This window comes from Escherichia sp. WS3063 (assembly GCF_046486595.1).
GTDB classification, from domain to species: domain Bacteria; phylum Pseudomonadota; class Gammaproteobacteria; order Enterobacterales; family Enterobacteriaceae; genus Escherichia; species Escherichia coli.
Window position 1 is genome coordinate 57,672 of sequence record NZ_JBJQKY010000002.1, and the last position, 56,867, is coordinate 114,538.

Below are 56,867 nucleotides of genomic sequence, written 5' to 3' on the forward strand. Positions count from 1 at the left end.
GGCGCGCGTGGGTAGCGGCAACCTGGCTGGCGTTGCGCTGGCTATTACCGCCGGTGGACCAGGTGCCGTCTTCTGGATGTGGGTTGCCGCGTTTATCGGCATGGCGACCTCGTTTGCCGAATGTTCCCTTGCACAACTTTATAAAGAACGTGACGTTAATGGGCAGTTTCGTGGCGGACCGGCATGGTATATGGCGCGCGGGCTGGGGATGCGCTGGATGGGCGTTCTGTTCGCCCTCTTTTTGCTCATCGCTTACGGCATAATTTTCAGCGGAGTTCAGGCGAACGCCGTTGCCCGCGCCCTGAGTTTTTCTTTTGATTTTCCTCCGCTGGTGACAGGCATTATTCTCGCTGTCTTTGCTCTGCTGGCAATCACTCGCGGTCTTCATGGCGTCGCCCGGCTCATGCAGGGGTTTGTCCCGTTGATGGCGATAATCTGGGTACTGACCAGCCTGGTAATTTGCGTAATGAATATCGGGCAACTTCCCCACGTCATTTGGTCTATTTTTGAGAGTGCTTTTGGCTGGCAGGAAGCGGCAGGCGGCGCGGCGGGATATACCTTAAGCCAGGCGATTACTAACGGTTTTCAGCGCAGTATGTTTTCCAATGAGGCAGGAATGGGGTCGACGCCAAACGCGGCAGCGGCAGCGGCGTCCTGGCCTCCGCATCCCGCAGCGCAAGGGATTGTCCAGATGATTGGCATTTTTATCGACACCCTGGTCATCTGTACGGCAAGCGCCATGCTGATATTACTGGCGGGTAACGGCACAACCTACATGCCGCTGGAAGGTATTCAGCTTATCCAGAAGGCGATGCGGGTGCTAATGGGCTCCTGGGGTGCGGAGTTTGTTACCCTCGTGGTTATTCTGTTTGCCTTCAGCTCCATCGTTGCCAACTACATTTATGCCGAAAACAATCTCTTCTTCTTACGCCTGAACAACCCTAAAGCGATCTGGTGTCTGCGAATCTGCACCTTCGCAACGGTCATCGGCGGCACCTTGCTAAGTCTTCCGCTGATGTGGCAACTGGCAGATATCATAATGGCCTGCATGGCTATTACCAATTTGACCGCCATATTACTGCTCTCGCCTGTGGTTCATACCATTGCCAGTGATTATCTACGCCAGCGTAAACTCGGCGTGCGCCCGGTGTTTGATCCGTTGCGTTATCCGGATATTGGTCGCCAGCTTTCTCCGGACGCGTGGGATGATGTTTCGCAGGAGTAATCACAACTATCGATCAACTCATTCTCTTTTTTTGCTAAAGTCGGCATAAATTTCCTGCAAGGACTGGATATGCTGATTCTTATTTCACCTGCGAAAACGCTTGATTACCAAAGCCCGTTGACCACCACGCGCTATACGCTGCCGGAGCTGTTAGACAATTCCCAGCAGTTGATCCATGAAGCGCGGAAACTGACGCCCCCGCAGATTAGCTCCCTGATGCGCATCAGCGACAAACTGGCGGGTATCAACGCCGCTCGCTTTCATGACTGGCAGCCAGATTTCACGCCGGAGAATGCCCGCCAGGCGATTCTGGCATTTAAAGGTGATGTCTACACCGGCTTGCAGGCCGAAACCTTCAGCGAAGACGATTTCGATTTTGCCCAACAGCATTTGCGAATGCTTTCCGGCTTGTATGGCGTACTGCGCCCGCTCGATTTAATGCAGCCTTATCGTCTGGAAATGGGGATCCGTCTTGAGAATGCCCGAGGGAAAGATCTGTATCAATTCTGGGGAGATATCATCACCAACAAGCTGAACGAGGCGCTCGCAGCACAAGGCGATAATGTGGTGATTAATCTGGCGTCAGATGAGTATTTTAAATCGGTGAAGCCGAAGAAATTGAATGCCGAGATTATCAAGCCAGTGTTCCTCGATGAGAAGAACGGCAAATTTAAGATCATCAGCTTCTACGCTAAGAAAGCACGCGGTCTGATGAGTCGTTTCATTATTGAAAATCGGCTGACCAAACCAGAGCAACTGACTGGTTTTAATAGCGAAGGTTACTTCTTTGATGAAGCTTCCTCCAGCAATGGCGAACTGGTGTTTAAACGCTACGAGCAGCGTTAAGTTTGTAGTCAATGCCGGATGGCAATCCGGCATTGATATTTAGCGATGATGTTTGTCAGGCCCCGGACGATGATCGCCACGATGATCATTGTGCTTGTTATGGCGCGGCGATGGCGGCGGTCCGTGTGGGTGCCAGCGATTGCCTCGCCATTCATAATGTTGTTTCCACCAGCCGTGGTCGCGCCAGTGACCGCCATCCCAGTAATAGCCACGATTATCACGATCGCCTATCTGTAATTTTACTGACGGGACTAACGTAATTTCCGCAGCCTGTGCTGCCATGGGAGCGACCAGAACCAGGGAAAGTGCGAGTACGATAGATTGCATCTTTTTCACAGGTTACTCCTTTTATCATTGCCCGTTATGGGTCGATATCCGGAGATTACGCGATGAGAACGGCGGTTGTTATTCTCCGCAATCCTAATCTCTAAGTTACCGCATTTATTGAGAATTCCTCCTTTTTTCCTGTCGTTTTTCTCCATATTATCTTCATAAAAAAGCCGGGCTGTATAAAAGCAAACCCGGCCTGATTGAGATAATGAATAGATGTTACTGATGATTCATCATCAATTTACGCAACGCAGCAAAATCGGCGGGCAGATTATGCGAAAGCAAGGGTAAATCAGCACGTTCTGCCAGCTCTTTTGGCAGATCCAACGTTTCACCGAGAATCGCTTCCACGCTCTCTTTAAATTTCGCCGGATGCGCGGTGCCGAGGAACAAACCATATTCGCCTGGATTCAACTGGTCACGCAGCGCACGATAAGCTACGGCAGCGTGCGGCTCCGAGGTATAGCCCAGTTCTTTTAACTCACGCATTGTCTGTTGCGTGGTTTCATCATCTACGGCTGCATAACCCAGCTCTTTCAGTTGCCAGATTTTGCGGCGGAACAACTCTTCCACACGCGGCCAGTTGTTCGGTTGACTCACGTCCATCGCGTTGGATAACGTCGCCTGAGTCGCTTTGGGTGACCACTGCCCGTCGTGCAGGAAACGCGGCACGGTATCGTTCACGTTGGTCGCAGCAATAAAACGTTTCACCGGCAGGCCAAGAGATTTCGCCAGCAGACCCGCCGTCAAATCGCCGAAGTTTCCGCTTGGCACCGAGACAACCAGCTGGTTGCGCGCTTCCTGCGGCAGCTGCGCAACAGCTTCAAAGTAGTAGCAAATCTGCGCCAGCAAACGGCTGATGTTAATGGAGTTAGCAGAGTTTAGCCCCAGCGCCACTTTCAGTTCTTCATCATCAAACGCCTGCTTCACCAGCGCCTGACAGGCATCGAAATCGCCGTCGATGGCAACAGTTTCGATATTGCCGCCCAATGTACAGAACAGTTTTTCTTGCAGTGGACTGATTTTGCCTCGTGGATAGAGGATAACCACTTTCACATTCGGTAAACCGTAGAAAGCATGAGCCACTGCCGCTCCGGTATCACCGGATGTCGCGGTCAGAATGGTCACTGGCTTATCGCCCGCAATATGGGTCAGCATTTGTGCCATAAAGCGACCGCCGAAATCTTTAAATGCCAGCGTTGGCCCATGGAACAATTCCAGACAACCGACATCGCTTTCAACATTGGCGACCGGAGCCGGGAAGGCAAACGCCGCGCGTACGCGCTCTTCCAGGATTTCCTGCGGGATTTCATCACCAATAAACGCCGAGAGGATCTTCGCACTGCGGGTGACAAAATCCAGCTTCAGCATCTCATCAATTTCAGTCAGGCTGAATTCCGGCAGGTCGTGCGGGAAAAACAGCCCCTGATTTTTGCCCAACCCCTGGGTTACGGCTTGCGCAAAGCTGACCTGCTCATTGTGATCTTTCAGATTGTAGAGTTTCATTTAGTTTTCCAGTACTCGTGCGCCCGCCGTATCCAGCCGGCAAATATGAACAAAACCTTCCTGATTTTGCAGGTAGTTCTTACCCAACCAGTCGGCAACGCGCTGGGCGGTATCCGGCTTGTCACACAGAGCGAACAAAGTCGGGCCGGAGCCGGAGATACCGCTCGCTACCGCGCCGATTTCCGCGACCGCCTGCCGCGCCTGCCGGAAGCCTGGCAGTAACCGTTCACGGTAGGGTTCAGCGATAACATCTTTCATCAGCTTCGCGGCAAGCTCAGGCTGACGGGAATAGCAGGCGTGAATAAAGCCTGCCAGATGTCGCCCGTGCGCAATGCAATCCTGGCGGCGATACTGCGCCGGTAAAATAGCCCTGGCTTCTGCCGTCGAGACTTTAATCCCCGGATACGCCAGCACCCACAGCCACTCATCAAACCCTGGCACTTGCTGGCTGATGATGTCGTTTTCTTCGATCATCAACTGCATACCACCGAGAAAACACGGTGCCACGTTGTCGTAATGAATGCTGCCGGAGATACGGCCTTCCAGCTCGCCCATCAAAGCCAGCAAACGAGTGTCATTAAGCGGCTTGCCGCAGTGTTCATTCATCGCCATCAGCGCCGCGACCACCGAACAGGCACTGGAGCCTAAGCCCGAACCGATCGGCATATTCTTTTCCAGGGTCATCGCCACTGGAATTTGCTTACCCAGTTCCTGGCAAAAACGCTCCCAGCACTGATAAACGATATTTTCCCGTGGTTCTGACGGCAGCTTATCGGCAAAGCGTCCGAGGTTGTTGAGACTGAATGTCTCTGCCGCCTCAACCGTGACTACATCTCCGAGCAATGCACCATCAACAGGTGTCACCGCCGCCCCGAGCACATCAAACCCGACGCTCATATTGGCACTGGAAGCCGGGGCATAAACTTTAACCATGTCAGACTCCTAACTTCCATGAGAGGGTACGTAGCAGATCGGCAAAGACACCGGCAGCTGTAACGTCATTGCCCGCACCATATCCGCGCAGTACCAACGGCAGCGGCTGATAATAGTGGCTATAGAAGGCCAGGGCGTTTTCGCCATTTTTCACTTTGAACAGCGGATCATTGCCATCCACTTCGGCAATCTTCACGCGGCAGATGCCATCTTCATCAATATTGCCAACATAGCGCAAAACTTTGCCCTCATCACGAGCCTTCGCCACGCGTGCGGCAAAGAGATCGTCGAGCTGTGACAGATTCGCCATAAAAGCGGCAACATCACCCTCTGCGTTAAACTCTGCGGGCAGCACAGGTTCAATTTCAATATCCGCCAGTTCCAGTTCACGTCCCGTTTCACGGGCGAGAATCAATAGCTTACGCGCCACATCCATACCAGAAAGATCATCTCGCGGGTCCGGTTCGGTATAACCCATTTCCCGCGCCAGCGTGGTCGCCTCGGAGAAACTCATGCCTTCGTCTAACTTGCCGAAGATATAAGAAAGCGAACCAGAAAGAATGCCGGAGAACTTCATCAATTCATCACCTGCATTGAGCAGATTTTGCAGGTTCTCAATAACCGGTAATCCAGCCCCAACGTTGGTGTCATAGAGGAATTTACGCCGCGATTTTTCCGCCGCATAACGCAACTGATGGTAGTAATCCATCGACGAGGTGTTGGCCTTTTTGTTCGGCGTGACAACGTGGAAACCTTCGCGCAGGAAGTCGGCATATTGATCCGCCACTGCCTGGCTGGAAGTGCAGTCAACAATGACCGGGTTCAGCAGATGATATTCTTTCACGAGGCGAATTAAGCGCCCGAGATTAAACGGCTCTTTGGCTTGCGCCAGTTCTTCCTGCCAGTTTTCCAGATTAAGGCCATGTACATTGGTGAGCAGTGCCTTCGAGTTGGCAACACCGCAGACACGTAAGTCGATATGTTTATTCTTCAACCAGCTTTGCTGACGCTTCAGTTGCTCCAGCAGCGCACCGCCAACGCCACCGACACCAATCACAAACACTTCGATAACCTGATCGGTGTTGAACAGCATCTGATGAGTAACGCGCACGCCAGTGGTCGCATCATCGTTATTGACCACGACAGAGATTGAGCGTTCAGAAGATCCCTGAGCAATGGCGACAATGTTGATATTGGCGCGGGCCAGCGCGGCAAAGAATTTCGCCGAGATCCCACGCAAGGTGCGCATACCATCACCTACCACCGAGATAATGGCCAGCCGTTCCGTCACCGCCAGCGGCTCCAGCAAGCCTTCCTTCAGTTCAAGATAGAACTCTTCCTGCATCGCCCGTTCAGCTCGCACACAGTCGCTTTGTGGAACGCAGAAACTGATACTGTATTCAGAAGACGATTGCGTAATCAGCACCACGGAAATACGGGCGCGTGACATCGCTGCAAAGACACGCGCCGCCATGCCAACCATCCCTTTCATCCCCGGGCCGGAAACGCTGAACATTGCCATGTTATTCAGATTGGAAATGCCCTTGACCGGTAATTCGTCTTCATCACGGCTGGCACCAATGAGCGTACCTGGTGCTTGAGGATTTCCGGTATTTTTAATCAGGCAAGGGATCTGGAACTGGGCGATAGGGGTAATTGTGCGGGGGTGAAGAACTTTAGCGCCGAAGTAGGAAAGCTCCATCGCTTCCTGGTAGGACATCGACTTCAACAACCTCGCATCGGGCACCTGACGCGGGTCGCAGGTATAGACCCCGTCAACGTCCGTCCAAATCTCGCAACAATCGGCGCGTAGACAGGCAGCCAGCACCGCAGCAGAGTAGTCGGAACCGTTGCGTCCAAGCACCACCAGTTCGCCTTTTTCATTACCGGCGGTGAAACCTGCCATCAGCACCATGTGATCAGCCGGAATACGACTTGCCGCAATACGGCGGGTGGACTCAGCAATATCGACGGTAGATTCGAGGTAATGCCCCACTGCCAGCAGTTTTTCGACCGGATCGATAACGGTAACGTTGTGACCGCGCGCTTCTAATACGCCGGCCATAATGGCGATCGACATTTTCTCGCCACGGCAAATCAGCGCAGCGTTGATGCTATCCGGGCACTGCCCCAACAAACTAATGCCATGCAGGACATGTTTTATTTGGGCAAATTCCTGATCGACGAAAGTTTTCAATTGCGCCAGCGGGAACCCCGGCTGGGCGGCGGCGAGTCCCGTCAAAAGTTCGGCAAAAATACGTTCGGCATCGCTGATATTGGGTAAAGCATCCTGGCCGCTAATGGTTTTTTCAATCATCGCCACCAGGTGGTTGGTGATTTTGGCGGGGGCAGAGAGGACGGTGGCCACCTGCCCCTGCCTGGCATTGCTTTCCAGAATATCGGCAACCCGCAGAAAACGTTCTGCATTTGCCACTGATGTACCGCCGAACTTCAACACTCGCATGGTTGTTACCTCGTTACCTTTGGTCGAAAAAAAAAGCCCGCACTGTCAGGTGCGGGCTTTTTTCTGTGTTTCCTGTACGCGTCAGCCCGCACCGTTACCTGTGGTAATGGTGATGGTGGTGGTAATGGTGGTGCTAATGCGTTTCATGGATGTTGTGTACTCTGTAATTTTTATCTGTCTGTGCGCTATGCCTATATTGGTTAAAGTATTTAGTGACCTAAGTCAATAAAATTTTAATTTACTCACGGCATGTAACCAGTTCAGAAGCTGCTATCAGACACTCTTTTTTTAATCCACACAGAGACATATTGCCCGTTGCAGTCAGAATGAAAAGCTGAAAAATACTTACAAAGGCGTTTTTTATTTGGTGATATTTTTTTCAATATCATGCAGCAAACGGTGCAACATTGCCGTGTCTCGTTGCTCTAAAAGCCCCAGGCGTTGTTGTAACCAGTCGACCAGTTTTATGTCATCTGCCACTGCCAGAGTCGTCAGCAATGTCATGGCTCGTTCGCGTAAAGCTTGCAGTTGATGTTGGTCTGCCGTTGCATCACTTTTCGCCGGTTGTTGTATTAATGTTGCTAATTGATAGCAATAGACCATCACCGCCTGCCCCAGATTGAGCGAAGGATAATCCGCCACCATCGGCACACCAGTAAGAACGTCAGCCAACGCTAACTCTTCGTTAGTCAACCCGGAATCTTCGCGACCAAACACCAGCGCGGCATGGCTCATCCATGAAGATTTTTCCTCTAACAGCGGCACCAGTTCAACTGGCGTGGCGTAGTAATGATATTTCGCCCGACTGCGCGCAGTGGTGGCGACAGTGAAATCGACATCGTGTAACGATTCAGCCAGTGTCGGGAAAACTTTAATATTATCAATAATATCACTAGATCCATGTGCGACCCAGCGGGTGGCTGGCTCCAGGTGTGCCTGACTATCGACAATCCGCAGATCGCTAAACCCCATCGTTTTCATTGCCCGCGCCGCTGCCCCAATATTTTCTGCTCTGGCGGGTGCGACCAGAATAATCGTTATACGCATATTGCCACTCTTCTTGATCAAATAACCGCGAACCGGGTGATCACTGTCAACTTATTACGCGGTGCGAATTTACAAATTCTTAACGTAAGTCGCAGAAAAAGCCCTTTACTTAGCTTAAAAAAGGCTAAACTATTTCCTGACTGTACTAACGGTTGAATTGTTAAAAAATGCTACATATCCTTCTGTTTACTTAGGATAATTTTATAAAAAATAAATCTCGACAATTGGATTCACCACGTTTATTAGTTGTATGATGCAACTAGTTGGATTATTAAAATAATGTGACGAAAGCTAGCATTTAGATACGATGATTTCATCAAACTGTTAACGTGCTACAATTGAACTTGATATATGTCAACGAAGCGTAGTTTTATTGGGTGTCCGGCCCCTCTTAGCCTGTTATGTTGCTGTTAAAATGGTTAGGATGACAGCCGTTTTTGACACTGTCGGGTCCTGAGGGAAAGTACCCACGACCAAGCTAATGATGTTGTTGACGTTGATGGAAAGTGCATCAAGAACGCAATTACGTACTTTAGTCATGTTACGCCGATCATGTTAATTTGCAGCATGCATCAGGCAGGTCAGGGACTTTTGTACTTCCTGTTTCGATTTAGTTGGCAATTTAGGTAGCAAACATGCAGACCCCGCACATTCTTATCGTTGAAGACGAGTTGGTAACACGCAACACGTTGAAAAGTATTTTCGAAGCGGAAGGCTATGATGTTTTCGAAGCGACAGATGGCGCGGAAATGCATCAGATCCTCTCTGAATATGACATCAACCTGGTGATCATGGATATCAATCTGCCGGGTAAGAACGGTCTTCTGTTAGCGCGTGAACTGCGCGAGCAGGCGAATGTTGCGTTGATGTTCCTGACTGGCCGTGACAACGAAGTCGATAAAATTCTCGGCCTCGAAATCGGTGCAGATGACTACATCACCAAACCGTTCAACCCGCGTGAACTGACGATTCGTGCACGCAACCTGCTGTCCCGTACCATGAATCTGGGTACTGTCAGCGAAGAACGTCGTAGCGTTGAAAGCTACAAGTTCAATGGTTGGGAACTGGACATCAACAGCCGTTCGTTGATCGGCCCTGATGGCGAGCAGTACAAGCTGCCGCGCAGCGAGTTCCGCGCCATGCTTCACTTCTGTGAAAACCCAGGCAAAATTCAGTCCCGTGCTGAACTGCTGAAGAAAATGACCGGCCGTGAGCTGAAACCGCACGACCGTACTGTAGACGTGACGATCCGCCGTATTCGTAAACATTTCGAATCTACGCCGGATACGCCGGAAATCATCGCCACCATTCACGGTGAAGGTTATCGCTTCTGCGGTGATCTGGAAGATTAATCGGCTTTACCACCGTCAAAAAAAACGGCGCTTTTTAGCGCCGTTTTTATTTTTCAACCTTATTTCCAGATACGTAACTCATCGTCCGTTGTAACTTCTTTACTGGCTTTCATTTTCGGCAGTGAAAACGCATACCAGTCGATATTACGGGTCACAAACATCATGCCGGCCAGCGCCACCACCAGCACACTGGTTCCCAACAACAGCGCGCTATCGGCAGAGTTGAGCAGTCCCCACATCACACCATCCAGCAACAACAGCGCGAGGGTAAACAACATGCTGTTGCACCAACCTTTCAATACCGCTTGCAAATAAATACCGTTCATTATCGCCCCAATCAGACTGGCGATTATCCATGCCACGGTAAAACCGGTATGTTCAGAAAGCGCCAGCAAGAGCAAATAAAACATCACCAATGAAAGCCCCACTAGCAAATATTGCATTGGGTGTAAACGTTGCGCGGTGAGCGTTTCAAAAACAAAGAACGCCATAAAAGTCAGTGCAATCAGCAGAATGGCGTACTTAGTCGCCCGGTCAGTTAATTGGTATTGATCGGCTGGCGTCGTTACTGCGACGCTAAACGCCGGGAAGTTTTCCCAGCCGGTATCATTGCCTGAAGCAAAACGCTCACCGAGATTATTAGCAAACCAGCTGCTTTGCCAGTGCGCCTGAAAACCTGACTCGCTAACTTCCCGTTTGGCTGGTAGAAAATCACCTAAAAAACTGGGATGCGGCCAGTTGCTGGTTAAGGTCATTTCGCTATTACGCCCGCCAGGCACCACAGAAAGATTGCCGGTACCGCTTAAATTCAGGGCCATATTCAGCTTCAGGTTCTGCTTCCGCCAGTCCCCTTCAGGTAAAGGGATATGCACGCCCTGCCCGCCTTGCTCTAACCCGGTGCCGGGTTCAATGGTCAGCGCCGTTCCGTTAACTTCAGGCGCTTTCACCACACCAATACCACGCGCATCCCCGACGCTAATCACAATAAAGGGCTTGCCTAAGGTGATATTTGGCGCGTTGAGTTCGCTAAGACGCGAAACATCGAAATCGGCTTTTAGCGTTAAATCACTGTGCCAGACCTGACCGGTATAAATCCCTATCTTGCGTTCTTCCACGTTCTGATTGCCATCAACCATCAATGACTCAGGTAACCAAAAATGGATAAAACTTCGTTTCCGCTCCACGGTTTTATCCTCTTCCTGCACCGTATAAAGCTCGGTCACAGGAATAGCGATGAGCGGCCCAACGAGTTTTTGCGGCCCGCTGGTACTTTGGCGAATCGCATCTTCCACATCGCTACGGTAATCAGCACGTTCGACAATCACCTGCCGAATCAGCATTATCGGAATCAACAACAGCAATACTGCACCAAACAGGGTGGTCATTTTCCAGAACAGGGGGGATTTCAACATAGTCTTCTCCTTTGCAATGGCAGCAGGATACGAAGGCTATGTGGGAAGAATTTGAAGCTATGTGAAGTGACGGTGAAGTCGAAGCGAGGCCAGCACGCCACCTTCCTGCACGTTGCGCAGCGTGACTTCGCCGTTAAACAAACGGGCGACCTCACTGACAAACGCCAACCCCAGACCGCTGCTTTTTTGCCCATTTGCACGCGGCAAAGAGTAAAAGCGTTCAAAAATACGTGAAAGCGCGTAGTCAGGAATACCACTACCGGTATCCAGCACCTTAAGCGTGACGTGTTCCTGCTCCACTTCGGCGCTTAGCGTTATACGACCGCTCTCGGGGGTAAAATCGATGGCGTTATCCAGTAAATTTCCCAGCGCCTGCTCCAGTAACGCCGGTTCAGCAGCAACATTAACCTCGGTGGGCATAACATGCAAAGTGATGTTTTTTTCTGCCAACTGCACGGTGCGCGCTTCGCTGACGCGGCGAAATAATGCCGCCACATCAACAGCAGTCAGAACGACTTCCTGACGATTCTCCAGTCTTGCCTGGCGTAGTAACGTTTCCACCAGCGCCTGCATTCGCGCATTTTGTGTCAGAATGTTGTCAGTAAAACGAGCCACTACTTCAGGCGGCGGACCTTCGCGTAAAATTTCCGCCGCGCCACGAATCGCCGCCAGTGGGCTTTTTAGCTCATGGGTTAACGCATAAACATACTGCTCAATATAGTTTTTCCCTTCCAGCTTCACGCGCATACTTTCCAGCGCCTGCGCGAGTTTACGCAGCTCGCTACTACCGAGATCGGGAAGAGGAACGGGCTTATTGTCAGTGACGGAATCAGCATAGCGAGTGAGCCGGGCAATGGAGCGGTTGATCCACCAAACCATGCCTGCGCCAATCACCAGTGCAATCCCCAACAAAATGGCGCTGGCCCATAAAATTCGCCGCTCGCTGCGTTTAATGACCGGAGCCATCGCCGCGTTCGGTTTGCCTACGCTCAAAACGCCAATAAGCCGCGAGCCGTCCATAATCGGCGCGGCAACATACATCACCGAACTTTCGGGATCGGCAGAATTTTGCAACGTGCTGCGCGCACCATACTGACCACGCAACGTTAGCCAGACGTCATTCCAGCGCGAATAATCCTGTCCAACGGCTTTATTTGCCGAATCGAACAATACTTTGCCCTGCGCATCGGTCATATAGACATGATATTCATTGCGCACTTTGTTAATGCCACCGATATTGGCGCGAAACGGGCGATGTTGTAGCTGATTAAACGCCTGCGCCAGTTGCCCATGCGTTGGGTCCCCAGAGAGCAAATCGGGACGCGCCAGCTCCGCCAGCAACGTTGCGGTGTCGATCAACGTCCCCTCCGTTGCTCTTCGCACGCCCGGTTTAACTTCTTTGACAAAAATGGCCAGTACGAACCAGGCTGCCACCGCCACCAGTAAAAAATAGCCCAGCAACAACCGCATGCCGATACGCATTACAGGCCCCTCAGGCTATATCCCATGCCGCGATGAGTATTAATCGGTGAAAGATCGGGGTTGATGGCGCGCAGCTTGGCACGCAGCGTTTTAATGTGGGTATCGACGGTGCGATCGTAGGTGTCCTGCGCATCTTCCCACACGCTATCCATCAGTTGCTGGCGGGACCAGACGCGGCCTGGCGACTTGAGTAACGTCTTCAGCAATAAAAACTCATACCGCGTCAGCGTTAATGGCGTGTCAAACCAGCTGATCTGCGCCGCGGGTTCATTCAATTCAAAATGACCAATACGGATGACGGGAGACGGCGTCGAGAACTTCTTCACCCGACGCAGTAAGGTGCGCACCCTGGCGCACACTTCGCGGGGTGAAAACGGTTTAGCCACATAGTCGTCAGCGCCAATTTCCAACCCAAGCAGGCGATCGACCTCTTCACTTCGGGCCGTCAGGAACAGTACAGGTAACGCCGGATGGAGCGCCAGTAACTGGCGGCACAATTCAAAGCCGCTGATATCAGGCAAACCAACATCGAGAATCATGACATCGGGAACCTGCTGGCGAGCTTTATCCAGCACTGGCAAGCCTCGCTCAAAGACCTCGACGTCAAAACCTTCCTGTTGCAACATGTAGACCAGCGTATCGGCGATCCCTTGCTCGTCTTCTACTAACCAGACCGTTTCCCGTTGCATAAATCGCCTCTGTTATTGCCGCCACGGCATGACAGGAACCGCGCTAATCGCGTTTTTCGGCGAACCTTCTACAACTTTGTCGGAGTAAGCCAGATAAGCGAGCGCGTTGCGTTTAGCGTCATAAAAGCGCACGACCTGTAACGACTTAAAGACCAGGGACGTGCGTTTTTTGAATACTACCTCGCCCTGAGCTTTGCCGTTTTTAATACGATCCGACAGTTCAATCGGCCCGACTTGCTGACAAGAAATGGCCGCATCGGAGGTATCTTCCGCCAGACCCAATCCCCCTTTAATACCACCGGTTTTCGCCCGGCTCACATAACAGGTGACATTTTTCACATCGGGATCATCAAAGGCTTCCACAACAATTTTGTGATCCGGGCCGATCATTTTAAATACGGTGTCGACCGAACCAATCTCTTCTGCATGAGCCAATGGCCCCAGCATTATCAGGCTTAAAGACAGGATCAAATGCTTGTATTTCATATTGTTACCATTTTTATCTATTACACGAGCAATTAGTTCGTCACGGTAAATAACATATTGATTAAGAACAAAATCTCAATACTTTTATTTCCGTCAAGTCCTAAAACATACTCTACTAAGAAAAAAACACTGAATGCTAAAACAGCAAAAAATGCTATTATCCAATTACCTGATGTCAGGTGCTCGTTGTTGAAAGGATGAGGATATTTTATGGATCAGGCCGGCATTATTCGCGACCTTTTAATCTGGCTGGAAGGTCATCTGGATCAGCCCCTGTCGCTCGACAATGTAGCGGCGAAAGCAGGTTATTCCAAGTGGCACTTACAGAGAATGTTTAAAGATGTCACTGGCCATGCTATTGGCGCGTATATTCGTGCTCGTCGTTTGTCGAAATCGGCGGTCGCACTACGCCTGACTGCGCGTCCGATTCTGGACATCGCGCTGCAATACCGCTTCGACTCTCAACAGACATTTACCCGCGCATTCAAGAAGCAGTTTGCCCAGACTCCTGCACTTTACCGCCGTTCTCCTGAATGGAGCGCCTTTGGTATTCGCCCGCCGCTACGTCTGGGTGAATTCACTATGCCAGAGCACAAATTTGTCACCCTGGAAGATACGCCGCTGATTGGTGTAACCCAAAGCTACTCCTGTTCGCTGGAGCAAATCTCTGATTTCCGCCATGAAATGCGTTATCAGTTCTGGCACGATTTTCTCGGCAACGCGCCGACCATTCCACCTGTGCTCTACGGCCTGAATGAAACGCGTCCGAGCCAGGATAAAGACGACGAGCAAGAAGTGTTCTATACCACCGCATTAGCCCAGGATCAGGCAGATGGCTATGTATTGACCGGGCATCCTGTGATGCTGCAAGGCGGTGAATATGTGATGTTTACCTATGAAGGTCTGGGAACCGGCGTGCAGGAGTTTATCCTGACGGTATACGGAACGTGCATGCCAATGCTCAACCTGACGCGCCGTAAAGGTCAGGATATTGAGCGATACTACCCGGCAGAAGATGCCAAAGCGGGAGATCGCCCAATTAATCTGCGCTGTGAACTGCTGATTCCGATCCGTCGTTAACGCTGCAGCTCATCTAATGCAGGGGCGTCCAGATGCGAGATGTCCCCTGCGGTTTCAACGACCCAGCCAGACGCCAGCCACAGGCTTTCCTGATAATCCACGCGCGAAATAGAACAGTTACGCAGACGTAAGCGGCGCTCTGCCCATGCTGGTAATCCGAGAATCGTACTCACCAGGCATCCCAGTGCAATACCGTGGCTCACCAGCAGCGGTCGGCTTCCCTGCGGTAAGTCCCGGCAAGATTCCAGTGCCGCATTGACGCGATCGCTGAGCTCCTGCATTGACTCGCCTTCAGGAATACGCCCGTCAACGGTGCCATTGACCAGCTGCCGACGCCAGTTCTCTTCTCCTTCGGTCAGAGAATCGATATGTCTTTTTTCCAGTACACCCATATTTAATTCACGCAGGCGAGAATCAAAGATGATGTCACAGCCGCAGGCCTGGGCGATGATTTCCGCCGTACGCCGGGTGCGTCCTAAATCGCTACTGATGATATGCGTAATGCCAAGCTCTTTGGCACGGGTTGCCACCTGCATCGCCTGTTGCTCACCTTTGGCGGTCAGCGGGCTGTCAGACTGGCCCTGAATACGTCGCTCGGCGTTCCACTGCGTTTCACCGTGGCGGACTAGGTATACCTGTAACATGCTTTTTTTCCGTATACTGCTGTAACGTTAATTTTCTGAGTAATGCTGATTATGCACCAAGTTGTCTGTGCGACCACCAATCCCGCTAAAATTCAGGCCATTCTGCAGGCATTTCACGAGATCTTCGGCGAAGGATCCTGCCATATTGCATCCGTTGCCGTCGAGAGCGGTGTACCGGAACAGCCCTTTGGTAGTGAGGAAACGCGCGCTGGCGCACGAAATCGGGTAGCAAATGCCCGCCGTTTACATCCAGAGGCTGATTTTTGGGTGGCGATTGAAGCTGGCATTGATGGCGACAGCACCTTCAGTTGGGTGGTGATTGAAAACACCAGCCAGCGCGGCGAAGCGCGTTCGGCAACTTTGCCGTTACCTGCGGTGATTCTGGAAAAAGTGCGTCAAGGCGAGGCGCTCGGCCCCGTGATGTCGCGTTATACCGGCATTGATGAAATTGGCCGTAAAGAGGGAGCAATCGGCGTGTTTACCGCCGGGAAACTTACCCGCGCCAGCGTCTATCACCAGGCGGTGATCCTGGCGCTGAGTCCGTTTCATAATGCCGTGTATCAGTGATCTTTCAGCAACACCTCTTCCAGCCACTGCCGCAGCTCGACGGGCGCGGCTTTCAGACTATTAGATCCACGCGTAATCGTCGCGATGCCCGCGCCGAGTTCATTTTTTAACTCACGCTGGCTCATTTCGCCGCGCAACAGCTCTTCGACAATACGTACGCGAGTCCCCAACGCTTCGCGCTCATCTGGCGTCAGCATCAGGTTTAACAACGGTAAATGGAGATCGTTTTGGTAGGCATTCTTAAGCAGGTCGACAAAACGTAACCACTCCTGGTGACGCTGTTCTGCCATCGCTGCTGAATAGGGTGATTGTTGGGCCATAGTATGTCGCCATTGTTAGCGGGAGAAGCAAAATGCCTCCCCCGGTTGTACTCGCTAAAGAGTACGATAGCATATCATAAACGTGTGGATCAGTAACGACGTCCCCATTCCGTGGCGCTCATCAACGTCGGTTTATCCCCCATGAAATAGCGGTAGTAAGCGTCATAAGCCAGCACGTTCTTCACATAACCGCGCGTCTCGGAGAACGGAATACTCTCGACAAATGCCACAGCGTCGATACGCCCGGCGCTGTTGCCAAGCCAGGTTCGCACCCGTCCTGGTCCGGCGTTATAAGCTGCTGAGGAGAAAATACGGTTATTGCCAAACTGCTGATAAACATATTGCAGGTAACTGGTGCCAATGTTGATGTTCGTTTCCGGATCCAGCAATTGCCCAGGGCTGCTATAACCAGGAATAGAGAACATCTTCACCGTATGGGTCGCTGTACCCGGCATAATCTGCATCAGGCCGCTGGCCCCTACCGGTGATTTCACTTTCGGATTCCAGGCGCTCTCCTGACGGGCAATCGCCATCGCATAGCTTTGTGGGATCTCCTTCCCACTGGTGTAACGTTTGAAAAGATCGTTGTAAGCCAGCGGGAATCGCTCTTCCAGATGATCCCAAAGCTTCCCGGCGATCGTTGCCTGAACGCTAAGATCCCACCATTGGTTGTTGAAAGCATACCGCGCCAGTTGAGCTTGCTCTGTTTTTGACTTGCTCTTCACCAGATTGGCCCACTCGCTACGCGCGGTGTTATCGAGATTCCAGTACATCAACTCGCGCACGCGCGCCATCTCCGGCCCCTGAGTCAGGGCGCTGTCAACATTCTGCGGCGCTTTATCAATCTTCAGCTCATACTCTTCGCCGATGCGTTGTGCAGCAACCATCGGGTAGAAACCACGCTGTTGCATGAGTTGATGCAAAATCTCTTTTGCTTCAGCTTCACGTCCGCGTTCAAGCAGTAAATCCGCCTGCCAGTAACGCCATTCATCTTTCTCTTTCGCCTCCATCGGCAGACGCGCCAGCCAGGTATTCAGGCCGCGACGATCGCCGGTGCCAAGCGCCATTCGCACACGGCGTTCAATAAGCGAAGTAGATTGCGAACGCATAATGGCGTCATCACGCCATTTCGCCTGTTCGTCGGTGACATCGTTGCCCATCAAACGCCAGGCGACGATATCGCGCAGCTCCTGAATCTGATCTTCATTAAGCTGCTGCGCCTGGGCAAGCGACGGGATCATCAGCCGTGCATTTTCAGCATCCTGCCGCGCCACACTGGCAAACGCCACCGCCGCCATTTGACGGGTAAAATCGGTCGCGCCGGTTGTACGCGCGAAGGTCAGTACCGTATTAGGGTTGTTCGCCAGTGAAATGATTGCCGAGGCGATAGTCTGGTAATCGGCAGGCATCTGCCCTGCCAGCACTGTTACCAGGCCAGTGTTACCCGCTTTCATCGCCAGACGGATACGCTCTAAATACGCCAGCGGATCTTGTTTACCTGACGCACGCCAGACACTAAATAACTTGTCACAGGCGTTAGGCTGGCTCTTGCCGGTTAGCCACAGCTCTTTCGCCCCTTGCCAGGCTTCTTCACTCTGCCCGGTGTTCCATTTCGCATAGTAGTAATTACATTGTGCTTCGGTAGTTGCGGGCTTTTCCGGGCTAAAGGCTAACAGGCCACGCCAGTCTTCACGCCGCGCCAGTTCATTGACGAAACGAGATTGCAGCGTGCGAGCGGGAGGAAGCGTGGGGTTAGCGCGAACAAAGTTAGTGACCGTCACCGCCGGTTGATTCATCAGGTCATCGGTGATCTGGCGGTATTCCAGGTAGGGATAAAGCGGATAATCCTTCAGTCCAGGCATCATTTGTTCAACCACATCCATTTGTCGATTATCCCAGGCCTGCTTGATTTGCGCGTAACGACTACGCTGCTCATCCAGTGAGTCGGCTCGCGCCACGCTGCTGACCGTCAGCAGACAGACACCGGCAGCCAACAGCCGCCAGGTAACTTGTTTGGCTTTTTCCACAAGCGCATCCTCTAAGTGTAAATACATCAATGCAGCGTCATGCCACGTAATAGATTTATGCTAACCAGTCATTGCCGTTTACGCCACGTTACGGACACTTTTTTACTTTTACTGCGAGGGTGATCGACCGGCTGGGATTAGATAAGGAAACAGGCTACACTTCGCCTTTGAAAACTCATCATCACGATAAACATAGAGGCGAAGTCCAACGTGGCTCAATTCGTTTATACCATGCATCGTGTCGGCAAAGTTGTTCCGCCGAAACGTCATATTTTGAAAAACATCTCTCTGAGTTTCTTCCCTGGGGCAAAAATTGGTGTCCTGGGTCTGAACGGCGCGGGTAAGTCCACCCTGCTGCGCATTATGGCGGGCATTGATAAAGACATCGAAGGCGAAGCGCGTCCGCAACCGGATATCAAGATTGGTTATTTGCCGCAAGAACCGCAACTGAACCCGGAACACACCGTGCGTGAGTCCATTGAAGAGGCGGTTTCTGAAGTGGTTAACGCCCTGAAACGTCTGGATGAAGTGTATGCACTGTACGCCGATCCGGATGCCGATTTTGACAAGCTGGCCGCTGAACAAGGCCGTCTGGAAGAGATCATTCAGGCTCACGACGGTCACAACCTGAACGTTCAGCTGGAGCGTGCGGCGGATGCGCTGCGTCTGCCGGACTGGGACGCGAAAATCGCTAACCTCTCCGGTGGTGAGCGTCGTCGCGTGGCGTTGTGCCGCCTGCTGCTGGAAAAACCAGACATGCTGCTGCTCGACGAACCGACCAACCACCTGGATGCCGAATCCGTGGCCTGGCTGGAACGCTTCCTGCACGACTTCGAAGGCACCGTTGTGGCGATTACCCACGACCGTTACTTCCTTGATAACGTTGCGGGCTGGATCCTCGAACTGGACCGCGGTGAAGGTATTCCGTGGGAAGGTAACTACTCCTCCTGGCTGGAGCAGAAAGATCAACGTCTGGCGCAGGAAGCTTCACAAGAAGCAGCGCGTCGTAAGTCGATCGAGAAAGAGCTGGAGTGGGTACGTCAGGGAACTAAAGGCCGTCAGTCGAAAGGTAAAGCACGTCTGGCGCGCTTTGAAGAGCTGAACAGCACCGAATATCAGAAACGTAACGAAACCAACGAACTGTTTATTCCGCCTGGACCGCGTCTGGGCGATAAAGTGCTGGAAGTCAGCAACCTGCGTAAATCTTACGGCGATCGCCTGCTGATTGATGATCTGAGCTTCTCGATCCCGAAAGGGGCGATCGTCGGGATCATCGGTCCGAACGGCGCGGGTAAATCAACCCTGTTCCGTATGATCTCTGGTCAGGAACAGCCAGACAGCGGCACCATCACTTTAGGTGAAACGGTGAAACTGGCATCTGTCGATCAGTTCCGTGACTCAATGGATAACAGCAAAACCGTTTGGGAAGAAGTTTCCGGCGGGCTGGATATCATGAAGATCGGTAACACCGAGATGCCAAGCCGCGCCTACGTTGGTCGCTTTAACTTTAAAGGGGTTGATCAGGGTAAACGCGTTGGCGAACTCTCCGGTGGTGAGCGTGGTCGTCTGCATCTGGCGAAGCTGCTGCAGGTTGGCGGCAACATGCTGCTGCTCGACGAACCGACCAACGACCTGGATATCGAAACCCTGCGCGCGCTGGAAAACGCCCTGCTGGAGTTCCCGGGATGTGCGATGGTTATCTCGCACGACCGTTGGTTCCTCGACCGTATCGCCACGCACATCCTGGACTACCAGGATGAAGGTAAAGTTGAGTTCTTCGAAGGTAACTTTACTGAGTACGAAGAGTACAAGAAACGCACGCTGGGCGCAGACGCACTGGAGCCGAAGCGTATCAAGTACAAGCGTATTGCGAAGTAATGCGTAAAATGCCGGATGCGGGTGAACGCCTTATCCGGCCTACAAACCAAGAAATTTCAATACGTTGTGAATCTCCAGGCCTGATAAGACGCGGTAAGCGTCGCATCAGGCATTGAGCACCGAATGCCGGATGCGGCGTGAACACCTTTTCCGGTCTACAACAGCCTTAGCATCCTCAATTTCGTGGTGGGTCACCCGTGCAGGTTTTTTCAAACCTTGTTTAATCTCGACAGCCTCTTCCAGAGAGGTTTTCAACTCATCAAAAAAACTCATTTTATACCTCGCCTTTGAGCCGTTTCGTCACGGTTATCCTTGCTCCCCCATCATCTCCCGCACCAGCTCCACGCAGCGCAGGAAACGGCTGTCGTAATCGTCCTCTTCAACCCGCACGAATTCGATATTGTTCTCTTCCAGCATCTCCACCAGCAAGTTCTGGAACTCTTTGCGATCCACCGAACTGCCGAGGCTGCGTAAACCATCCGCCACCCACGGCGTGTTGTTCTCCAGCAGGATCACCAGATCGAAACGGTATTCATCAATCAGCGCCTGCACGAACGGATGCTCACGCCCTTCGTACTTTTTGCAGAACGCCTGGGTAGTGACAAAATCGGTGTCAATAAACGCCACTTTATTGGCATATTTCACTGCAAAATCAATGTATTGTGCGTGGCCCAACGCGATTTTATCGTAGTCGGAATACTGCAATGCGATCTCATCACCGCCGAGGTGTGAAAAGACATAATCGCGACCATATTCCCATGCACTGGTAGTGTTGAAGATATTGGCAAGTTTGTTTACCAGGGTGGATTTACCGCTCGACTCGCCCCCAAGGATCGCCACGGTACGCACAAAGAACGGCTTCACTTCCGTAGGAATATATTCCCAGTAGCGGAACGGGTTTTCGCGGATCTGCGCACCGCTGATACTCATAAAGGTACGCTTCGGATCGACCAGCACCGTCTCGATCCCCAGATGTTCCATATACTGTGGCGCATCGGCTTCTTCCGAGGTGTAGATCAGGTCCGGCTGGATCCCCTTTTCAGCCATAAACTTTTTGATGCCGTTGCTCCACACATCCCAGCCGTGCGGATACGGCTCCATGCCCTCTTCGTTGAAGGCATGAATGCGAATATTTTTCTGATATTTAAAGGTTTGCAATAACCAGCGCAGACGATCCGGCACCGTGGGCTGCTGCGACATGGCACTGTCTTCGAACAACGCGCGGTCACGGGTATCGTCAAAACCCATAATGATATGCAGCTCGTCAACCTGGCTACAGGCGCGCTGGATAAGGTAGATATGTCCGGTATGCAGCGGGTAGAACTTACCGAATACGACACCAATGGTTTTCTTCTGCCGGGGAAATTCAAGCCCCAAAAAACGGTGCAATGCCTCCAGCTTTTGTGCGCTGGGGCTTTTAATTTTGGCATTCAATAACTGGCTTAAATACCCTTTGGTCATACCGCTGGCATCAGCGACCTGCTGTAGCGTGCAGCCCTGTTGCTTGATGGCAGTTTTCAGGTAATCAAATGACGACATATCTCCCTCCGTATCTCTCATTATAAGTCGTCGAACACGCTAAGCGCGTCGGAGAGTTTTTTAACGCCAAAAATCTGCATCCCTTCCGGCGCTTTTTTCGGCACGTTAGCCGCCGGAACAATCGCCCGGCGAAAACCGTGTTTCGCCGCTTCAGAGATTCGTTCCTGACCGCTGGGCACCGGGCGGATCTCCCCTGCCAGCCCGACTTCACCAAACACCACCAGATCCTGCGGCAGCGGTCTGTCGCGCAGGCTGGAAACCATCGCCAGCAGTAACGCTAAGTCGGCACTGGTTTCGGTTACCTTCACGCCGCCGACCACGTTCACAAACACATCCTGATCGGCCATTTGCAAACCACCGTGACGGTGCAACACAGCCAGCAGGATTGCCAGACGGTTTTGCTCCAGCCCTACTGCGACGCGGCGTGGATTCGCCATCATCGAGTGATCGACCAGCGCCTGAATCTCCACCAGCAGCGGACGCGTTCCTTCCCATACTACCATCACTGAGCTACCAGAGGTCACTTCATCACCGCGGCTTAAAAAGATTGCCGAAGGGTTGCTGACTTCACGCAGACCCTGTTCGGTCATTGCGAAGACGCCCAGCTCATTCACCGCGCCGAAGCGGTTTTTATGGCTGCGTAAGGTGCGAAAACGGGAGTCGGCATCGCCATCCAGAAGCACCGAACAGTCGATACAGTGTTCCAGCACTTTAGGGCCAGCCAGCGAGCCATCTTTGGTTACGTGCCCAACCATGACAATCGCCACGCCGCGCGTTTTGGCGAAGCGCGTCAGATAAGCCGCCGTTTCACGCACCTGCGCCACGCTGCCAGGCGATGATTGTACATCCGCCATATGCATCACCTGGATGGAGTCAATTACCATCAGCTTCGGTTGCTCTTCTTCGGCAATCAGGCAGATCTGCTCGATGCTGGTTTCCGACAACATATTGAGATTGTCAGTCGGCAGGCCAAGGCGATGAGCGCGCATTGCCACCTGTTGCAGCGACTCTTCGCCGGTGACATACAGCGTTTTCATCTGCTGGGCCAGTTTGCACAGCGTTTGCAACAGCAGCGTGGATTTCCCCGCACCTGGGTTACCGCCAATCAGAATGGCGCTTCCCGGCACCACCCCGCCGCCTAATACGCGGTCGAACTCTTTAAATCCGGTAGAAAAACGCGGCAGCTCCTCAAGGCTGATGTCGGAGAGTTTCTGGACTTTTGCCACTCCGGCGCTACCGGCATAGCCACTGAGACGCTCGTTACGCGCCACCGTTGGCGACGCAGCAAGACGCACCTCGGTGATGGTGTTCCAGGCATGACAGGCACTGCACTGCCCCTGCCAGCGCGGATAATCGGCCCCGCATTCATTACAAACAAAGGCGCGTTTTGGAGCTTTTGCCACGGTGTACCTCGTTAATGCTGTGCCGCCCGCAGGATGACGGGCAGGCAATTACTTCTGATTCAGGCTGCCAGAGAGGATGCAGAATACCCCCATCAGGTCAGCGTGACGGATGGTGACTTCCGTTTTTTCATTCACTTTTGGCTTGGCATGGTAGGCAATCCCCAGCCCTGCCGCTTTGATCATCGGCAGGTCATTGGCTCCATCGCCAATCGCCACGGTCTGCGCCAGCGGGATTTCATACTCCTGCGCGAGGCGAGTCAGAGTTTTCGCTTTGTACTGCGCGTCTACGATGTCGCCGATCACATTGCCGGTAAATTTACCGTCCATGATCTCCAGTTCATTGGCTACCACGGCTGTCAGGCGCAGCTTGTCGCGCAGGTATTCAGCAAAGAAAGTAAAGCCGCCGGAAGCAATCGCCACTTTCCAGCCCAGCGTTTCCAGCTTGAGCACCAGTTGCGTTAAGCCTGGCATCAGCGGCAGATTTTCACGCACCTGTTGCAGGATATTGGCGTCAGCGCCTTTCAGCGTCGCCACACGGCTGCGCAGGCTGGCGGTAAAATCGAGTTCGCCGCGCATCGCCCGTTCGGTTACCTCCGCCACCATCTCGCCGGTTCCGGCCAGTTTGGCAATTTCGTCAATACATTCAATCTGAATGGCGGTGGAATCCATGTCCATCACCAGCAAACCCGGCGTGCGCAGATGCGGAATTTTCCCCAGCGGCGCGACATCCAGTTGTGCTTCATGGGCCAGGCGCGTAGCCCGGGCGGTAAGCGAACCTGCCAGACGAATCACCTGATAATCTTCCACGCACCAGGCGGCAACAATCACCATTGCCGCACCCAGTTTGCTTTGGTACTGGGTCAGACGTTGTTTATCCAGCCCACGACCATACAGCAGCCAGCCGCTACGACCTGCGTGGTAATCCAGTGGCATCACTTCATCACCACTTAATGAAAGAGGCAGACCAGGCCATAAAGAGACATCTTCAGGCAGGTCGCACCAGGTAATGTTAGGCATTAAGGCTCCTGTAAAATCGTTCGAAGCAGGGAAAATAACGCATGAGGCTACCTTGTATCCATTGCTTCTGGCAACATTAAGTCTCAAATTTTCAAAGGGTGGAAGATGGCTCGCACAAAACTGAAATTCCGGCTGCATCGGGCAGTGATTGTCCTGTTCTGTCTTGCCTTGTTAGTGGCGCTGATGCAGGGGGCATCATGGTTTAGTCAAAACCACCAGCGACAGCGTAATCCGCAGCTGGAAGAACTGGCCCGCACCCTGGCGCGGCAGGTGGCGCTGAACGTTGCGCCGCTGATGCATACCGACTCGCCGGATGAAAAACGTATTCAGGCGATCCTCGATCAGTTAACGGATGAAAGCCGCATCCTCGACGCGGGCGTGTATGACGAACAAGGCGATCTTATCGCCCGTTCTGGCGAAAGCGTCGAAGTGCGTGACCGGCTGGCGCTCGACGGTAAAAAAGCGGGCGGCTATTTTAACCAGCAGATTGTCGAACCCATTGCAGGGAAAAATGGTCCGCTTGGCTATCTGCGCCTGACGCTCGACACCCATACGCTCGCCACCGAAGCCCAACAGGTGGATAACACCACTAACATTTTACGCCTGATGTTGCTGCTCTCACTGGCAATCGGCGTAGTGCTGACCCGCACGCTGCTACAGGGTAAACGCACCCGCTGGCAGCAATCGCCCTTCCTGTTAACCGCCAGCAAACCGGTGCCGGAAGAGGAAGAAAGCGAGAAAAAAGAGTGACCCATTATTACAAGAAAGGAAATCGTTATGTCCACATTACGCCTGCTCATCTCTGACTCTTACGACCCGTGGTTTAACCTGGCGGTGGAAGAGTGTATTTTTCGCCAGATGCCCGCCACGCAGCGCGTTCTGTTTCTCTGGCGCAATGCCGACACCGTGGTGATTGGTCGCGCACAGAACCCGTGGAAAGAGTGTAATACCCGGCGGATGGAAGAAGATAACGTCCGCCTGGCGCGGCGCAGCAGCGGTGGCGGCGCGGTGTTCCACGATCTCGGTAATACCTGCTTTACCTTTATGGCTGGCAAGCCGGAGTACGATAAAACTATCTCCACGTCGATTGTGCTCAATGCTCTGAACGCGCTCGGCGTCAGCGCCGAAGCGTCCGGCCGTAACGATCTGGTGGTGAAAACCGCCGAAGGCGACCGCAAAGTCTCAGGCTCGGCCTATCGCGAAACCAAAGATCGTGGCTTCCACCACGGCACTTTGCTGCTCAATTCCGACCTTAGCCGCCTGGCAAACTATCTCAATCCGGATAAAAAGAAACTGGCGGCGAAAGGCATTACCTCAGTGCGTTCCCGCGTGACCAATCTGACCGAATTGCTACCGGGGATCACCCATGAGCAGGTTTGCGAGGCCATAACCGAGGCCTTTTTCGCCCATTATGGCGAGCGCGTGGAAGCGGAAATCATCTCCCCGGACAAAACGCCAGACTTGCCGAACTTCGCCGAAACCTTTGCCCGTCAGAGTAGCTGGGAGTGGAACTTCGGTCAGGCTCCGGCGTTCTCGCATCTGCTGGATGAACGCTTCACCTGGGGCGGCGTGGAACTGCATTTCGACGTTGAAAAAGGCCATATCACCCGCGCCCAGGTGTTTACCGACAGCCTCAACCCCGCACCTCTGGAAGCTCTCGCCGGGCGACTGCAAGGCTGCCTGTACCGCGCGGATATGCTGCAACAGGAGTGCGAAGCGCTGTTGGTTGACTTCCCGGAACAGGAAAAAGAGCTACGGGAGTTGTCGACGTGGATAGCGGGGGCGGTAAGGTAACTCACTGATTTAAATATCCGGGGAAGGAAATATGATCGATCTGGAAAACCAGGAACGGGAGATTATCAATTTAATGTTCAGCCAGGGTATATCCTGGCTAACCGCCGTGCGTATCAGGCATAAACTATCACTTGCTGAAGTAAGTAAAATGTTAGGTATCTCCATTAATTCTCTAAAACAGATCGAAAAGACGGAACGGCTTAGTTCAAACATCAAAAGCAAAATGGCAGGAATTTATGGTTGTCCACCAGAGTTGCTGATATGCCCTTCCTGGATGACGGCTGAACATAAATGAATAGATTCGTGAATAGATACTTGAATGGATTTTATTTTCTATCCATATGAAAAATAATAGTAAATCTATAAATCAGTTGCTATTGATGAATAGATACTAAAAAGCCGGAGCAGTCTCCCGCTCCGGCTTCACAAGGCAATCGCCTTTCAGCGAAACACAATTACTCTTTATCGCCCAACAGAACGGATTCCAGTGCGATTTTGATCATGTCGTTGAAGGTGGTCTGACGCTCAGCGGCAGTGGTCTGCTCGTGAGTGCGGATGTGGTCAGACACGGTGCAGATGGTCAGGGCTTTCGCGCCAAATTCTGCAGCGACGCCGTAGATACCAGCTGCTTCCATTTCCACGCCGAGGATGCCGTATTTTTCCATCACGTCGAACATTTCGCCGTCCGGAGAGTAGAACAGGTCAGCGGAGAACAGGTTACCAACGCGAGCATCAACGCCCAGTGCTTTAGCCGCGTCTACCGCGTTACGCACCATGTCAAAGTCAGCGATAGCGGCAAAGTCATGGTCTTTAAAACGGATACGGTTAACTTTGGAATCGGTGCAGGCACCCATACCGATAACGACGTCGCGCAGTTTTACGTGTGGCAGAACAGCGCCACAGGAGCCTACGCGGATAATTTTCTTCACGCCGAAATCGGTGATCAGTTCTTTGGTGTAGATGGAGCAGGACGGGATACCCATACCGTGACCCATTACGGAAATTTTGCGGCCTTTGTAAGTACCGGTGAAGCCCAGCATACCGCGAACGTTGTTCACTTCACGGGCATCTTCAAGGAAAGTTTCAGCAATATACTTCGCACGCAGCGGGTCGCCTGGCATCAAAACTACGTCAGCGAAATCGCCCATTTCTGCATTAATGTGTGGGGTAGCCATTGTTTTATCCTTTTTGTGACATAACAAAGGCGGAGTCAACGCTCCGCCCAAATCCATCAGAACATGGCTTTGCCATATTCCATATCAGAAGTACCAAAATATTTTGCCAGAGTCTGGCCGATATCCGCGAAGGTTTCACGGTGACCCAATGAACCCGGTTTTACTTTCGGGCCGTAAACCAGTACCGGAATGTGTTCACGCGTGTGGTCAGTACCGGTCCAGGTCGGATCACAACCGTGGTCAGCAGTGAGGATCAGGATGTCGTCATCGCGCAGTAAAGACATCAGCTCCGGCAGACGGCGGTCGAACAGTTCCAGACCCGCAGCATAACCGGCAACGTCGCGACGGTGGCCCCAGGAAGAGTCGAAATCAACGAAGTTGGTGAAGACGATAGTGTTATCACCCGCTTCTTTCATCTCTTTGATGGTGGCGTCAAACAGCGCGTCCAGGCCGGTTGCTTTCACTTTTTTGGTGATACCGCAGTTGGCGTAGATGTCGGCAATTTTACCGACAGAAACCACCTGACCGTGTTTTTCATCAACCAGTTTCTGCAGTACGGTCGGTGCTGGCGGTTCAACTGCCAGATCGTGACGGTTACCGGTACGCTGGAAGTTACCGGCTTTGTCGCCGATAAACGGACGAGCGATAACACGACCGATGTTGTAGCCGCCGTTGGTCAGCTCTTCACGAGCGATTTCGCACAGTTCATAGAGTTTGTCCAGACCGAAAGTTTCTTCATGGCAGGCAATCTGGAACACGGAGTCAGCGGAGGTATAGAAAATCGGCTTGCCGGTTTTCATGTGCTCTTCGCCCAGCTGATCCAGAATGACCGTACCGGAAGAGTGGCAGTTACCGAGGTAACCCGGCAGATTAGCGCGTTCGACCAGTTTATCCAGTAGCTCTTGCGGGAAGCTGTTTTCGTGATCGGAGAAGTATCCCCACTCAAACAGAACCGGGACACCGGCGATTTCCCAGTGACCAGACGGGGTATCTTTACCGGATGACATTTCGTGCGCCCATGCGTACGCGCCGATAACTTCAGCGTTGCCGTCCATTCCCGCCGGAATGAAACCGGTAGAACCTTCGTGTGCTTTCGCCAGCCCCAGACGGGTCAGATTTGGCAGATTGAGCGGGCCTTTACGACCGTTATCAGCTTCGCCTTTGGCACAAGCTTCTGCGATATGACCCAGGGTGTCAGCCCCGACGTCACCAAAGCGTTCTGCATCTTCTGTAGCGCCGATGCCGAATGAGTCCAGCACCATAATAAATGCACGTTTCATATGTTCTCCGTACTCAGTGCTTCAAATTTAAATGATCAGATCAGTATACCGTTATTCGCTGATACGGCGATAGACAGTTGGTGTGCTTTCCGGTGCTTTATCGGCAAGTTTAATTGCCGCTTTCACCGCTTTCGCCGCTTCCTGCCAGCTGTTTTCGTCTTTCGCGTGGATAACTGCCAGCGGACGCTGACCGTCTACCTGGTCGCCCAGACGCGCCATATCAGTAAAGCCGACGCTGTAATCGATGGTGTCAGATGCCTGACGGCGTCCGCCGCCCATTGCAACCACTGCCATCCCCAGTGCGCGGGTATCCATTTCACTGACAAACCCTTCGGTATCAGCATAGACTGCTTTCGTCAGCATCGCTGTCGGCAGATACTTCGCGTAGTTCTCAACGAAGTCAGTCGGGCCTTTTTGTGCCGCTACCATACGACCAAAGACTTCTGCCGCTTTACCGTTGTCCAGCACCGCCTGCAATTTCGCGCGCGCTTCGGCGTCATCTTTCGCCAGTTTGCCGGAGATAAGCATCTCTACGCACAGCGCCATTGTGACATCAAACAGACGCGGGTTACGATACTCACCCGTCAGGAACTGCACCGCTTCACGAACTTCAACCGCGTTACCTGCACTGGAGGCCAGTACCTGATTCATATCGGTGAGCAGCGCGGTGGTACGCACGCCAGCGCCGTTAGCTACGCCAACAATCGCTTCGGCAAGGGCTTCAGAAAGTTCGTAGGTCGGCATAAACGCGCCGCTACCCACTTTCACGTCCATCACCAGCGCATCCAGACCTTCCGCCAGTTTCTTCGCCAGGATCGAGGCAGTGATCAGCGGGATGGAGTCCACGGTTGCGGTAATATCACGGGTCGCGTAGAAACGTTTATCCGCCGGAGCCAGTGAGCTGGTCTGACCGATAATCGCCACGCCGACGTCTTTAATAATTTCGCGGAAACGGTTGTCATCCGGGAAAATGTCGAAGCCAGGGATGGATTCCAGTTTGTCGAGCGTACCGCCAGTATGACCGAGGCCGCGACCGGAGATCATCGGAATATAGCCGCCGCAGGCTGCGACCATCGGCCCCAACATCAGCGAAGTGACATCGCCGACGCCGCCGGTCGAGTGTTTATCAACAATCGGGCCATTCAGATGCAGGCTTTTCCAGTCGAGAACGGTTCCTGAATCTCGCATCGCCATGGTCAGCGAGACACGCTCAGGCATTGTCATATCGTGGAAGAAAATGGTCATCGCGAGGGCGGCAATCTGCCCTTCGGAGATAGTGTTGTCGCGAATACCGTTGATAAAGAAACGAATTTCTTCATCGCTCAGCGCATGACCATCACGTTTTTTACGAATAATTTCTTGTGCGAGAAACAAGGTAACCTCCCGTGGAAAAGAGACGAGGTAATCGGGGAACCGGATGAGCATCGCTGCATCATCCGGCAAATCAAGCCTTAGTAGCTGCTGGCGCTCTTACCGTCGCCGTGGCCCAGAGCCTTCAGCAGGCTTGCCAGCAGGCTGGAAGCACCAAAGCGGTAGTGACGCGCATCAGCCCAGTCAGCACCGAACAGTTCATCGGCGATGGAGAGATATTTCTGCGCATCTTCCGCAGTACGCACGCCGCCCGCCGGTTTGAAACCAACGGTTTTTTCTACGCCCATATCGCGGATCACTTCCATCATGATGCGCGCGCTTTCCGGCGTCGCATTCACAGCCACTTTACCGGTAGAGGTTTTGATGAAGTCAGCACCCGCTTTGATGGAGATTTCAGACGCTTTACGGATCAGCGCTTCGTCTTTCAGTTCTCCGGTTTCAATAATCACTTTCAGCAGGACGTTCGCCGCAGCGCAAGCCTCTTTACAGGCTTTCACCAGGTCAAAACCAACCTGCTCGTTACCCGCCATCAGCGCGCGGTACGGGAACACCACGTCAACTTCATCGGCACCGTAGGCGATTGCCGCACGGGTTTCTGCCAGCGCGATTTCGATGTCGTCGTTACCGTGTGGGAAGTTAGTTACCGTAGCGATACGGATTTCCGGGGTGCCCTGCTCTTTCAGAGTTTTGCGAGCAATCGGGATAAAGCGAGGATAGATACAGATAGCGGCGGTATTGCCGACCGGAGTTTTGGCCTGATGACACAGTGCGATCACTTTCTCATCGGTGTCGTCGTCATTCAGGGTGGTCAGGTCCATCAATTTCAGTGCACGCAGGCTGCTTGCTTTCAGATCAGTCATTTCATTCTCCTGGCTTGTCGCCAATAAAATTCACCTTGCGAGTTTGTTAGTATTCTAACATCTACTTCGCAACACACTTCGATGTACATCACAATTAAGGAAATCTACTTACAAGTTTGCATCACTGTAATGCGATCTGGTTCAAATAATTCACTTTCAAATGAATGCGTCAGTGGTGGCAAACGCATCAGGATCAAAGTGAACATCACGAAACTTCTTACAATGGCGCATCACCTTCGGCATAAAAGGAAAAGAAGATGCCCACTTCTCATGAAAATGCACTGCAACAACGTTGCCAGCAAATTGTCACCAGCCCGGTACTTAGCCCGGAGCAGAAGCGCCATTTTCTGGCACTGGAAGCAGAAAACAATCTGCCTTACCCCGCGTTGCCTGCCGAAGCCCGCCGCGCGCTGGATGAGGGGGTAATCTGCGATATGTTTGAAGGTCATGCGCCGTACAAACCGCGCTATGTCTTACCCGATTACGCCCGTTTTCTGGCGCACGGTTCCGAATGGCTGGAGCTGGAAGGCGCGAAAGACCTTGATGACGCACTCTCTCTGCTGACCATTCTTTACCACCACGTACCGTCGGTCACATCGATGCCGGTCTACCTGGGGCAACTGGATGCGTTGTTGCAACCGTATGTTAGAATTCTAACACAAGACGAGATCGATATTCGAATAAAACGTTTCTGGCGTTACCTCGACAGAACCCTGCCAGATGCCTTTATGCACGCCAATATCGGCCCGTCTGATTCGCCCATTACCCGCGCAATCTTACGTGCAGACGCAGAGTTGAAGCAGGTTTCACCGAACCTGACCTTTATCTACGATCCTGAAATCACCCCTGATGACCTGCTGCTGGAAGTGGCGAAGAACATCTGTGAATGTAGCAAACCGCACATCGCCAACGGTCCGGTGCATGATAAAATTTTCACAAAAGGGGGCTACGGGATTGTGAGCTGTTACAACTCACTGCCGCTGGCGGGTGGTGGCAGCACGCTGGTACGCCTAAACCTGAAAGCCATTGCCGAGCGCAGTGAATCGCTGGAGGACTTCTTTACGCGCACTCTACCGCACTACTGCCAACAGCAGATCGCCATCATCGATGCGCGGTGTGAATTCCTCTATCAACAATCACACTTCTTTGAGAATAGCTTCCTGGTGAAAGAAGGGCTGATTAACCCTGAACGTTTTGTGCCAATGTTTGGCATGTACGGACTGGCGGAAGCAGTTAACTTACTGTGTGAGAAAGAAGGAATTGTCGCACGTTACGGTAAAGAAGCCACCGCAAATGAAGTGGGTTATCGCATCAGCGCGCAACTGGCGGAGTTTGTCGCCAATACCCCTGTGAAATATGGCTGGCAAAAACGCGCCATGTTACACGCACAGTCGGGGATCAGTTCCGATATCGGCACCACGCCGGGCGCGCGTTTACCATATGGCGATGAGCCAGATCCGATTACCCATCTGCAAACTGTCGCCCCGCATCATGCTTATTATTATTCCGGCATCAGCGACATTCTGACGCTCGACGAAACCATCAAACGTAATCCGCAGGCGCTGGTACAGCTTTGCCTCGGTGCCTTTAAAGCCGGAATGCGTGAATTTACCGCCAATGTCAGCGGTAACGATCTGGTTCGCGTTACTGGTTATATGGTGCGTTTGTCGGATCTGGAAAAATATCGTGCCGAAGGTTCACGTACCAACACCACCTGGCTGGGCGAAGAGGCCGCACGCAACACTCGTATTCTGGAACGCCAGCCGCGCGTGATAAGCCATGAACAGCAGATGCGCTTTAGTCAGTAAGATTATCCCCTTCTCCTGCGTTGACGGGCCAGGCAGTCGTCTGGCTCTGTTTTTGCAGGGCTGCAATCTGCGCTGCAAAAACTGTCACAATCCGTGGACGATGGGACGTTGCAATGATTGCGGGGAGTGCGTGCCACAGTGTCCGCATCAGGCGTTGCAGATTGTTGACGGCAAAGTGGCGTGGAACGCTGTAGTCTGCGAGCAGTGCGATACCTGCCTGAAGATGTGTCCGCAACATGCCACACCAATGGCGCAATCCATGAGCGTGGATGAGGTGCTTAGCCATATCCGCAAAGCGGTGCTGTTTATCGAAGGGATAACGGTAAGCGGCGGCGAAGCCACGACCCAGCTGCCGTTTGTGGTGGCGCTGTTTACTGCTATCAAAAATGATCCGCAACTGCGCCACCTCACCTGTCTGGTGGACAGTAATGGCATGTTGAGCGAAACCGGCTGGGAAAAATTGCTTCCGGTGTGCGACGGCGCAATGCTCGATCTCAAAGCGTGGGGGAGCGAATGTCATCAGCAATTAACCGGACGCGATAATCAGCAGATCAAGCGCAGCATCTGTTTGCTGGCAGAGCGCGGTAAGCTGGCGGAACTGCGTTTGCTGGTAATCCCTGGCCAGGTGGATTATTTGCAACACATCGAAGAACTGGCGGCGTTAATCAAGGGACTTGGCGATGTTCCGGTACGCCTGAACGCGTTTCATGCCCACGGCGTGTATGGCGAGGCGCAAAGCTGGCCGAGCGCCACGCCGGAAGACGTTGAGCCGTTGGCTGATGCGTTACAGGAGCGCGGGGTGAGCCGGTTGATATTTCCGGCGCTGTATTTGTGACATGCCGGATACGGCCTACGGATCGGCATAAACTTGTAGGCATGATAAGACGCGTCAAGCGTCGCATCAGGCATTGTGCGCCAGCTGCCGGATGCGGCGTGAACGCCTTATCCGGCCTACGGCACGTTAAACAACGTATACGTGTTATTAAGCAACACTTCGGCAATTTCATCTGCGGGTTCCAGGCGTAACTCACAAAGCACAGCAAACACCCGCGCGGCCTGTTCCGGGCGGTTAGGCTGCCCCTGAAAACCGTTGAGCGGCATATCCGGCGCGTCGGTTTCCAGCAACAACGATGCCAGCGGTAATTTTGCGATGACATCGCGGGTTTTACTGGCGCGTGGATAGGTGATAGTGCCACCTACGCCAATTTTGTAGCCCAGCTGTACAAACCGTTCAGCCTGTTGCAGGCTGCCGGAAAAACCGTGAACCACGCCAGTACATGGCAAATCGTGGCGTTTAAGATGCATCGCCAGTTTGTCGTGTGTGCGCCGTGAATGCAGGATCACCGGCAGATCGTAGCGTTTCGCCAGTTTCAGTTGTTCGTCGAGTAACCACTGCTGCCTCTCAAATTGCGGATCGTCGCCAAAGAGATCCAGACCGATCTCCCCCACCGCCACCACCTTCGCCGGACGCCTTTCCAGCGCCTGCTGTAGCTGATCAAGAGACACATCGCTATGTTTTTCCAACATACCAGGATGCAAGCCCAATGCGGCATACAGCGGTTGATATTTTTCCGCTAACGCCTGCACGCGGGCAAAATTTTCCGCCTCTGTCGCCGGAACAATGATCTTGCCTACGCCCGCTTGTGCCGCACGTTGCAGGCTGGCCTCTTCATCGCCACTAAACGGCGGGAAATCAAAATGGCAGTGGGTGTCGATAAAACGGCAAATCAAGCCAGATCCTCATTGTTAAATGTCGGGTCGTTCGCCTGCGGAGCGTCGCTCACTTCGGCAACCAGCGTATCGTTGGCGACTGGCGCAGGCGGAATAACGATCGACTCCGGCGTCACCACCGGCACCAGATGGCGGCTCAGCGGCGCTTTTTCAGTCAATAATTTACCGACCGTTGCCAGAAAATAACGCCCACATAAACGCCCAAGTTTATAGTCTTCACGCAGCGCCGGAATCCGACTGCCGAGCGCAATACTATGCAATGGCTTCGGCGGATAAATTTCGAATATCCGCAGCTGGCCCGGTGGTTTCTCAATAAATTGCTGAATCTCACGATAGCTGGTTTCATGATGCTGCACCAGATTGACCAGCGGCTGCAGGCTACTGTCACCCAGCCAGCGTTCCATGCGTTTGAACCACTGTGGCGTGTAGTACATTTGTGACGGCACAGTGCGTATGACGACCAACGTTTTTGCTCCCTGCCTTGCCGCCTCTTTAACCGGGATCGCATCACTGATCCCACCATCCAGGTAGTTAATACCTTCCAGCGACACTCCGCTACGATAAAAGCCAGGTATCGCACTGGAGGCGCGAATCACATCCAGCCAGTTTTGTTTAGTTGGCAAAAAGTAATTCGGCGCATAGTCATCCTGACGACAGGCGCACATATAAAACGATTTGCCGCTGTCAAATAACCGCGCTGCGGTATCCATTTGCAATGGCATCTGGCTTGCGGTGGCCTCCACCAGCCAGTCGAGATCGATAAGATTTCCTCCACGGACAAAGCGCAATGGATCGAAAAATTCGCGTTTTGTGGTATAGCGCATGATGACTTTGCGCGCGTAACCGGGCTGATTGCAGATATACGCCGAGAGGTTCTGCGCCCCGGCAGATGTGCCGAGATAAAGATCGAAAGGATTAAACTGCGCGCGCATAAACTCATCCAGCACGCCAGCCGTGAAAATTCCACGCTGTCCGCCGCCTTCGCACACCAGAGCAATCCGTCCAGGCTGGAACGGCCTCAGCGACAACGGCGCAATATTACCAAGCGTTACAGGTATTCGCTGCCCCACCTCTGCCTTCCTGTTTTTGTTGTGAAAGAAGGACAAAGTAACGCAATTTATTATTCGCTAAAACCGCAAAAGCCAGTCCGTTGGACTGGCTTTGGATAAAATTTTCTTAATGGTCTGAAATCTAGGGTCGTTTTCGGCCCATGAACAAACTCACCAGGAACAGAATAATCCCGACGACAAAGACAATTTTAGCTGCGCCTGCAGCAGTACCGGCCAGACCACCAAACCCAAGTGCGGCGGCGATTAACGCGATAACCAGAAATATGATGCCCCAACGAAACATAAGCGTCTCCTTTACCATAGTTAATGTCACCGCTTGATATGAGCGTGAAAATCACTCAATGCGATATTTTTAGTGTGGTGCACATCGCGCCTCCCGACAAAGTTCGGGAGGACGAATTACGACGAATTACTTAGTTTTCAGATCATTTTTAACGCTTTTCACACCATCTACCGCTTTGGCGATACTTTCAGCACGGTCACTTTGTGCCTGAGAATCTACGGTACCGGAGAGCTGAACCACACCATCGGTGGTTTCAACTTTCACTTTACGTGAAGGGACAATGTCATCCGCCAGCAGTTTGGCTTTGATTTCACTGGTGGTGGCGGTGTCACCCGCGTAGCCCTTCACAGAGCCTTCTTTAGCGTCGCGAACGTGCAGTTTGTCGCTGACAGAGGTCACCCCTTCAACGCCTTTCGCCACTTTCACTGCTTCTTCGGCCTGGGCCTGGCTTTCAACGAAACCGCTCAGGGTCACGACTTTTTGATCGGTTTTGACAGAGATATCGGTGCTCTTGATGTTGTCATGATCCACCAGGGCCGCCTTCACTTTCGCGGTGATGGCGCTGTCATCCATGAAATTACCGACTTTATTCATAGAGCTATCGACTTTTTGCCCTGCGCTTTCATTGGTAGTCTGCGCGTTGTTTTCTGCGTAGGCAGAGCCGGTCGCGACGGCAGAGGTCAACATTACAGCCAGCAGAGTTTTCGAAATCTTCAGTCTTGTCATAGTCATCGATTTATTCCTGTATGTTTGCTCGTAATTTGAGCCTGGCAACACGAGGTTGCATTGCTGAATAGGGAGAGACTTCACCCTCTACAGAAGTCAATGGTCGCCATCACAAAAGCGATGGGTGATGAATAACGACCATTACAGCCTCTGAATCAGTTATTAATATCGGTAGAATGACAATCGACGGCTTTAGATACTGATATCTACGCATTGAACGGTATTTAACGCCGTCAGAAATGTCATTACTTTGTTAAATATAGATCACAATTTTGAAACCGCTCGGGATATCCCCTAAAACATAAGCAAAAGTGAATGTTTTAAGAACATTCCGTAAGCGGCTAATAAGGAAGGGAAATTGACAGGGCGCAGCGGCTACCGCGCCCTGGAGGCTAGAATTAATGCTCGCGGGTCTGGTGGAACTGAACGTCCGGATAACGTTCCTGCGCCAGGCGCAGATTGACCATGCTGGTAGCGATGTAAGCGAGGTTATCGCCGCCATCAAGCGCCAGTTGGCTTTCGTTCTTACGCTTGAACTCTTCGAATTTCTTCGCGTCCGCACATTCTACCCAGCGGGCGGTGGCAACGTTGACTGACTCATACACTGCTTCAACGTTGTATTCGCTCTTCAGGCGCGCTACCACCACATCAAACTGCAGCACACCAACCGCGCCAACGATCAAATCGTTGTTGGAGATCGGACGGAACACCTGCACCGCGCCCTCTTCGGAAAGCTGTACCAGCCCTTTGAGCAGCTGTTTTTGCTTCAGCGGATCTTTCAGGCGGATACGACGGAACAGTTCTGGCGCGAAGTTCGGAATACCGGTGAACTTCATCATCTCACCCTGGGTAAAGGTGTCGCCGATCTGAATGGTGCCGTGGTTGTGCAGACCAAGGATATCGCCAGGATACGCTTCTTCAACGTGCGAACGGTCACCCGCCATAAAGGTCAGCGCGTCGGAGATCACCACATCTTTCGCAGTACGCACCTGGCGCAGCTTCATGCCTTTTTCATATTTACCGGACACCACACGCATAAACGCCACGCGGTCGCGGTGTTTCGGGTCCATGTTGGCCTGAATTTTAAATACGAAGCCGGTAAATTTGTCTTCGCTCGCCTCTACGGTACGGGTATCAGTCTGACGCGGCATCGGCGCTGGGGCCCACTCCACCAGGCCATCCAGCATATGATCAACGCCGAAGTTACCCAGCGCAGTACCAAAGAACACTGGAGTAATTTCGCCCGCAAGGAACAATTCTTTGTCGAACTCGTTAGACGCGCCTTTCACCAGTTCCAGTTCGTCACGCAGCTGCTGTGCCAGATCTTCACCAACCGCAGCGTCGAGATCCGGGTTATTCAGCCCTTTAACAATGCGGACTTCCTGAATGGTGTGGCCTTTACCGCTCTGATAGAGATAGGTTTCATCTTTATAAAGGTGGTAAACGCCTTTAAACAGCTTGCCGCAGCCAATCGGCCAGGTGATCGGTGCGCAGCCGATTTTCAGCTCGTTCTCAACTTCATCGAGCAGTTCCATCGGGTCGCGGATATCACGGTCAAGTTTGTTCATAAAGGTGAGGATCGGCGTATCGCGCAGACGGGTAACTTCCATCAGCTTACGGGTACGATCTTCAACACCTTTTGCAGCGTCGATAACCATCAGGCAGCAGTCCACCGCAGTCAGGGTACGATAGGTATCTTCCGAGAAGTCTTCGTGCCCCGGGGTGTCGAGCAGGTTAACCAGGCAATCGTGATACGGAAACTGCATCACAGAAGTAGTAATGGAGATCCCACGCTGCTTTTCCATCTCCATCCAGTCCGACTTAGCGTGCTGGTTGGAACCACGGCCTTTTACTGTACCGGCGGTCTGAATGGCCTGTCCGAACAGCAGCACCTTCTCGGTGATGGTAGTCTTACCGGCGTCCGGGTGAGAAATAATGGCAAAAGTGCGGCGCTTCGCCACCTCTTGCAAATAAGGAGACAACGTCATAATTCTTTCTTCTTGAGTAAGCGGCATCGCGCCGCGCTTGTTGAAAACGAAAAATTGCGGCTATTTTACCCATCAACGGGGGGGAGGCAATCAGTGTTTACACAGGAGCTGCTCCAGTTCGTGCAACGAAGAAACGGTCCAGGTGGGCGCGATGCCTTCTGGTTGCTCGCGATTGTGCGCATTCAGCCAGCAGGTCGCAAGCCCGGCGTTGATGCCACCGAGAATATCGGACTCGGCAGTGTCGCCAACCATCAGCACGCGTGAACGGTCAGGATTGCCCGCCTGTTCCAGCGCATAATCGAAAATTTTCTTATTCGGTTTGGCAACGCCAACTTCTTCGGAAATCACCAGCAAATCGAAATAATCACGCAGGCCCGTGCGTTCCAGACGCACTTGCTGCAAGGCGCTAAAGCCGTTGGTGATGATGCCGATTTTGGCGTTGCCGCGAATGGCATTAAGCAGGGAAACCGCGCCCGGCAGCGGTGTGCAAATTTCCGCCATGGCATTAATGAAGGCCTCGTTGAGTTTACCTGGCTCGACGTTCAGCCGTTCGGCCCAGCTCTCAAAACGCCCGTGCTGAAGCTGTAATGAAGTGATCGCGCCGTTTTGATAATCTACCCACAGGGGCTTGTTAACGGCCTGATAGTCCTGAAAATCTTCAGCGGTAAAAGTGACGCTGTAATCAAGAAACATCCGCTGCAGTCCGGTGAACGAGTCAAAGGTAAACAGCGTTTCATCGGCATCAAAGAAAATCCAGTCCCACTTCATTATTCCACCTTGTCTTACATACTGATTGGCAACGCCATGATGATGGCGTCTTCGCGACCGTCCTTGGTGGGGTAGTAATTGCGGCGAATCGTCGCCTCGTTAAAGCCTAAACTTTCGTACAGGGCAATGGCGGCAGCGTTTGAGGCACGGACTTCCAGCCATAGTGTCGCCACGCCGCGTTTTTCCAGTTCGTCGATCAGATGTTCCAGCAGCGCCCTTCCCAGCCCCTGACGCTGATAGTCGGGATCGACCGCAATATTGAACAATGTAGCTTCATCCAGCACCACTTGCGTAATCGCAAACGCCGCCATTTTGCCGTTTTGCGTTAACTGAAAGTTGAGATAACGCTCGCCCTGATTACTGGCAAAGGTTTTTTCACTCCACGGAAAGGCGTGGGCGCGTTGTTCAATGTGGTAAGCCGCTGGTAAATCAGTCGTTTCGAGGGAAGAAATCGTGTTCATATGTGCAAATTTGTTGCCATAACGCGGCGCGTGCCGTTGGGTTTGCCCGTAATTCGGTGAGCGCCGGTGATGCCACCTGAGCGCCTTCCAGTGATAGCGGTTCGTCAGTACCCAACCGCCAGCTGTTGCAGCGACTGCCTTGCGGCAGCATCGCGATTTTTTCTGGCGTCAGTTGCAGCACTTGATCGGGGCTGACGGTTAATGCGCGCAGAACATCGCTCACTAAAGGATCGGTCAGGGCGGGAAGATCATTTGCCACCATCACCAGACGGACGTGTGCCGGGATCGCAATGGCAATCTCCCCCTGCAACGCGCCAGGGCGACGCAGCGACCACTGGGTAATGCCCAGTTGCTGTAACTGCCAGTCTCGTCGGGATGTCATAGCGAATCGCTCCTGTTGTCAGGGGCGCAAATATAGCAAATTCGTCGATACCGCGCCAACATATGGCTATAATCGCCGCCAGTATCAATTGAGGAGCATTCCATGTCTGCATTTACCCCGGCAAGTGAAGTCTTGCTGCGTCACAGTGATGATTTCGAACAAAGCCGTATTCTGTTTGCCGGAGACTTACAGGATGACCTGCCCGCGCGTTTAGATACCGCGGCCAGCCGTGCTCATACCCAGCAATTCCACCATTGGCAGGTGTTAAGCCGCCAGATGGGGGATAACGCCCGTTTTAGTCTGGTCGCCACGGCGGATGATGTCGCAGATTGCGATACGCTGATTTACTACTGGCCGAAGAACAAACCGGAAGCCCAGTTCCAGTTGATGAATTTACTTTCTCTGCTGCCGGTGGGCACGGATATTTTTGTCGTTGGCGAGAACCGCAGCGGCGTGCGCAGCGCCGAGCAGATGCTGGCAGATTATGCGCCGTTGAATAAAGTGGACAGCGCTCGTCGCTGTGGCCTCTATTTTGGTCGTCTGGAAAAACAGCCAGTATTTGATGCCGATAAATTCTGGGGCGAATATAACGTCGATGGCCTGACGGTCAAAACGCTGCCTGGCGTGTTTAGCCGCGACGGTCTGGATGTCGGTAGCCAGTTGCTGCTCTCGACGTTAACCCCGCACACGAAAGGTAAAGTGCTGGATGTCGGCTGTGGCGCGGGCGTACTTTCGGTTGCCTTTGCGCGCCATTCACCGAAAATTCGTCTCACTCTGTGCGATGTCTCTGCGCCAGCGGTAGAAGCCAGCCGCGCAACACTTGCGGCCAACGGTGTTGAAGGTGAAGTCTTTGCCAGTAACGTCTTTTCCGAGGTGAAAGGTCGTTTTGATATGATCATCTCCAACCCGCCGTTCCACGATGGGATGCAAACCAGCCTCGATGCGGCGCAAACGCTGATTCGCGGCGCGGTGCGTCATCTTAATAGCGGCGGCGAGCTGCGAATTGTAGCGAACGCCTTCCTGCCTTACCCGGACGTGCTGGATGAGACATTTGGCTTCCACGAAGTGATCGCGCAAACCGGGCGCTTCAAGGTATATCGCGCCATTATGACCCGCCAGGCGAAGAAAGGTTGAGTATCCCGCCGCAAGCCTTGCCAGATGCGGCGTGCTCGCCTTATACAACCTACAAAACCTGCAAGTTAGCCCTTCGTAGGCCAGATAAGACGCGCCCGCGTCGCATCTGGCATCTGCACCCAAATACCGTGTCGGATGCGGCGTGAACGCCTTATCCGACCTACAAAACCTGCACGTTAGTTTCCTGATGGACATTTTTCCAGCAATTACACCTCCGGCGATAATTAACTATTGACGAAAAGCTGAAAACCACTAGAATGCGCCTCCGTGGTAGCAATTCTTTTTAAGAATTGATGGTATGCGAAGGTGGCGGAATTGGTAGACGCGCTAGCTTCAGGTGTTAGTGTCCTTACGGACGTGGGGGTTCAAGTCCCCCCCCTCGCACCAAAAACCACGTTGATATTGCTCGCACTGGGCGAAGGTGGCGGAATTGGTAGACGCGCTAGCTTCAGGTGTTAGTGTTCTTACGGACGTGGGGGTTCAAGTCCCCCCCCTCGCACCAAACGAGGCGATATCAAAAAAAGTAAGATGACTGTGCGAAGGTGGCGGAATTGGTAGACGCGCTAGCTTCAGGTGTTAGTGTCCTTACGGACGTGGGGGTTCAAGTCCCCCCCCTCGCACCAATTATCTTTACTTCCTTTCTTGTTGCTTCCCTGTTTTATCATCCCTGCTTCAAATTCATTATCATCAGCATGATGCCAGCAATAAGCGCCAGGCACGATGGTAGCAAAACGTAATGCCGCAACTGTTTGTGATACAGCATCACCGGCGTCAATACTAATCCCATCAGAATGACAATCCGCCACTGATCCGGCGATAAATCCGCATACATCAGCCCTGCAATCAGCAATCCCGGCAGCAACACTCCCCAGCCACTGCCCAGCGTACGTTGCAACATGGTTTCATCTCTTTCATTGATAATGATAACCAATATCATATGATAATTTTTATCATTTGCAAGCCAGAGAAATCCCTTGCTATCGGGTAAACCTATCGATAGGATTAGCAATCATTATCATTTAGGTTACTATCCCGATTATGGCCTATCGTTCCGCACCGCTCTATGAAGATGTTATCTGGCGAACGCATCTCCAGCCGCAGGATGCTGGGCTTGCACAAGCCGTACGGGCGACGATCGCCGAACATCGTGAACATTTGCTGGAGTTTATCCGCCTGGATGAACCCGCTCCGCTTAACGCCATGACGCTGGCGCAATGGTCATCACCGAATGCGCTAAGTTCTCTACTCGCGGTCTATTCCGATCATATCTATCGCAACCAACCTTTGATGATCCGCGAGAACAAACCGCTGATCTCACTATGGGCACAATGGTATATCGGCCTGATGGTGCCACCATTAATGTTGGCGCTGCTGACGCAGGAAAAAGCATTAGATGTGTCGCCGGAACATTTCCACGTTGAGTTTCACGAAACCGGACGCGCCGCCTGTTTCTGGGTCGATGTGTGTGAAGATAAAAACGCAACACCACATTCGCCGCAGCAGCGAATGGAAACGTTAATCAGTCAGGCGCTGGTTCCGGTTGTGCAGGCACTAGAAGCAACGGGAGAGATTAACGGTAAACTTATCTGGAGCAATACCGGTTATTTGATCAACTGGTATCTGACTGAGATGAAACAGCTGCTCGGCGAGGCGACGGTTGAATCGCTGCGCCATGCCCTCTTTTTTGAGAAAACGCTCACTACCGGTGAAGATAATCCACTCTGGCGTACCGTGGTGCTGCGCGACGGCCTGCTGGTGCGCCGCACTTGCTGCCAGCGTTATCGCTTGCCGGATGTGCAGCAATGTGGTGACTGTACGCTGAAATAGAAAAATTTGCCGGGGAAGTAAACCCGGCATTAAGCGTATTAATAGGGGTGCAACACGTTACTTGCTTCGCAATGACGCATACATAACAGAATGTCTGCGGCCTCCAACAGCCCTGCATCAGAACTGACGCCCAGTTTCGACATCACATTAAATTTATGTGCACGGATCGTTTTGATATTGCGTTTAAGCTGCTCGGCAATTTGTGTCATTGAGTAGCCACGCGACATAAAGCGCAATATTTCTCTCTCCGTCGGGCTTAACGTCCGGCTTTGGTTAATGTACCACTGATTGTTCAGTCGATCGGTCGCCTGACGTACACCATTTAATGACAAAAAGAGTTCCTGATGAAAAATCTCCAGCGTTGACGCTTTACTTAATACACCGTCCAGCGGTGATGGCGACAATGAACCAATCAGCCGAGCTTCAATATCATCATCCGCAATAACTAAACGCCGGGTACGCGGAAACTTAATCGCCAGTTCAGTCAGGCAGGATAATCCCTCTCTGCGCGCACTTCTCATGGCAGAAAAAGAAAAAATGACCGCCGCAAACGAGATCCGCGACATGGCATCCTGAAATGACTCCTGACTGGTATAGGTATGGAGCTTATAAGGGTTACCCGCAAACTTTCTGAATAAACTCTCAATACCGATACTGCTCATGACGCATTTTTCTATGAGTGCGACATTTCTCTTCTTAATTCGGCTGTGTTCCATTCTGCGGCATCTCCATAAACAGAAGGCAAGTTAAGTTCTCTTGCACCCTGCGCGCTATTTATCCATGCATACATTTCAGCGTTGCTGTGAATTGCCAGTCGACGCATCGCACTGTTTTTTTGGGCGCTGATAGTTTTATTACTTTTCTTAAGCAATGAAGCTATCTGGTTGATGCCCCATCCTTTACCTAATAGCCGCAGCACTTTGCGCTCTGAAAGAGTGAGAATGACGGAGCGATAGCTAAAATCATGAGTTTCAGTCATTGCCGGGGAGGTCAGCATGGCGCTGATACGCTCTGCGTGCGTATTGCCAGAACGCACGGTCTTAACCAGATTCTCAATGGGTTCAACATCAGACAATAATGTCGCCGTAGGGCACATGAGAAGTTCTACCGCCTGGGAATACCAGGAGCGTGACACCATGAAAACCCAGTGAATTTCCCGATATTGTGAAATTAAAGAATAATAATGTTCACAAACAAAACGTGGATCTTCACTTTCACCGGCTAAATCAGCAATGACTAATCCGGAACGACGTAATTGTAATAAAGTAAGGTCCTCCGCAGAGGCGCTGGATATTATTTCATATTCAGGGAAGTGAGTCCTCATGACCTCTTTTAACCCTGCTTGCATGACAGGTATTTTACTGATAACAATTCCATTTTTGCAGCATCCTGGCAACATATTTCCTCCACATCCACTGTCTAAAAATCATGATGGTCTATTCAGGATATTCATTCCTTAAATGTTTCCAGCAAATTAATAGATTAAGCGAATAAATTATCCTTAGCATTCACTTTCATATCAGCATACTCCTGCTGCACAACAACTCCACTGCATGTGTCAGAAGGTTAGCATCAAATGATAACCTAGTGAAATAGCCTGGAGACATTTAAAATATCTACATTAAGTTGTTAGAAATACTTAATGAAAAACAGAATTCTCATTCACTTAATTTATAATTAACTGATATCCCTTCCCGCAGAATGCAAAATCACACAATCAATATTTATTCAATAAAATCTGATAGTTTTAACTTGTTAAAATTAAAAAACGCGCCCAGTTATCTTTTATCCTGATTCGTAAGGGCTAAACAATAAATTCATTATAGTGATAATATTCATGCGATAATTTGTTTGCGGCGAGAGATAATTCGCTTTTTAACACCGAGCTTCTCCCGATAACCAGGATTAATCAGCGCAATTTTGATCTTAACCTGCCGCAAAACAACCGCGCTTCATGATACAAATGGATTCTCATAATTTGAACAATACGCAGCGCGTCTATGACAAAGGGCGAGTTATGCAAACTGAGCAACAGCGAGCCGTGACACGGCTTTGTATCCAGTGTGGATTATTTCTTTTGCAACATGGTGCGGAAAGCGCGTTGGTTGATGAGCTTTCCTCACGACTGGGTCGGGCGTTGGGAATGGACAGCGTCGAAAGTTCTATCTCTTCGAACGCCATAGTGCTGACAACTATTAAAGATGGGCAATGCCTGACATCTACACGTAAAAATCACGATCGCGGCATTAATATGCATGTGGTGACTGAAGTCCAGCACATTGTGATTCTGGCGGAGCACCATCTGCTGGATTACAAAGGCGTAGAGAAACGATTTAGCCAAATTCAGCCATTACGTTACCCAAGATGGCTGGTAGCCTTAATGGTTGGCCTTTCCTGCGCCTGTTTCTGTAAACTCAATAAAGGTGGCTGGGATGGTGCCGTCATCACCTTCTTTGCCAGTACGGCCGCGATGTATATCCGCCAGCTACTGGCACAACGTCATCTTCATCCACAGATCAACTTTTGCCTCACCGCTTTCGCCGCCACCACCATTTCCGGATTGCTTTTGCAACTTCCCACTTTCAGCAATACCCCCACCATTGCGATGGCCGCCAGCGTTCTGCTGCTGGTGCCGGGCTTTCCGTTGATAAATGCCGTCGCCGATATGTTTAAAGGCCACATCAATACCGGACTGGCACGCTGGGCGATCGCCAGTCTGCTGACACTGGCTACCTGTGTCGGCGTAGTAATGGCACTGACGATTTGGGGGCTACGCGGATGGGTGTGATCGAATTTCTGTTAGCGTTGGCGCAGGATATGATCCTCGCCGCCATTCCAGCGGTCGGCTTTGCAATGGTGTTCAACGTTCCCGTGCGGGCGTTACGCTGGTGTGCGCTGCTTGGCTCGATAGGTCATGGTTCCCGAATGATCTTAATGACCAGCGGGTTGAATATTGAGTGGTCAACTTTTATGGCTTCTATGCTGGTCGGCACCATTGGTATTCAATGGTCGCGCTGGTATCTGGCACATCCGAAAGTGTTTACCGTGGCGGCTGTTATCCCTATGTTCCCTGGCATATCAGCTTATACCGCAATGATTTCGGCGGTAAAAATCAGCCAGCTAGGTTACAGCGAACCGTTGATGATTACCCTGTTAACCAACTTTCTTACAGCGTCATCGATTGTTGGTGCGTTATCCATCGGTCTTTCCATTCCTGGATTATGGTTGTACCGCAAGCGCCCTCGCGTATAAAATTGCCTCGCTTAAGCACACGGATGAGAGACAGCCTCCTTTCCTCCGTGTGTTACTATAAAAGTTATCTCCCTTCTCGTTCATCGTTCCATATTTGAGAAACAGTATGTCTTCCAGAGTTTTGACCCCGGACGTCGTTGGTATTGACGCCCTGGTACACGATCACCAAACCGTTCTGGCAAAAACTGAAGGCGGTGTGGTTGCCGTATTTGCTAACAATGCCCCGGCGTTTTATGCCGTTACGCCTGCACGCCTGGCTGAACTGCTGGCGCTGGAAGAAAAGCTGGCGCGTCCGGGAAGCGATGTCGCTCTGGACGATCAACTCTATCAGGAACCGCAAGCCGCTCCCGTTGCTGTACCCATGGGGAAATTTGCCATGTATCCGGACTGGCAACCCGATGCCGACTTTATCCGCCTGGCGGCGCTATGGGGCGTGGCACTAAGAGAGCCGGTGACCACCGAAGAACTGGCCTCATTCATTGCCTACTGGCAGGCGGAAGGTAAAGTCTTTCACCATGTGCAGTGGCAACAAAAACTGGCGCGCAGCCTGCAAATCGGTCGTGCCAGCAACGGCGGACTGCCGAAACGAGATGTGAATACGGTCAGTGAACCTGACAGCCAAATTCCACCAGGATTCAGAGGGTAACGATGAAAAACGTTGGCGACCTGATGCAACGCCTGCAAAAAATGATGCCTGCCCATATCAAACCTGCGTTCAAAACGGGTGAAGAACTACTGGCCTGGCAGAAAGAACAAGGAGCGATCCGCTCCGCCGCTCTCGAACGTGAAAATCGGGCGATGAAAATGCAGCGCACCTTTAACCGCTCCGGTATTCGTCCACTGCATCAGAACTGCTCCTTTGAGAACTATCGCGTTGAGTGTGAAGGGCAGATGAATGCGTTAAGCAAAGCGCGCCAGTATGTCGAAGAGTTTGACGGCAACATCGCCAGCTTCATCTTTTCTGGCAAGCCCGGAACCGGCAAAAACCATCTGGCGGCGGCAATCTGCAACGAGCTGCTGCTACGCGGTAAATCCGTATTGATCATCACCGTGGCCGATATTATGTCGGCGATGAAAGATACCTTCAGGAATAGCGGTACCAGCGAAGAACAACTGCTTAACGATCTGAGCAACGTTGATCTGCTGGTGATCGATGAGATCGGCGTGCAGACCGAATCGAAATACGAAAAAGTGATCATCAACCAGATCGTCGATCGCCGCTCTTCTTCCAAACGCCCAACCGGGATGCTGACCAACAGTAATATGGAAGAGATGACCAAGTTGCTGGGCGAACGCGTGATGGACCGTATGCGCCTGGGTAACAGTTTGTGGGTGATCTTCAACTGGGATAGCTACCGTAGCCGGGTAACGGGTAAAGAGTATTAATCCCCGTTTCTGGCGGTATACTGCGACACAATTCCACCTTGAGTAATGATGATGAAAACTGTTAAACATCTTCTGTGCTGTGCCATTGCCGCCAGCGCATTAATTTCCACCGGGGTGCATGCTGCGTCCTGGAAAGATGCGCTCTCCAGCGCCGCCAGCGAACTTGGCAACCAAAACAGCACGACACAGGAAGGCGGTTGGTCGCTCGCTTCATTAACTAGCTTGCTTAGCAGCGGGAACCAGGCCTTAAGCGCAGATAACATGAACAATGCCGCAGGCATACTGCAATACTGCGCGAAGCAGAAGTTGGCTTCGGTAACCGATGCCGAAAACATCAAGAATCAGGTACTGGAAAAACTGGGCCTGAACAGTGAAGAGCAAAAAGAAGACACCAACTATCTGGATGGCATTCAGGGTTTGCTGAAAACCAAAGATGGTCAGCAACTCAATCTGGATAATATTGGAACGACTCCGCTGGCAGAAAAGGTGAAAACCAAAGCCTGCGATCTGGTGTTAAAGCAGGGGCTGAACTTCATTTCCTGAACCGCGAAACGCCGCGTTTTAGCTGTTACCCGGCTGACGCGGCTCTCTCCTGCCCTTTTCCCTGCTCCTGGACGGTTTTACCCCTGTTACACGGGAAGCGACCGTAATCAAAAAAGTCTGTTTATAAACTAATTCCTAACAACATCGCATTTTTTTGACACTAGAATTGCAGCAATATGGCGACGCCATTACATTGTGCTTTTCAAAAAGCTTAAACGTTGGCTAAACGGCCCGGTTTAGTGAGGATCGCCCGTTGTCAGAACTACTCTCTTTCGCCCTTTTTCTCGCCTCTGTGCTGATTTACGCATGGAAAGCGGGACGTAACACCTGGTGGTTTGCAGCCACGTTAACGGTGCTGGGGCTATTTGTCGTTTTAAATATCACCCTGTTTGCCAGCGACTATTTTACTGGCGATGGTATTAACGACGCGGTTCTCTATACCTTAACCAACAGCCTGACCGGTGCTGGTGTCAGCAAATACATCCTGCCGGGTATCGGCATTGTGCTGGGGCTGACGGCGGTGTTCGGTGCGCTGGGCTGGATCCTGCGCCGTCGTCGTCATCATCCGCACCATTTTGGTTACAGCCTGCTGGCACTCTTACTGGCGCTGGGTTCAGTGGATGCCAGCCCGGCATTTCGTCAGATAACGGAACTGGTGAAATCCCAGTCACGCGACGGCGACCCGGACTTTGCGGCTTATTATAAAGAGCCGTCGAAAACTATCCCTGACCCGAAACTCAACCTGGTTTATATCTACGGCGAAAGTCTCGAGCGAACCTATTTTGATAACGAAGCTTTCCCGGATCTCACGCCTGAACTGGGCGCGTTGAAAAATGAAGGCCTGGATTTCAGCCACACGCAGCAGCTGCCAGGAACGGATTACACGATTGCGGGCATGGTGGCCTCTCAGTGCGGCATACCGCTGTTTGCCCCCTTTGAAGGCAACGCCTCCGCCTCTGTCTCCAGCTTCTTCCCGCAGAACATCTGTCTGGGCGATATCCTGAAAAACTCGGGTTATCAGAACTATTTCGTGCAGGGCGCGAATCTGCGTTTTGCCGGTAAAGATGTGTTCCTGAAATCGCACGGCTTCGACCACTTATACGGCTCAGAAGAGCTGAAAAGCGTGGTGGCCGACCCGCACTATCGCAACGACTGGGGATTCTACGACGATACCGTTCTCGACGAAGCGTGGAAAAAGTTTGAAGAGCTTTCCCGCTCAGGTCAGCGATTCTCACTGTTTACCCTGACGGTCGATACCCATCACCCGGATGGTTTTATCTCGCGCACCTGTAACCGCAAAAAATATGATTTTGACGGTAAGCCGAATCAGTCATTCAGCGCGGTAAGTTGCAGCCAGGAGAACATCGCGACGTTTATCAACAAAATCAAAGCGTCACCGTGGTTTAAAGATACCGTCATCGTCGTCTCTTCTGACCATTTAGCGATGAACAACACGGCGTGGAAATACCTCAATAAACAGGATCGCAATAACCTGTTTTTTGTCATCCGTGGCGACAAGCCGCAGCAAGAGACGCTGACGGTGAAGCGTAACACGATGGATAACGGCGCGACGGTGCTGGACATTCTCGGTGGCGATAACTATCTCGGACTTGGTCGTAGCAGTTTATCCGGACAGTCGATGTCGGAAATCTTCCTCAATATCAAAGAGAAAACATTGGCGTGGAAGCCGGATATCATCCGCCTGTGGAAATTCCCTAAAGAGATGAAAGAGTTCACCATCGACCAGCAGAAAAACATGATTGCCTTCTCGGGTAGCCATTTCCGTTTGCCGCTGCTGTTGCGGGTTTCAGACAAACGCGTGGAACCGCTGCCGGAAAGTGAATACTCAGCACCGCTGCGTTTCCAGCTGGCCGATTTCGCTCCACGCGACAATTTCGTCTGGGTTGACCGTTGCTACAAGATGGCACAACTTTGGGCTCCGGAACTGGCACTCTCCACCGACTGGTGTGTCTCGCAAGGGCAGCTTGGCGGTCAGCAAATTGTCCAGCATGTTGACAAAACAACATGGAAGGGCAAAACGGCATTTAAAGATACGGTCATCGACATGGCGCGTTACAAAGGCAATGTCGATACGCTGAAGATTGTTGATAACGATATTCGCTACAAAGCCGACAGTTTCATCTTTAACGTCGCCGGTGCGCCAGAAGAGGTGAAACAGTTTAGCGGGATTTCCCGTCCGGAGTCGTGGGGCCGCTGGTCCAACGCGCAACTGGGCGATGAAGTAAAAATCGAGTACAAGCATCCGCTGCCGAAGAAATTTGACCTGGTGATTACCGCCAAAGCATACGGCAATAACGCCAGCCGTCCTATTCCGGTACGCGTAGGCAATGAAGAACAAACCCTTGTGCTGGGCAATGAAGTGACCACCACCACACTGCATTTCGATAACCCAACCGATGCCGACACACTGGTAATTGTGCCGCCGGAACCTGTCTCAACCAACGAAGGGAATATCCTCGGACACTCGCCGCGTAAGCTCGGGATCGGCATGGTGGAGATTAAAGTGGTAGAACGTGAAGGGTAATTCCTGACTGATTTGTAGGTCGCATAAGGTGCGGCCTACACGCCTTCTCCGGCTTACAACACACTATTAAGAAACAAAAAAAACAGCGCCCAACACTTCCCCGGACGCTGCATGGCAACTTGAATAATCTCGCCTTATCAGAAAGTAATTACACCCTTAATCAACTCACGATTGTTAATCACATCACGTTCGTAGGTTTCTGCCAGCGTGGCGAACGGGTAGCGATGGGTTAACATCATGTCGGCAGTGATTTTCCCTTCCGCCATCAATCGACCGACTTTAGCGAAATCTTCCGGCGTGGCGTTGCGGCTGCCCATCATCGTCGTTTCTTTTTTATGGAATTCCGGATCGGAGAACTGCAACTCACCTTTAAACAGACCGACAAATACCACCGTGCCGCCGTGACGAATCAGATTTACGGTGTTATTCATCGCATGTTGATTACCTGTCGCGTCGATCACTTTCTGCGCCAGCGAACCACCAAACTGCGCCCGCAGCTGCGCGTCAAAATCTTCGGCTGACGGGTCCAGTACAGGTAATTCCAGACGCGTTGCCACATGTTCACGGCGCGCCGGACTGGTATCCGCCACTACCACCTGTGCGCCATCGGCTTTAGCGATTGCCGCCGCGCCCAGACCGATTGGCCCCGCCCCGACCACCAGCACCTGCTCGCCGGGAGCAATGGCTGCGCGACGCACCGCATGTGCGCTAATAGCGAAAGGTTCAATCAATGCTGCCGCCTGCGGGTCAATACCGTCTGCGGGCAAAATGTTCGCCACCGGCACGCTCAAATACTCACTAAAACCGCCATCCTGATGCACGCCAATAACTGAAATTTTTTCACAGCAATTGGTACGACCGCTTTTACATGCAGGGCATTGCTGACAGGCAACATAAGGGATCACAGCAACTTGCTGACCATTTTTAAGATCAGCAATATTTTTACCCAGCCCAACAATCTCCCCACATATTTCATGGCCTAAAACACGTGGATAACTAAAAAATGGTTGATTTCCACCCCAGGCATGAATATCGGTACCGCAAATCCCGACAGACTTAATTTTTATTAATGCTTCATTGTCACCCGGAATAGGTATCTCGCGTTGTTTCCAGACTAATTCTTTCGGCTGCTGGCAAATTAAAACATTCATCGTAGACATGATTCGGCTCTCCATTTTTTGTTGCCTTAGATATCAATGAAAATGAAAAATGGCAGCGGAACGGAAAATCTGTTTTGTGAAAACACACGCATAAAAATGTTTTAAATCGGGTTTTAATGGACTCACAAGGAGGAAAATATGAGTCGTTCACAAAATTTACGCCACAATGTGATTAACCAGGTCATTGATGATATGGCGCGGGGTCATATCCCTTCCCCACTTCCATCGCAAAGTGCGCTGGCGGAAATGTACAACATCAGCCGCACTACAGTGCGTCATATTCTCAGCCACTTACGCGAATGCGGCGTCTTAACGCAGGTTGGAAACGACTATGTTATTGCGCGTAAACCTGACCATGATGACGGTTTCGCCTGTACTACCGCTTCAATGAGTGAACAAAACAAAGTGTTTGAGCAGGCTTTTTTCACGATGATAAACCAGCGTCAGTTACGCCCTGGGGAAACTTTTTCTGAACTGCAACTGGCTCGGGCCGCGGGTGTCAGCCCGGTTGTAGTAAGAGAATATCTTTTAAAATTCGGCCGTTATAATCTTATTCAAAGCGAAAAGCGCGGCCAGTGGAGCATGAAGCAATTCGATCAATCCTACGCTGAGCAGCTGTTTGAGCTACGCGAAATGCTCGAAACACATTCACTTCAGCACTTTCTCAACCTGCCTGATCACGATCCCCGCTGGCTGCAGGCGAAAACCATGCTCGAACGTCATCGGCTACTGCGTGACAACATCGGCAATAGCTTCCGCATGTTCTCGCAACTTGACAGAGATTTTCACTCCTTACTGCTTTCAGCTGCCGACAATATCTTTTTTGATCAATCGCTTGAGATCATCTCAGTCATCTTTCATTTTCACTATCAATGGGACGAAAGCGATCTTAAACAGCGCAATATCATTGCCGTCGATGAGCATATGACCATTCTCAGCGCTCTGATTTGCCGCAGTGACCTGGATGCCACCCTTGCGCTCCGTAACCATTTGAATTCAGCTAAACAATCAATGATTCGATCCATTAATGAGAACACGCGTTATGCTCATTAAGTACGGATTAAAAACAGCAAACTATTAGCGGGTGCACGGTTTTATCAAAAGATAAATACCGGGAAATTCCCGCTTACCTATGCTCACAATCAGTCGACTAAAAATGTTTTTGTGAGCGGTAGTAAAGTCCTAAAACTTTAACCTGCCGTTAATGTCAACCTTGCGTAATGCACAATTACGTAAACAATTAAAATTATAAATACAGGAGTCCGGCGTGGAAAAAGAAAATATCACCCTCGATCCGCGTTCTTCATTTACTCCATCTTCGTCGGCAGATATTCCCGTGCCACCAGATGGATTAGTTCAACGCAGTACCCGAATTAAACGCATTCAAACCACCGCCATGTTGTTATTATTTTTTGCGGCGGTAATCAATTATCTCGACCGCAGTTCGCTGTCGGTAGCAAATTTAACGATTCGTGAAGAATTGGGATTAAGTGCCACCGAAATCGGCGCTTTGCTCTCCGTGTTTTCACTCGCTTACGGGATTGCGCAACTTCCTTGCGGCCCACTATTGGATCGTAAAGGCCCGCGCCTGATGCTGGGACTGGGGATGTTCTTCTGGTCACTGTTCCAGGCCATGTCTGGCATGGTGCACAGCTTTACGCAGTTCGTGTTGGTGCGTATCGGTATGGGGATTGGTGAAGCGCCGATGAACCCATGCGGTGTAAAAGTCATTAACGACTGGTTCAACATCAAAGAGCGCGGACGCCCGATGGGCTTCTTCAACGCAGCTTCTACCATTGGCGTTGCCGTAAGCCCACCGATTCTGGCGGCGATGATGCTGGTGATGGGCTGGCGCGGGATGTTTATTACTATTGGTGTACTGGGGATTTTTCTCGCCATCGGCTGGTATATGCTCTATCGCAACCGCGAGCACGTAGAACTGACTGCCGTTGAACAAGCTTATCTCAATGCAGGTAGCGTCAATGCCCGCCGAGATCCGCTCAGTTTTGCCGAATGGCGCAGCCTGTTCCGTAACCGCACAATGTGGGGAATGATGCTCGGATTCAGTGGCATCAACTACACTGCGTGGCTGTATCTGGCCTGGCTTCCTGGTTACCTGCAAACAGCCTATAACCTGGATTTAAAAAGCACAGGGTTGATGGCGGCTATCCCTTTCCTGTTTGGGGCTGCCGGGATGCTGGTCAACGGTTACGTTACTGACTGGCTGGTCAAAGGGGGAATGGCTCCGATTAAAAGCCGTAAGATCTGCATTATTGCCGGGATGTTCTGTTCTGCCGCCTTTACGCTGGTCGTACCGCAAGCGACAACATCCATGACGGCGGTTCTGCTGATTGGCATGGCACTGTTCTGTATTCACTTTGCCGGAACATCCTGCTGGGGCTTGATCCACGTCGCAGTTGCTTCTCGCATGACGGCATCGGTGGGCAGTATCCAGAACTTTGCCAGCTTCATCTGCGCCTCTTTTGCGCCGATCATTACTGGTTTTATTGTTGATACCACCCACTCATTCCGTCTGGCACTAATCATCTGCGGTTGCGTCACTGCGGCGGGTGCACTGGCGTACATCTTCCTGGTTCGTCAGCCGATCAACGACCCACGGAAAGATTAATCTCCCTATGCCCGATAACATTTTGCTTATCGGGCATTTTTATGGCGATTAAAACGTTTCCCAGTTCTCCCCGCTATCTGCCACGGCCATTTTACGCGGCGTAGCTGGCGTCACGGTTTTTACCACAGCCGATGTTTCACGCTGATGTTGCTGCTGTTGCTGAATCCGGAACACTGCCACAGCTTCGGTCAGGCGACTGGCCTGCTCTTCCAGCGCGGCAGCGGCGGCGGCAGATTCTTCCACCAGCGCGGCGTTCTGTTGAGTTACCCGGTCCATCTCAGCAACCGCTAATCCAACCTGATCGATACCACGGCTCTGCTCATCAGAAGCAGAAGCAATTTCGCCCATAATGTCCGTCACGCGGGTCACGGCACTGACAATCTCTGCCATGGTTTCCCCGGCGCTTTCGACCAGCGTAGAGCCAACATCTACTTTCCCCACCGAGTCTTCAATCAGGCTTTTAATTTCACGAGCCGCCTGAGCGCTGCGCTGGGCCAGATTACGCACTTCACCCGCGACCACCGCAAAACCGCGCCCTTGCTCACCCGCGCGCGCTGCTTCAACCGCCGCGTTCAAAGCGAGAATATTGGTCTGGAAGGCAATGCCGTCAATTACGCTGATAATATCGGCGATTTTCTGCGAACTGGTGGAGATATCGCGCATAGTCTGCACCACGTTATCTACCACTTTGCCGCCGCGTTGCGCCGTTTCAGAAGCACTTAACGCCAGGTGGCTGGCCTGGCGCGCATTTTCGGCGTTCTGCTTCACCGTTGCGGTCAGTTGCTCCATGCTGGCTGCCGTCTCTTCCAGCGAAGCGGCCTGTTGCTCGGTGCGCGAAGAGAGATCGTTATTGCCGGTAGCGATTTCGCTGGCACCGCTATAGATGGCATTGGCCCCGTTGCGCACATCACCGACGGTACGCATCAGCTCTCCCTGCATATGGCGCAAACTCTCAGCCAGTTGCCCCATCTCATTAGAGCCATCCACCTCAATCGGTTTCACCAGATCGCCGCCTGCAATATGACGAATGCTGTCAATCAGGCGATTCATTGGCGCTACCAACGAGGCTTTAATACCGAACCAGACGGCGAAGATGACCGCCAGTACGACGATCATCACGCCCACCAGAATCCACATCGCCTGGCTGTAGGAGGCATTATTATCGCTGACGGCGATATCATAGAGCCGATCGTTTTGCTCCATGTAAGCCACATACTGCTTCTCGAAACCGTCCTGATATCCCTGGGTCGGCTGATCAAAGAACTCGTTGATTTTGCCTGCACCTAACAGTTGGATCAGCTCCGCCAGCGCATTGTGATAAATATCGTAATTTCGTTTGATCTCTGCCGCTGCGGCGGTGCTCTGACGCGGGTCACGCGGCAACGCTTCGTAATCCGCCCAGTTTTTTTCCGCCTGTTTCAGCGAAATACTGGCACTCTGCATCAGCTCAGCAACGGTTGAACCGCTACCAATATTATTCTGATCCATCATGTAGCGGATACCCGCGCGGTTGAGGGTGTTACGCGTCTGCAACAACGCGACCCAGCTGCCATTCAGCGTGGATTGCTGCTGGCGAATGGTTTGTAAAACAGTGAAATTTTCTTTGTCATTCTTTAAGGCATTAAAGAACAGACCGCCTGATGTCAGTTGTAAAAGGCCAAAAACGGCCAAAACCAGCAGTAAGCTGGTCACGATCTTGATACGTTTTAACATGGTTTCTCTTTCCACTAGACAGATACACTGGTTGTCGGCCTGGTGGTGGAAAACTTTATGCTGTGGAAAAGCGTCGGCACTGCTTTTGTTGCAGCAAACTTGCGTTTTTTGTGAGGGTCACACTCTATAGCGGCAGTTTATGGTACAAAGTATCAATCTTCTTCGAACCAGTGATACTCCTATGGCTTATAGCATCGATATCATCTCCTGCATTACCGAACGGTTTATGGCGTTAACAGCCACTGAAAAGCGTATCGCACAATTTATTCTTGATGACGTCTCTGCCGCAGTAGAGTTGCCAATTGCTGAGCTGGCACGGTTAACGCAAACCAGTCAGGCGTCGGTGACGCGTTTTGCCCGTGCACTGGGGTGCAAAGATGTCCGCGAGTTGAAAGTCAAACTGGCGCAGTCACTGGCTGTCGGGCAGCGGTTTATTCTCGATGTACCGGATCTTGACGGTGTTCAGGGGATCTACGAAGCGATTATTAGCGTGCTGGAGACGCATCGTCGTTCGCTGGATATGAATGCCATCAGCCAGGCTGTAAGCTGGTTAAGTCAGGCGCGGCAAATTCTTGCGTTAGGAACTGGCGGCGGTTCCACTATCTGTTCACAGGAGATTCAGTACCGTTTATTCCGTCTGGGGCTACCGGTGGTCAGTCAGAATGATGCCCTGATGATGAGAATGATGTGCTCGGCAGTCATGCCGCAGGATGTGGTGATTGTGCTTTCGCTGG

57 protein-coding genes, 3 tRNA genes and 1 other annotated feature (2 of these 61 cut by a window edge) are annotated in these 56,867 nt (G+C 51.9%); of the genes, 25 read left to right on the forward strand and 35 right to left on the reverse strand.

Annotation, left to right across the window (positions count from 1 at the left end):
* Positions 1-1,225, forward strand: partial view of an alanine/glycine:cation symporter family protein gene (locus ACJHYW_RS02200; protein ID WP_001112573.1) — the 3' portion only. The gene continues 206 nt to the left of window position 1, outside the view; only the last 1,225 of its 1,431 coding nucleotides appear in the window; its start codon lies beyond the left edge, outside the window; its stop codon occupies positions 1,223-1,225.
* A 69-nt stretch (positions 1,226-1,294) separates the two neighbouring features.
* Positions 1,295-2,071, forward strand: coding sequence for a peroxide stress protein YaaA (yaaA, locus tag ACJHYW_RS02205; RefSeq protein ID WP_000906193.1), 777 nt, complete (start codon positions 1,295-1,297; stop codon positions 2,069-2,071).
* 39 nt (positions 2,072-2,110) lie between these two features.
* Here the strand turns inward: yaaA and ACJHYW_RS02210 are convergent, their stop codons facing one another.
* From ACJHYW_RS02210 to yjjY, 7 genes are all read right to left on the reverse strand, one after another.
* Entirely contained in the window at positions 2,111-2,407 is a 297-nt protein-coding gene (locus ACJHYW_RS02210) for a DUF2502 domain-containing protein (RefSeq protein ID WP_000738728.1), read from the reverse strand.
* 213 nt (positions 2,408-2,620) lie between these two features.
* Positions 2,621-3,907 carry a threonine synthase gene (gene thrC, locus ACJHYW_RS02215; RefSeq protein ID WP_000781063.1) on the reverse strand — a complete coding sequence of 429 codons (1,287 nt, stop codon included), beginning with the start codon at positions 3,905-3,907 and terminating at the stop codon, positions 2,621-2,623.
* On the reverse strand, positions 3,908-4,840 hold the full coding sequence (thrB, locus tag ACJHYW_RS02220) for a homoserine kinase (RefSeq protein ID WP_000241660.1): 933 nt from the start codon (positions 4,838-4,840) through the stop codon (positions 3,908-3,910).
* 1 nt (position 4,841) lies between these two features.
* Positions 4,842-7,304 (reverse strand): bifunctional aspartate kinase/homoserine dehydrogenase I, encoded by a 2,463-nt coding sequence (gene thrA / locus ACJHYW_RS02225; protein ID WP_001264706.1) that lies wholly within the window; start codon positions 7,302-7,304, stop codon positions 4,842-4,844.
* Positions 7,305-7,330: 26 nt separating this feature from the next.
* Positions 7,331-7,450, reverse strand: a sequence feature (Thr leader region).
* Complete coding sequence (gene thrL, locus ACJHYW_RS02230; RefSeq protein WP_001386572.1) at positions 7,386-7,451, reverse strand: thr operon leader peptide; 66 nt, start codon at positions 7,449-7,451, stop codon at positions 7,386-7,388. It overlaps the preceding feature by 65 nt.
* Positions 7,452-7,664: 213 nt before the next feature.
* Positions 7,665-8,351: a tRNA/rRNA methyltransferase gene (locus tag ACJHYW_RS02235; protein ID WP_001223135.1), complete on the reverse strand. Its 687-nt coding sequence runs from the start codon at positions 8,349-8,351 to the stop codon at positions 7,665-7,667.
* A 399-nt stretch (positions 8,352-8,750) separates the two neighbouring features.
* Positions 8,751-8,891, reverse strand: coding sequence for a protein YjjY (gene yjjY / locus ACJHYW_RS02240; protein ID WP_001303782.1), 141 nt, complete (start codon positions 8,889-8,891; stop codon positions 8,751-8,753).
* Positions 8,892-8,986: 95 nt separating this feature from the next.
* On the opposite strand from yjjY, the gene arcA reads away from it, so the two are divergent.
* On the forward strand, positions 8,987-9,703 hold the full coding sequence (arcA, locus tag ACJHYW_RS02245) for a two-component system response regulator ArcA (protein ID WP_001194358.1): 717 nt from the start codon (positions 8,987-8,989) through the stop codon (positions 9,701-9,703).
* 59 nt (positions 9,704-9,762) lie between these two features.
* Here the strand turns inward: arcA and creD are convergent, their stop codons facing one another.
* Genes creD through creA form a run of 4 tightly spaced genes read right to left on the reverse strand, consistent with a single transcriptional unit; the run spans position 9,763 to position 13,772 of the window.
* A complete protein-coding gene (gene creD, locus ACJHYW_RS02250; RefSeq protein ID WP_000920352.1) occupies positions 9,763-11,115 on the reverse strand; it encodes a cell envelope integrity protein CreD in 1,353 nt (450 codons plus the stop codon).
* A gap of 57 nt (positions 11,116-11,172) precedes the next feature.
* On the reverse strand, positions 11,173-12,597 hold the full coding sequence (creC, locus tag ACJHYW_RS02255; protein WP_001219600.1) for a two-component system sensor histidine kinase CreC: 1,425 nt from the start codon (positions 12,595-12,597) through the stop codon (positions 11,173-11,175).
* Entirely contained in the window at positions 12,597-13,286 is a 690-nt protein-coding gene (gene creB, locus ACJHYW_RS02260) for a two-component system response regulator CreB (protein WP_001188687.1), read from the reverse strand. Before creB ends, creC begins: the two co-directional genes overlap by 1 nt.
* Positions 13,287-13,298: 12 nt before the next feature.
* Positions 13,299-13,772, reverse strand: a complete 474-nt coding sequence (gene creA / locus ACJHYW_RS02265) for a protein CreA (protein WP_000875487.1) — start codon at positions 13,770-13,772, stop codon at positions 13,299-13,301.
* Positions 13,773-13,982: 210 nt separating this feature from the next.
* Between creA and robA the strand changes: the two genes are divergently transcribed.
* Entirely contained in the window at positions 13,983-14,852 is an 870-nt protein-coding gene (gene robA, locus ACJHYW_RS02270; protein WP_000371666.1) for an MDR efflux pump AcrAB transcriptional activator RobA, read from the forward strand.
* On the opposite strand, the gene gpmB is transcribed toward robA, so the two are convergent.
* Positions 14,849-15,496 carry a 2,3-diphosphoglycerate-dependent phosphoglycerate mutase GpmB gene (gene gpmB, locus ACJHYW_RS02275; protein ID WP_410233338.1) on the reverse strand — a complete coding sequence of 216 codons (648 nt, stop codon included), beginning with the start codon at positions 15,494-15,496 and terminating at the stop codon, positions 14,849-14,851. The genes robA and gpmB overlap by 4 nt on opposite strands.
* 51 nt (positions 15,497-15,547) lie before the next feature.
* Here gpmB and yjjX point away from each other — a divergent pair, with 51 nt between their 5' ends.
* A complete protein-coding gene (yjjX, locus tag ACJHYW_RS02280) occupies positions 15,548-16,063 on the forward strand; it encodes an inosine/xanthosine triphosphatase (RefSeq protein ID WP_001361355.1) in 516 nt (171 codons plus the stop codon).
* Here yjjX and trpR read toward each other — a convergent pair.
* A complete protein-coding gene (gene trpR, locus ACJHYW_RS02285; RefSeq protein ID WP_000068678.1) occupies positions 16,057-16,383 on the reverse strand; it encodes a trp operon repressor in 327 nt (108 codons plus the stop codon). The two genes, yjjX and trpR, sit on opposite strands and share 7 nt — an antisense overlap.
* A gap of 89 nt (positions 16,384-16,472) precedes the next feature.
* Positions 16,473-18,410 (reverse strand): murein transglycosylase, encoded by a 1,938-nt coding sequence (gene sltY / locus ACJHYW_RS02290; RefSeq protein WP_000409437.1) that lies wholly within the window; start codon positions 18,408-18,410, stop codon positions 16,473-16,475.
* Positions 18,411-18,620: 210 nt separating this feature from the next.
* Here sltY and ettA point away from each other — a divergent pair, with 210 nt between their 5' ends.
* A complete protein-coding gene (ettA, locus tag ACJHYW_RS02295; protein WP_000046749.1) occupies positions 18,621-20,288 on the forward strand; it encodes an energy-dependent translational throttle protein EttA in 1,668 nt (555 codons plus the stop codon).
* Between the two features lie 105 nt (positions 20,289-20,393).
* On the opposite strand, the gene nadS is transcribed toward ettA, so the two are convergent.
* Genes nadS through serB form a run of 4 tightly spaced genes read right to left on the reverse strand, consistent with a single transcriptional unit; the run spans position 20,394 to position 24,247 of the window.
* Positions 20,394-20,561 (reverse strand): NadS family protein, encoded by a 168-nt coding sequence (gene nadS / locus ACJHYW_RS02300; protein ID WP_000007442.1) that lies wholly within the window; start codon positions 20,559-20,561, stop codon positions 20,394-20,396.
* Positions 20,562-20,594: 33 nt separating this feature from the next.
* Positions 20,595-21,827 carry a multifunctional transcriptional regulator/nicotinamide-nucleotide adenylyltransferase/ribosylnicotinamide kinase NadR gene (nadR, locus tag ACJHYW_RS02305; RefSeq protein WP_000093812.1) on the reverse strand — a complete coding sequence of 411 codons (1,233 nt, stop codon included), beginning with the start codon at positions 21,825-21,827 and terminating at the stop codon, positions 20,595-20,597.
* 20 nt (positions 21,828-21,847) lie between these two features.
* Positions 21,848-23,230: a DNA repair protein RadA gene (gene radA, locus ACJHYW_RS02310; RefSeq protein WP_001029698.1), complete on the reverse strand. Its 1,383-nt coding sequence runs from the start codon at positions 23,228-23,230 to the stop codon at positions 21,848-21,850.
* Positions 23,231-23,278: 48 nt separating this feature from the next.
* A complete protein-coding gene (serB, locus tag ACJHYW_RS02315; protein ID WP_001132956.1) occupies positions 23,279-24,247 on the reverse strand; it encodes a phosphoserine phosphatase in 969 nt (322 codons plus the stop codon).
* A gap of 105 nt (positions 24,248-24,352) precedes the next feature.
* Between serB and ACJHYW_RS02320 the strand changes: the two genes are divergently transcribed.
* Genes ACJHYW_RS02320 through ACJHYW_RS02330 form a run of 3 tightly spaced genes read left to right on the forward strand, consistent with a single transcriptional unit; the run spans position 24,353 to position 26,336 of the window.
* A complete protein-coding gene (locus tag ACJHYW_RS02320) occupies positions 24,353-24,997 on the forward strand; it encodes a YtjB family periplasmic protein (protein WP_000124604.1) in 645 nt (214 codons plus the stop codon).
* A 27-nt stretch (positions 24,998-25,024) separates the two neighbouring features.
* Positions 25,025-26,041, forward strand: a complete 1,017-nt coding sequence (gene lplA, locus ACJHYW_RS02325; RefSeq protein ID WP_000105873.1) for a lipoate--protein ligase LplA — start codon at positions 25,025-25,027, stop codon at positions 26,039-26,041.
* A 31-nt stretch (positions 26,042-26,072) separates the two neighbouring features.
* Positions 26,073-26,336 carry a helix-turn-helix domain-containing protein gene (locus ACJHYW_RS02330; protein ID WP_000566145.1) on the forward strand — a complete coding sequence of 88 codons (264 nt, stop codon included), beginning with the start codon at positions 26,073-26,075 and terminating at the stop codon, positions 26,334-26,336.
* A 160-nt stretch (positions 26,337-26,496) separates the two neighbouring features.
* On the opposite strand, the gene deoD is transcribed toward ACJHYW_RS02330, so the two are convergent.
* From deoD to deoC, 4 genes are all read right to left on the reverse strand, one after another.
* The gene (gene deoD / locus ACJHYW_RS02335) at positions 26,497-27,216 is read right to left on the reverse strand and encodes a purine-nucleoside phosphorylase (protein WP_000224879.1); all 720 of its coding nucleotides are present in this window, start codon (positions 27,214-27,216) and stop codon (positions 26,497-26,499) included.
* Between the two features lie 56 nt (positions 27,217-27,272).
* Positions 27,273-28,496: a phosphopentomutase gene (gene deoB / locus ACJHYW_RS02340; protein ID WP_000816471.1), complete on the reverse strand. Its 1,224-nt coding sequence runs from the start codon at positions 28,494-28,496 to the stop codon at positions 27,273-27,275.
* Between the two features lie 51 nt (positions 28,497-28,547).
* Positions 28,548-29,870, reverse strand: coding sequence for a thymidine phosphorylase (gene deoA, locus ACJHYW_RS02345; RefSeq protein WP_000477811.1), 1,323 nt, complete (start codon positions 29,868-29,870; stop codon positions 28,548-28,550).
* Between the two features lie 77 nt (positions 29,871-29,947).
* Positions 29,948-30,727, reverse strand: coding sequence for a deoxyribose-phosphate aldolase (gene deoC, locus ACJHYW_RS02350; protein WP_001330391.1), 780 nt, complete (start codon positions 30,725-30,727; stop codon positions 29,948-29,950).
* 257 nt (positions 30,728-30,984) lie between these two features.
* Between deoC and ACJHYW_RS02355 the strand changes: the two genes are divergently transcribed.
* Both ACJHYW_RS02355 and ACJHYW_RS02360 read left to right on the forward strand, forming a co-directional pair.
* Positions 30,985-32,535: a YjjI family glycine radical enzyme gene (locus ACJHYW_RS02355; protein ID WP_001143211.1), complete on the forward strand. Its 1,551-nt coding sequence runs from the start codon at positions 30,985-30,987 to the stop codon at positions 32,533-32,535.
* Positions 32,507-33,370, forward strand: coding sequence for a YjjW family glycine radical enzyme activase (locus ACJHYW_RS02360; RefSeq protein ID WP_001088366.1), 864 nt, complete (start codon positions 32,507-32,509; stop codon positions 33,368-33,370). The genes ACJHYW_RS02355 and ACJHYW_RS02360 overlap by 29 nt, the downstream gene beginning before the upstream one ends.
* A gap of 116 nt (positions 33,371-33,486) precedes the next feature.
* On the opposite strand, the gene ACJHYW_RS02365 is transcribed toward ACJHYW_RS02360, so the two are convergent.
* The 8 genes from ACJHYW_RS02365 to holD form a co-directional block, all read right to left on the reverse strand.
* Complete coding sequence (locus ACJHYW_RS02365; protein WP_000563056.1) at positions 33,487-34,266, reverse strand: metal-dependent hydrolase; 780 nt, start codon at positions 34,264-34,266, stop codon at positions 33,487-33,489.
* A complete protein-coding gene (locus ACJHYW_RS02370; protein WP_001298490.1) occupies positions 34,263-35,336 on the reverse strand; it encodes a patatin family protein in 1,074 nt (357 codons plus the stop codon). Before ACJHYW_RS02370 ends, ACJHYW_RS02365 begins: the two co-directional genes overlap by 4 nt.
* A gap of 121 nt (positions 35,337-35,457) precedes the next feature.
* Positions 35,458-35,619: a DUF1328 domain-containing protein gene (locus ACJHYW_RS02375; RefSeq protein WP_000490275.1), complete on the reverse strand. Its 162-nt coding sequence runs from the start codon at positions 35,617-35,619 to the stop codon at positions 35,458-35,460.
* 126 nt (positions 35,620-35,745) lie between these two features.
* Positions 35,746-36,351: a molecular chaperone OsmY gene (osmY, locus tag ACJHYW_RS02380; protein ID WP_001295410.1), complete on the reverse strand. Its 606-nt coding sequence runs from the start codon at positions 36,349-36,351 to the stop codon at positions 35,746-35,748.
* Between the two features lie 392 nt (positions 36,352-36,743).
* The gene (prfC, locus tag ACJHYW_RS02385) at positions 36,744-38,333 is read right to left on the reverse strand and encodes a peptide chain release factor 3 (RefSeq protein ID WP_000175940.1); all 1,590 of its coding nucleotides are present in this window, start codon (positions 38,331-38,333) and stop codon (positions 36,744-36,746) included.
* A gap of 90 nt (positions 38,334-38,423) precedes the next feature.
* Positions 38,424-39,101: a pyrimidine 5'-nucleotidase gene (gene yjjG, locus ACJHYW_RS02390; RefSeq protein ID WP_000870712.1), complete on the reverse strand. Its 678-nt coding sequence runs from the start codon at positions 39,099-39,101 to the stop codon at positions 38,424-38,426.
* A 14-nt stretch (positions 39,102-39,115) separates the two neighbouring features.
* On the reverse strand, positions 39,116-39,562 hold the full coding sequence (gene rimI, locus ACJHYW_RS02395; protein ID WP_001092460.1) for a ribosomal protein S18-alanine N-acetyltransferase: 447 nt from the start codon (positions 39,560-39,562) through the stop codon (positions 39,116-39,118).
* Positions 39,531-39,944 (reverse strand): DNA polymerase III subunit psi, encoded by a 414-nt coding sequence (holD, locus tag ACJHYW_RS02400; RefSeq protein ID WP_000204018.1) that lies wholly within the window; start codon positions 39,942-39,944, stop codon positions 39,531-39,533. The genes rimI and holD overlap by 32 nt, the downstream gene beginning before the upstream one ends.
* Positions 39,945-40,046: 102 nt before the next feature.
* Here holD and rsmC point away from each other — a divergent pair, with 102 nt between their 5' ends.
* From rsmC to ACJHYW_RS02420, 4 genes are all read left to right on the forward strand, one after another.
* Positions 40,047-41,078, forward strand: coding sequence for a 16S rRNA (guanine(1207)-N(2))-methyltransferase RsmC (gene rsmC / locus ACJHYW_RS02405; protein ID WP_001272311.1), 1,032 nt, complete (start codon positions 40,047-40,049; stop codon positions 41,076-41,078).
* Between the two features lie 300 nt (positions 41,079-41,378).
* Positions 41,379-41,465 (forward strand) — tRNA-Leu (locus ACJHYW_RS02410).
* A gap of 28 nt (positions 41,466-41,493) precedes the next feature.
* Positions 41,494-41,580: transfer RNA gene (locus ACJHYW_RS02415), tRNA-Leu, on the forward strand.
* Between the two features lie 34 nt (positions 41,581-41,614).
* A tRNA-Leu gene (locus ACJHYW_RS02420) sits at positions 41,615-41,701 on the forward strand.
* 38 nt (positions 41,702-41,739) lie between these two features.
* Here ACJHYW_RS02420 and ACJHYW_RS02425 read toward each other — a convergent pair.
* A complete protein-coding gene (locus ACJHYW_RS02425; RefSeq protein ID WP_001361356.1) occupies positions 41,740-41,976 on the reverse strand; it encodes a DUF1435 domain-containing protein in 237 nt (78 codons plus the stop codon).
* A 140-nt stretch (positions 41,977-42,116) separates the two neighbouring features.
* On the opposite strand from ACJHYW_RS02425, the gene fhuF reads away from it, so the two are divergent.
* Entirely contained in the window at positions 42,117-42,905 is a 789-nt protein-coding gene (fhuF, locus tag ACJHYW_RS02430) for a siderophore-iron reductase FhuF (protein ID WP_000331591.1), read from the forward strand.
* A 38-nt stretch (positions 42,906-42,943) separates the two neighbouring features.
* Here the strand turns inward: fhuF and bglJ are convergent, their stop codons facing one another.
* Together bglJ and ACJHYW_RS02440 are read right to left on the reverse strand one after the other, a co-directional pair.
* Positions 42,944-43,621 (reverse strand): DNA-binding transcriptional activator BglJ, encoded by a 678-nt coding sequence (gene bglJ / locus ACJHYW_RS02435; protein WP_001361357.1) that lies wholly within the window; start codon positions 43,619-43,621, stop codon positions 42,944-42,946.
* On the reverse strand, positions 43,579-44,304 hold the full coding sequence (locus tag ACJHYW_RS02440; protein WP_000936626.1) for a helix-turn-helix domain-containing protein: 726 nt from the start codon (positions 44,302-44,304) through the stop codon (positions 43,579-43,581). The genes bglJ and ACJHYW_RS02440 overlap by 43 nt, the downstream gene beginning before the upstream one ends.
* A gap of 618 nt (positions 44,305-44,922) precedes the next feature.
* On the opposite strand from ACJHYW_RS02440, the gene ACJHYW_RS02445 reads away from it, so the two are divergent.
* The 6 genes from ACJHYW_RS02445 (at position 44,923) to opgB (ending at position 50,631) form a co-directional block, all read left to right on the forward strand.
* On the forward strand, positions 44,923-45,693 hold the full coding sequence (locus ACJHYW_RS02445; protein WP_001340933.1) for a threonine/serine exporter ThrE family protein: 771 nt from the start codon (positions 44,923-44,925) through the stop codon (positions 45,691-45,693).
* Positions 45,684-46,157, forward strand: coding sequence for a threonine/serine exporter (locus ACJHYW_RS02450; RefSeq protein ID WP_000538191.1), 474 nt, complete (start codon positions 45,684-45,686; stop codon positions 46,155-46,157). The genes ACJHYW_RS02445 and ACJHYW_RS02450 overlap by 10 nt, the downstream gene beginning before the upstream one ends.
* A gap of 106 nt (positions 46,158-46,263) precedes the next feature.
* A complete protein-coding gene (dnaT, locus tag ACJHYW_RS02455; protein ID WP_000098829.1) occupies positions 46,264-46,803 on the forward strand; it encodes a primosomal protein DnaT in 540 nt (179 codons plus the stop codon).
* Between the two features lie 2 nt (positions 46,804-46,805).
* On the forward strand, positions 46,806-47,543 hold the full coding sequence (gene dnaC / locus ACJHYW_RS02460) for a DNA replication protein DnaC (protein ID WP_000799911.1): 738 nt from the start codon (positions 46,806-46,808) through the stop codon (positions 47,541-47,543).
* A 48-nt stretch (positions 47,544-47,591) separates the two neighbouring features.
* A complete protein-coding gene (yjjA, locus tag ACJHYW_RS02465) occupies positions 47,592-48,086 on the forward strand; it encodes a DUF2501 domain-containing protein YjjA (RefSeq protein ID WP_001361358.1) in 495 nt (164 codons plus the stop codon).
* Positions 48,087-48,339: 253 nt separating this feature from the next.
* A complete protein-coding gene (gene opgB / locus ACJHYW_RS02470) occupies positions 48,340-50,631 on the forward strand; it encodes a phosphatidylglycerol--membrane-oligosaccharide glycerophosphotransferase (RefSeq protein WP_001292682.1) in 2,292 nt (763 codons plus the stop codon).
* 137 nt (positions 50,632-50,768) lie between these two features.
* Here opgB and lgoD read toward each other — a convergent pair whose 3' ends face one another.
* Positions 50,769-51,791 (reverse strand): L-galactonate oxidoreductase, encoded by a 1,023-nt coding sequence (gene lgoD, locus ACJHYW_RS02475; RefSeq protein WP_000106033.1) that lies wholly within the window; start codon positions 51,789-51,791, stop codon positions 50,769-50,771.
* Between the two features lie 138 nt (positions 51,792-51,929).
* On the opposite strand from lgoD, the gene ACJHYW_RS02480 reads away from it, so the two are divergent.
* Both ACJHYW_RS02480 and ACJHYW_RS02485 read left to right on the forward strand, forming a co-directional pair.
* Positions 51,930-52,844 carry a GntR family transcriptional regulator gene (locus ACJHYW_RS02480; protein WP_000091572.1) on the forward strand — a complete coding sequence of 305 codons (915 nt, stop codon included), beginning with the start codon at positions 51,930-51,932 and terminating at the stop codon, positions 52,842-52,844.
* Positions 52,845-53,058: 214 nt separating this feature from the next.
* Complete coding sequence (locus ACJHYW_RS02485; protein ID WP_000410144.1) at positions 53,059-54,420, forward strand: MFS transporter; 1,362 nt, start codon at positions 53,059-53,061, stop codon at positions 54,418-54,420.
* 48 nt (positions 54,421-54,468) lie between these two features.
* Here the strand turns inward: ACJHYW_RS02485 and tsr are convergent, their stop codons facing one another.
* Positions 54,469-56,133, reverse strand: coding sequence for a methyl-accepting chemotaxis protein (gene tsr, locus ACJHYW_RS02490; RefSeq protein ID WP_054494984.1), 1,665 nt, complete (start codon positions 56,131-56,133; stop codon positions 54,469-54,471).
* Between the two features lie 181 nt (positions 56,134-56,314).
* Here tsr and ACJHYW_RS02495 point away from each other — a divergent pair, with 181 nt between their 5' ends.
* Positions 56,315-56,867, forward strand: partial view of a MurR/RpiR family transcriptional regulator gene (locus ACJHYW_RS02495; protein ID WP_000331734.1) — the 5' portion only. 311 nt of this gene lie beyond the right edge of the window; only the first 553 of its 864 coding nucleotides appear in the window; its start codon is at positions 56,315-56,317; its stop codon lies off the right edge, out of view.

Coding starts and splice junctions, on each gene's coding strand:
- yjjG (WP_000870712.1), bottom strand. CDS start 39,101: ATGAAGTGGGACTGGATTTTCTTTGATGCCGATGAAACGCTGTTTACC.
- creD (WP_000920352.1), bottom strand. CDS start 11,115: ATGTTGAAATCCCCCCTGTTCTGGAAAATGACCACCCTGTTTGGTGCA.
- deoD (WP_000224879.1), bottom strand. CDS start 27,216: ATGGCTACCCCACACATTAATGCAGAAATGGGCGATTTCGCTGACGTA.
- ACJHYW_RS02440 (WP_000936626.1), bottom strand. CDS start 44,304: ATGTTGCCAGGATGCTGCAAAAATGGAATTGTTATCAGTAAAATACCT.
- tsr (WP_054494984.1), bottom strand. CDS start 56,133: ATGTTAAAACGTATCAAGATCGTGACCAGCTTACTGCTGGTTTTGGCC.
- dnaT (WP_000098829.1), top strand. CDS start 46,264: ATGTCTTCCAGAGTTTTGACCCCGGACGTCGTTGGTATTGACGCCCTG.
- prfC (WP_000175940.1), bottom strand. CDS start 38,333: ATGACGTTGTCTCCTTATTTGCAAGAGGTGGCGAAGCGCCGCACTTTT.
- osmY (WP_001295410.1), bottom strand. CDS start 36,351: ATGACTATGACAAGACTGAAGATTTCGAAAACTCTGCTGGCTGTAATG.
- ACJHYW_RS02445 (WP_001340933.1), top strand. CDS start 44,923: ATGCAAACTGAGCAACAGCGAGCCGTGACACGGCTTTGTATCCAGTGT.
- ACJHYW_RS02355 (WP_001143211.1), top strand. CDS start 30,985: ATGCCCACTTCTCATGAAAATGCACTGCAACAACGTTGCCAGCAAATT.
- rimI (WP_001092460.1), bottom strand. CDS start 39,562: ATGAACACGATTTCTTCCCTCGAAACGACTGATTTACCAGCGGCTTAC.
- deoC (WP_001330391.1), bottom strand. CDS start 30,727: ATGACTGATCTGAAAGCAAGCAGCCTGCGTGCACTGAAATTGATGGAC.
- thrB (WP_000241660.1), bottom strand. CDS start 4,840: ATGGTTAAAGTTTATGCCCCGGCTTCCAGTGCCAATATGAGCGTCGGG.
- yaaA (WP_000906193.1), top strand. CDS start 1,295: ATGCTGATTCTTATTTCACCTGCGAAAACGCTTGATTACCAAAGCCCG.
- creC (WP_001219600.1), bottom strand. CDS start 12,597: ATGCGTATCGGCATGCGGTTGTTGCTGGGCTATTTTTTACTGGTGGCG.
- ACJHYW_RS02320 (WP_000124604.1), top strand. CDS start 24,353: ATGGCTCGCACAAAACTGAAATTCCGGCTGCATCGGGCAGTGATTGTC.
- ACJHYW_RS02235 (WP_001223135.1), bottom strand. CDS start 8,351: ATGCGTATAACGATTATTCTGGTCGCACCCGCCAGAGCAGAAAATATT.
- lplA (WP_000105873.1), top strand. CDS start 25,025: ATGTCCACATTACGCCTGCTCATCTCTGACTCTTACGACCCGTGGTTT.
- creA (WP_000875487.1), bottom strand. CDS start 13,772: ATGAAATACAAGCATTTGATCCTGTCTTTAAGCCTGATAATGCTGGGG.
- arcA (WP_001194358.1), top strand. CDS start 8,987: ATGCAGACCCCGCACATTCTTATCGTTGAAGACGAGTTGGTAACACGC.
- gpmB (WP_410233338.1), bottom strand. CDS start 15,496: ATGTTACAGGTATACCTAGTCCGCCACGGTGAAACGCAGTGGAACGCC.
- holD (WP_000204018.1), bottom strand. CDS start 39,944: ATGACATCCCGACGAGACTGGCAGTTACAGCAACTGGGCATTACCCAG.
- ACJHYW_RS02480 (WP_000091572.1), top strand. CDS start 51,930: ATGAGTCGTTCACAAAATTTACGCCACAATGTGATTAACCAGGTCATT.
- robA (WP_000371666.1), top strand. CDS start 13,983: ATGGATCAGGCCGGCATTATTCGCGACCTTTTAATCTGGCTGGAAGGT.
- yjjX (WP_001361355.1), top strand. CDS start 15,548: ATGCACCAAGTTGTCTGTGCGACCACCAATCCCGCTAAAATTCAGGCC.
- ACJHYW_RS02450 (WP_000538191.1), top strand. CDS start 45,684: ATGGGTGTGATCGAATTTCTGTTAGCGTTGGCGCAGGATATGATCCTC.
- ACJHYW_RS02425 (WP_001361356.1), bottom strand. CDS start 41,976: ATGTTGCAACGTACGCTGGGCAGTGGCTGGGGAGTGTTGCTGCCGGGA.
- deoB (WP_000816471.1), bottom strand. CDS start 28,496: ATGAAACGTGCATTTATTATGGTGCTGGACTCATTCGGCATCGGCGCT.
- rsmC (WP_001272311.1), top strand. CDS start 40,047: ATGTCTGCATTTACCCCGGCAAGTGAAGTCTTGCTGCGTCACAGTGAT.
- thrA (WP_001264706.1), bottom strand. CDS start 7,304: ATGCGAGTGTTGAAGTTCGGCGGTACATCAGTGGCAAATGCAGAACGT.
- nadS (WP_000007442.1), bottom strand. CDS start 20,561: ATGAGTTTTTTTGATGAGTTGAAAACCTCTCTGGAAGAGGCTGTCGAG.
- dnaC (WP_000799911.1), top strand. CDS start 46,806: ATGAAAAACGTTGGCGACCTGATGCAACGCCTGCAAAAAATGATGCCT.
- yjjA (WP_001361358.1), top strand. CDS start 47,592: ATGATGAAAACTGTTAAACATCTTCTGTGCTGTGCCATTGCCGCCAGC.
- serB (WP_001132956.1), bottom strand. CDS start 24,247: ATGCCTAACATTACCTGGTGCGACCTGCCTGAAGATGTCTCTTTATGG.
- yjjY (WP_001303782.1), bottom strand. CDS start 8,891: ATGACTAAAGTACGTAATTGCGTTCTTGATGCACTTTCCATCAACGTC.
- ACJHYW_RS02360 (WP_001088366.1), top strand. CDS start 32,507: ATGAACAGCAGATGCGCTTTAGTCAGTAAGATTATCCCCTTCTCCTGC.
- nadR (WP_000093812.1), bottom strand. CDS start 21,827: ATGTCGTCATTTGATTACCTGAAAACTGCCATCAAGCAACAGGGCTGC.
- ACJHYW_RS02330 (WP_000566145.1), top strand. CDS start 26,073: ATGATCGATCTGGAAAACCAGGAACGGGAGATTATCAATTTAATGTTC.
- lgoD (WP_000106033.1), bottom strand. CDS start 51,791: ATGTCTACGATGAATGTTTTAATTTGCCAGCAGCCGAAAGAATTAGTC.
- trpR (WP_000068678.1), bottom strand. CDS start 16,383: ATGGCCCAACAATCACCCTATTCAGCAGCGATGGCAGAACAGCGTCAC.
- bglJ (WP_001361357.1), bottom strand. CDS start 43,621: ATGGAACACAGCCGAATTAAGAAGAGAAATGTCGCACTCATAGAAAAA.
- fhuF (WP_000331591.1), top strand. CDS start 42,117: ATGGCCTATCGTTCCGCACCGCTCTATGAAGATGTTATCTGGCGAACG.
- thrC (WP_000781063.1), bottom strand. CDS start 3,907: ATGAAACTCTACAATCTGAAAGATCACAATGAGCAGGTCAGCTTTGCG.
- ACJHYW_RS02375 (WP_000490275.1), bottom strand. CDS start 35,619: ATGTTTCGTTGGGGCATCATATTTCTGGTTATCGCGTTAATCGCCGCC.
- creB (WP_001188687.1), bottom strand. CDS start 13,286: ATGCAACGGGAAACGGTCTGGTTAGTAGAAGACGAGCAAGGGATCGCC.